Annotated in this window: 51 protein-coding genes and 3 pseudogenes; 28 read left to right on the forward strand and 26 right to left on the reverse strand. The window is 61.6% G+C overall.

Features of this window, described 5'->3' with window-relative positions:
* Positions 1-533: 533 nt before the first annotated feature.
* The 3 genes from CXZ05_RS20515 to CXZ05_RS20525 are packed head-to-tail and all read left to right on the forward strand — an operon-like array spanning position 534 to position 2,211.
* Complete coding sequence (locus CXZ05_RS20515) at positions 534-866, forward strand: hypothetical protein (protein ID WP_102974309.1); 333 nt, start codon at positions 534-536, stop codon at positions 864-866.
* Entirely contained in the window at positions 847-1,173 is a 327-nt protein-coding gene (locus tag CXZ05_RS23555; protein WP_102974310.1) for a hypothetical protein, read from the forward strand. Before CXZ05_RS20515 ends, CXZ05_RS23555 begins: the two co-directional genes overlap by 20 nt.
* 33 nt (positions 1,174-1,206) lie before the next feature.
* Positions 1,207-2,211, forward strand: a complete 1,005-nt coding sequence (locus tag CXZ05_RS20525; RefSeq protein ID WP_102974311.1) for an ATP-dependent DNA ligase — start codon at positions 1,207-1,209, stop codon at positions 2,209-2,211.
* 23 nt (positions 2,212-2,234) lie between these two features.
* Here CXZ05_RS20525 and CXZ05_RS20530 read toward each other — a convergent pair whose 3' ends face one another.
* The 6 genes from CXZ05_RS20530 to CXZ05_RS20560 form a co-directional block, all read right to left on the reverse strand.
* Positions 2,235-2,951 carry an SOS response-associated peptidase gene (locus CXZ05_RS20530; RefSeq protein ID WP_102974312.1) on the reverse strand — a complete coding sequence of 239 codons (717 nt, stop codon included), beginning with the start codon at positions 2,949-2,951 and terminating at the stop codon, positions 2,235-2,237.
* Between the two features lie 289 nt (positions 2,952-3,240).
* Positions 3,241-3,594, reverse strand: a complete 354-nt coding sequence (locus CXZ05_RS23780) for a hypothetical protein (protein WP_102974314.1) — start codon at positions 3,592-3,594, stop codon at positions 3,241-3,243.
* Positions 3,591-4,517 (reverse strand): ParA family protein, encoded by a 927-nt coding sequence (locus tag CXZ05_RS20545; RefSeq protein WP_102974315.1) that lies wholly within the window; start codon positions 4,515-4,517, stop codon positions 3,591-3,593. The genes CXZ05_RS23780 and CXZ05_RS20545 overlap by 4 nt, the downstream gene beginning before the upstream one ends.
* 159 nt (positions 4,518-4,676) lie before the next feature.
* The gene (locus tag CXZ05_RS20550; RefSeq protein ID WP_258006666.1) at positions 4,677-6,308 is read right to left on the reverse strand and encodes a hypothetical protein; all 1,632 of its coding nucleotides are present in this window, start codon (positions 6,306-6,308) and stop codon (positions 4,677-4,679) included.
* Between the two features lie 357 nt (positions 6,309-6,665).
* Entirely contained in the window at positions 6,666-6,893 is a 228-nt protein-coding gene (locus CXZ05_RS20555; RefSeq protein WP_102974317.1) for a hypothetical protein, read from the reverse strand.
* 86 nt (positions 6,894-6,979) lie between these two features.
* Positions 6,980-7,201: a hypothetical protein gene (locus CXZ05_RS20560; RefSeq protein WP_258006667.1), complete on the reverse strand. Its 222-nt coding sequence runs from the start codon at positions 7,199-7,201 to the stop codon at positions 6,980-6,982.
* A gap of 226 nt (positions 7,202-7,427) precedes the next feature.
* Here CXZ05_RS20560 and CXZ05_RS20565 point away from each other — a divergent pair, with 226 nt between their 5' ends.
* From CXZ05_RS20565 to CXZ05_RS20575, 3 genes are all read left to right on the forward strand, one after another.
* Positions 7,428-7,880: a hypothetical protein gene (locus CXZ05_RS20565; protein WP_102974319.1), complete on the forward strand. Its 453-nt coding sequence runs from the start codon at positions 7,428-7,430 to the stop codon at positions 7,878-7,880.
* Entirely contained in the window at positions 7,881-8,327 is a 447-nt protein-coding gene (locus CXZ05_RS20570) for a hypothetical protein (RefSeq protein WP_102974320.1), read from the forward strand.
* A gap of 105 nt (positions 8,328-8,432) precedes the next feature.
* Entirely contained in the window at positions 8,433-9,245 is an 813-nt protein-coding gene (locus tag CXZ05_RS20575; RefSeq protein WP_258006671.1) for a hypothetical protein, read from the forward strand.
* Here the strand turns inward: CXZ05_RS20575 and CXZ05_RS20580 are convergent.
* The gene (locus CXZ05_RS20580; protein ID WP_258006668.1) at positions 9,242-10,393 is read right to left on the reverse strand and encodes a S9 family peptidase; all 1,152 of its coding nucleotides are present in this window, start codon (positions 10,391-10,393) and stop codon (positions 9,242-9,244) included. The genes CXZ05_RS20575 and CXZ05_RS20580 overlap by 4 nt on opposite strands.
* A 160-nt stretch (positions 10,394-10,553) precedes the next feature.
* On the opposite strand from CXZ05_RS20580, the gene CXZ05_RS20585 reads away from it, so the two are divergent.
* The 11 genes from CXZ05_RS20585 (at position 10,554) to CXZ05_RS20635 (ending at position 21,913) form a co-directional block, all read left to right on the forward strand.
* On the forward strand, positions 10,554-11,633 hold the full coding sequence (locus CXZ05_RS20585) for a CHAP domain-containing protein (protein ID WP_102974322.1): 1,080 nt from the start codon (positions 10,554-10,556) through the stop codon (positions 11,631-11,633).
* A complete protein-coding gene (locus CXZ05_RS20590) occupies positions 11,630-12,142 on the forward strand; it encodes a hypothetical protein (RefSeq protein WP_102974323.1) in 513 nt (170 codons plus the stop codon). The genes CXZ05_RS20585 and CXZ05_RS20590 overlap by 4 nt, the downstream gene beginning before the upstream one ends.
* Positions 12,143-12,186: 44 nt before the next feature.
* The gene (locus CXZ05_RS20595) at positions 12,187-13,644 is read left to right on the forward strand and encodes a chromosome partitioning protein ParA (RefSeq protein WP_102974324.1); all 1,458 of its coding nucleotides are present in this window, start codon (positions 12,187-12,189) and stop codon (positions 13,642-13,644) included.
* 39 nt (positions 13,645-13,683) lie between these two features.
* Entirely contained in the window at positions 13,684-14,283 is a 600-nt protein-coding gene (locus CXZ05_RS20600; RefSeq protein WP_102974325.1) for a DUF6668 family protein, read from the forward strand.
* Positions 14,284-14,294: 11 nt separating this feature from the next.
* A complete protein-coding gene (locus CXZ05_RS20605; protein ID WP_102974326.1) occupies positions 14,295-14,564 on the forward strand; it encodes a hypothetical protein in 270 nt (89 codons plus the stop codon).
* A gap of 27 nt (positions 14,565-14,591) precedes the next feature.
* The gene (locus CXZ05_RS20610; protein WP_102974327.1) at positions 14,592-15,338 is read left to right on the forward strand and encodes a hypothetical protein; all 747 of its coding nucleotides are present in this window, start codon (positions 14,592-14,594) and stop codon (positions 15,336-15,338) included.
* Positions 15,339-15,561: 223 nt separating this feature from the next.
* Complete coding sequence (locus CXZ05_RS20615; RefSeq protein WP_258006669.1) at positions 15,562-16,602, forward strand: hypothetical protein; 1,041 nt, start codon at positions 15,562-15,564, stop codon at positions 16,600-16,602.
* Positions 16,589-18,097: an SCO6880 family protein gene (locus CXZ05_RS20620; protein ID WP_102974328.1), complete on the forward strand. Its 1,509-nt coding sequence runs from the start codon at positions 16,589-16,591 to the stop codon at positions 18,095-18,097. Before CXZ05_RS20615 ends, CXZ05_RS20620 begins: the two co-directional genes overlap by 14 nt.
* A complete protein-coding gene (locus CXZ05_RS20625; RefSeq protein WP_258006670.1) occupies positions 18,097-19,692 on the forward strand; it encodes a helicase HerA domain-containing protein in 1,596 nt (531 codons plus the stop codon). The genes CXZ05_RS20620 and CXZ05_RS20625 overlap by 1 nt, the downstream gene beginning before the upstream one ends.
* Positions 19,689-21,458, forward strand: coding sequence for a type IV secretory system conjugative DNA transfer family protein (locus CXZ05_RS20630; RefSeq protein ID WP_102974330.1), 1,770 nt, complete (start codon positions 19,689-19,691; stop codon positions 21,456-21,458). The genes CXZ05_RS20625 and CXZ05_RS20630 overlap by 4 nt, the downstream gene beginning before the upstream one ends.
* Before the next feature lie 11 nt (positions 21,459-21,469).
* On the forward strand, positions 21,470-21,913 hold the full coding sequence (locus CXZ05_RS20635) for a DUF4913 domain-containing protein (RefSeq protein WP_102974331.1): 444 nt from the start codon (positions 21,470-21,472) through the stop codon (positions 21,911-21,913).
* Positions 21,914-22,320: 407 nt separating this feature from the next.
* On the opposite strand, the gene CXZ05_RS20640 is transcribed toward CXZ05_RS20635, so the two are convergent.
* The 4 genes from CXZ05_RS20640 to mobC all read right to left on the reverse strand — a co-directional run bounded on the left by CXZ05_RS20640 (position 22,321) and on the right by mobC (position 26,391).
* The gene (locus CXZ05_RS20640) at positions 22,321-22,851 is read right to left on the reverse strand and encodes a hypothetical protein (RefSeq protein ID WP_146033128.1); all 531 of its coding nucleotides are present in this window, start codon (positions 22,849-22,851) and stop codon (positions 22,321-22,323) included.
* Positions 22,852-23,090: 239 nt separating this feature from the next.
* On the reverse strand, positions 23,091-24,323 hold the full coding sequence (locus tag CXZ05_RS20645) for a hypothetical protein (protein WP_102974333.1): 1,233 nt from the start codon (positions 24,321-24,323) through the stop codon (positions 23,091-23,093).
* Between the two features lie 30 nt (positions 24,324-24,353).
* Positions 24,354-25,994 (reverse strand): relaxase/mobilization nuclease domain-containing protein, encoded by a 1,641-nt coding sequence (locus tag CXZ05_RS20650; protein WP_102974334.1) that lies wholly within the window; start codon positions 25,992-25,994, stop codon positions 24,354-24,356.
* A gap of 4 nt (positions 25,995-25,998) precedes the next feature.
* On the reverse strand, positions 25,999-26,391 hold the full coding sequence (gene mobC, locus CXZ05_RS20655; protein ID WP_180987479.1) for a plasmid mobilization relaxosome protein MobC: 393 nt from the start codon (positions 26,389-26,391) through the stop codon (positions 25,999-26,001).
* Positions 26,392-26,615: 224 nt separating this feature from the next.
* Between mobC and CXZ05_RS20660 the strand changes: the two genes are divergently transcribed.
* The 3 genes from CXZ05_RS20660 (at position 26,616) to CXZ05_RS20675 (ending at position 29,163) form a co-directional block, all read left to right on the forward strand.
* A complete protein-coding gene (locus CXZ05_RS20660; RefSeq protein WP_102974336.1) occupies positions 26,616-26,954 on the forward strand; it encodes a hypothetical protein in 339 nt (112 codons plus the stop codon).
* A gap of 976 nt (positions 26,955-27,930) precedes the next feature.
* Positions 27,931-28,707, forward strand: coding sequence for a hypothetical protein (locus tag CXZ05_RS20670; protein ID WP_146033129.1), 777 nt, complete (start codon positions 27,931-27,933; stop codon positions 28,705-28,707).
* 252 nt (positions 28,708-28,959) lie between these two features.
* On the forward strand, positions 28,960-29,163 hold the full coding sequence (locus CXZ05_RS20675) for a hypothetical protein (RefSeq protein ID WP_146033130.1): 204 nt from the start codon (positions 28,960-28,962) through the stop codon (positions 29,161-29,163).
* A gap of 39 nt (positions 29,164-29,202) precedes the next feature.
* On the opposite strand, the pseudogene CXZ05_RS20680 reads toward CXZ05_RS20675, so the two are convergent.
* A pseudogene (locus CXZ05_RS20680) lies at positions 29,203-29,407 on the reverse strand (cold-shock protein).
* Between the two features lie 328 nt (positions 29,408-29,735).
* On the opposite strand from CXZ05_RS20680, the gene CXZ05_RS20685 reads away from it, so the two are divergent.
* Positions 29,736-30,011, forward strand: a complete 276-nt coding sequence (locus CXZ05_RS20685) for a hypothetical protein (RefSeq protein WP_102974339.1) — start codon at positions 29,736-29,738, stop codon at positions 30,009-30,011.
* Between the two features lie 409 nt (positions 30,012-30,420).
* On the opposite strand, the gene CXZ05_RS20690 is transcribed toward CXZ05_RS20685, so the two are convergent.
* The 10 genes from CXZ05_RS20690 to CXZ05_RS20735 all read right to left on the reverse strand — a co-directional run bounded on the left by CXZ05_RS20690 (position 30,421) and on the right by CXZ05_RS20735 (position 39,446).
* Positions 30,421-30,630, reverse strand: a complete 210-nt coding sequence (locus CXZ05_RS20690) for a helix-turn-helix domain-containing protein (protein WP_258006672.1) — start codon at positions 30,628-30,630, stop codon at positions 30,421-30,423.
* 8 nt (positions 30,631-30,638) lie between these two features.
* Positions 30,639-30,902, reverse strand: a complete 264-nt coding sequence (locus tag CXZ05_RS20695) for a hypothetical protein (RefSeq protein ID WP_102974340.1) — start codon at positions 30,900-30,902, stop codon at positions 30,639-30,641.
* A gap of 14 nt (positions 30,903-30,916) precedes the next feature.
* Positions 30,917-31,366, reverse strand: coding sequence for an ABC transporter ATP-binding protein (locus CXZ05_RS20700; protein WP_102974341.1), 450 nt, complete (start codon positions 31,364-31,366; stop codon positions 30,917-30,919).
* A gap of 86 nt (positions 31,367-31,452) precedes the next feature.
* Positions 31,453-31,977, reverse strand: a complete 525-nt coding sequence (locus CXZ05_RS20705) for a single-stranded DNA-binding protein (protein WP_102974342.1) — start codon at positions 31,975-31,977, stop codon at positions 31,453-31,455.
* 36 nt (positions 31,978-32,013) lie between these two features.
* Positions 32,014-32,295, reverse strand: coding sequence for a glutaredoxin family protein (locus CXZ05_RS20710; RefSeq protein WP_102974361.1), 282 nt, complete (start codon positions 32,293-32,295; stop codon positions 32,014-32,016).
* A 398-nt stretch (positions 32,296-32,693) separates the two neighbouring features.
* Positions 32,694-36,785 carry a DEAD/DEAH box helicase family protein gene (locus CXZ05_RS20715; protein ID WP_102974343.1) on the reverse strand — a complete coding sequence of 1,364 codons (4,092 nt, stop codon included), beginning with the start codon at positions 36,783-36,785 and terminating at the stop codon, positions 32,694-32,696.
* The gene (locus CXZ05_RS20720) at positions 36,772-37,428 is read right to left on the reverse strand and encodes a hypothetical protein (protein WP_146033131.1); all 657 of its coding nucleotides are present in this window, start codon (positions 37,426-37,428) and stop codon (positions 36,772-36,774) included. Before CXZ05_RS20720 ends, CXZ05_RS20715 begins: the two co-directional genes overlap by 14 nt.
* 359 nt (positions 37,429-37,787) lie before the next feature.
* A complete protein-coding gene (locus CXZ05_RS20725; RefSeq protein ID WP_102974345.1) occupies positions 37,788-38,096 on the reverse strand; it encodes a hypothetical protein in 309 nt (102 codons plus the stop codon).
* A gap of 148 nt (positions 38,097-38,244) precedes the next feature.
* Positions 38,245-38,829 (reverse strand): recombinase family protein, encoded by a 585-nt coding sequence (locus CXZ05_RS20730; RefSeq protein ID WP_102974346.1) that lies wholly within the window; start codon positions 38,827-38,829, stop codon positions 38,245-38,247.
* The gene (locus tag CXZ05_RS20735) at positions 38,826-39,446 is read right to left on the reverse strand and encodes a hypothetical protein (protein WP_102974347.1); all 621 of its coding nucleotides are present in this window, start codon (positions 39,444-39,446) and stop codon (positions 38,826-38,828) included. The genes CXZ05_RS20730 and CXZ05_RS20735 overlap by 4 nt, the downstream gene beginning before the upstream one ends.
* 490 nt (positions 39,447-39,936) lie before the next feature.
* On the opposite strand from CXZ05_RS20735, the gene CXZ05_RS20740 reads away from it, so the two are divergent.
* The 7 genes from CXZ05_RS20740 to CXZ05_RS20770 all read left to right on the forward strand — a co-directional run bounded on the left by CXZ05_RS20740 (position 39,937) and on the right by CXZ05_RS20770 (position 51,508).
* Positions 39,937-40,401: an NYN domain-containing protein gene (locus CXZ05_RS20740; protein WP_102974348.1), complete on the forward strand. Its 465-nt coding sequence runs from the start codon at positions 39,937-39,939 to the stop codon at positions 40,399-40,401.
* A complete protein-coding gene (locus CXZ05_RS20745) occupies positions 40,401-42,497 on the forward strand; it encodes an N-6 DNA methylase (protein WP_102974349.1) in 2,097 nt (698 codons plus the stop codon). Before CXZ05_RS20740 ends, CXZ05_RS20745 begins: the two co-directional genes overlap by 1 nt.
* 77 nt (positions 42,498-42,574) lie before the next feature.
* Positions 42,575-44,539, forward strand: coding sequence for a class I SAM-dependent DNA methyltransferase (locus tag CXZ05_RS20750; RefSeq protein ID WP_102974350.1), 1,965 nt, complete (start codon positions 42,575-42,577; stop codon positions 44,537-44,539).
* A complete protein-coding gene (locus tag CXZ05_RS20755; RefSeq protein ID WP_102974351.1) occupies positions 44,536-45,780 on the forward strand; it encodes a hypothetical protein in 1,245 nt (414 codons plus the stop codon). The genes CXZ05_RS20750 and CXZ05_RS20755 overlap by 4 nt, the downstream gene beginning before the upstream one ends.
* Positions 45,777-48,887: a type I restriction endonuclease subunit R gene (locus CXZ05_RS20760; RefSeq protein ID WP_102974352.1), complete on the forward strand. Its 3,111-nt coding sequence runs from the start codon at positions 45,777-45,779 to the stop codon at positions 48,885-48,887. Before CXZ05_RS20755 ends, CXZ05_RS20760 begins: the two co-directional genes overlap by 4 nt.
* 158 nt (positions 48,888-49,045) lie before the next feature.
* Positions 49,046-50,245, forward strand: a complete 1,200-nt coding sequence (locus CXZ05_RS20765; RefSeq protein ID WP_102974353.1) for a restriction endonuclease — start codon at positions 49,046-49,048, stop codon at positions 50,243-50,245.
* A gap of 102 nt (positions 50,246-50,347) precedes the next feature.
* Entirely contained in the window at positions 50,348-51,508 is a 1,161-nt protein-coding gene (locus CXZ05_RS20770) for a hypothetical protein (RefSeq protein WP_102974354.1), read from the forward strand.
* A gap of 802 nt (positions 51,509-52,310) precedes the next feature.
* On the opposite strand, the pseudogene CXZ05_RS20780 reads toward CXZ05_RS20770, so the two are convergent.
* From CXZ05_RS20780 to CXZ05_RS20795, 4 genes and pseudogenes are all read right to left on the reverse strand, one after another.
* A pseudogene (locus tag CXZ05_RS20780) lies at positions 52,311-53,105 on the reverse strand (chromosome partitioning protein ParB); the annotation flags it as partial.
* Positions 53,106-53,218: 113 nt separating this feature from the next.
* The gene (locus CXZ05_RS20785) at positions 53,219-53,965 is read right to left on the reverse strand and encodes an ATP-binding protein (RefSeq protein WP_102974356.1); all 747 of its coding nucleotides are present in this window, start codon (positions 53,963-53,965) and stop codon (positions 53,219-53,221) included.
* Positions 53,962-55,524, reverse strand: coding sequence for an IS21 family transposase (istA, locus tag CXZ05_RS20790; RefSeq protein WP_102974357.1), 1,563 nt, complete (start codon positions 55,522-55,524; stop codon positions 53,962-53,964). Before istA ends, CXZ05_RS20785 begins: the two co-directional genes overlap by 4 nt.
* A 156-nt stretch (positions 55,525-55,680) precedes the next feature.
* Positions 55,681-56,247 (reverse strand): annotated as a pseudogene (locus CXZ05_RS20795) (ParB/RepB/Spo0J family partition protein); the annotation flags it as partial.
* Positions 56,248-56,292 lie beyond the last annotated feature (45 nt).

A 56,292-nucleotide genomic window follows, 5' to 3' on the forward strand; every position in this document is an offset into this window, starting at 1 on the left:
GGTGACCGGCCAGCTTCCCCTCTCCCCCGTTGTTTTTTTGGCTGCTGGCGGAGCTTTGCGGAGCTGTGCCCGACGGAGGCCCGTCTACCCGAAGGGCAAAGGGCGGGAAATTCCTGGAGGAAATAAGCGACACAGGAGCGCCGGAAGGAAATTCCCGGCCTGCAGGCCCCGACGAAGGAGGGGCTAGACGGGGCGGAGCGGGCACGTACGATCCGAAGGACAGCAGCCAAAAAACGTCGTAGACACACCAGGGCCAGGGACGGCGGAGCCCTGCGGAGCCGGCACTGGACCCAACAGCCGGCCGCGCCAGCGGACGCCCACCAGGGCGAAGCGCAGCGAAACCCCTGGTCTTCGGGTCCGGGTTATGCCCACTGGCGGGCAGGTGGAGTCCTCCGCACAGCTCAAGGCTGTCCCCATTGGGTATAACCCGGGGCCGTTTGTCGTACCCCTACAGGAAGATGTGCAATGGCGGCCAAGCCCTTGGCTGCTTTCTTTTGGCGCGTCTATTCGAATATGTGTTCTAAGGTTGTGGTATGTCCTCCGAGAGTTTTGCGGCCGCGCTGCAGGCGCAGTACGCACGGCGGGCCGGCCCGATCGGGTTGACCGTGGAAGAGCTTGATTTCGAGCACTTTCCAGTCAAGAACGGGTATCCGGGGATCCCGGTGAAGGCGTGGATCCGGTTCCCGAACTGCGCTGAGCTGGTGGACGGAGAGGTCTTCGCCTGGACAGCGAAGGCAGCTGAGGTCACGTGGAAGGACGGGCCGGTGACGTACCGGACTTGGGTGTGGAGTTCGGCGGTTACCCGTCGGGAGGAAATGATGAACAGGAATTTGGGAGAGCGGACCCGTGGCAAGAAGAGCAAGTGACGAGCCCTTGAATGTGCCGGTACAGGTCCGGTTCACGGCCAAGGGTATTCCCCTGGCCGTCAGGTATGACGGCCGGATTTGGGCTGTGGCCGCGGAGCCGGTGCGGTGGTTTACGCGCGCCGATTGGTGGAACACTGCCACGCGGGCGCCGGTCGGGTGCGGTGACCTAATCAGTGTGGAGCATTGGCAGGTTCAAGTGCGCCTGACCTCGACCTCTGCGCTGCGCACGTTCGAGCTGCGCCGGGAGCCGCTGTCTGAGCAATGGCTGTTGGCCGGCATTACGGACGCGGGGGCGGCCGCCGCCTGAGCCGGTCAGGGCTGGCGGCTGTAGCGTGGCGCTATGACAGAGGATGTGCCCCCGGCCCTGCATCCGCCCGTGGCGCTGGCCTTAGCGAAGGCCGTTGATTCGGTCCCGGCTGAAGCCGCACTCCCTGGCGGCAGCCGGTATGAACCAAAGTGGGACGGCTACAGGGCATGTGCCCTGGTAGGCGCCGGCGGTGTGTCCTTGTACTCACGGCAAGGCAAAGAGTTATCGAGGTACTTCCCCGATCTCCTAAAGGCCTTGGCAGGCCAAGTTCCGCCCGGGTGCGTGCTGGACGGCGAGGCCGTCGTTTGGGCCGGTGACAGGCTCGATTTTGACGCCCTCCAGCGACGCCTGGTGGCTTCAAAGGCCAGCCTGCCGACCCTTGTCCGAGAACAGCCGGCATCCTTCGTTGCCTTCGATCTGCTGGCCGTTGCCGGGCACGACATCAGGGACAGACCGCTGGAGCAGCGCCGGGAACTGCTGGAACAACTGGCGGCTGACTGGATGCCGCCGCTGAACCTCTCCCCCATCACCGAGGACCGCGCCCAGGCGCTCAGATGGTTCGAGGAACTGCATCAGGCGGGCTTGGAAGGGGTCATGGTCAAAGGTGCGGGCCAAAGCTACCAAGGAGGCATTCGGCAATGGATTAAGGTGAAGCGCCGTGAATCCCTTGATGTGGTGTGCGCTGCCGTTATCGGCGCCATGGACCGGCCCCAGCATGTCGTGGTCGGCTTGCCCGTGGAAGGCGGGCTAAGGATTGTTGGACGCTCCACGGCGTTGGCGGCCAAGGCGGCCCTGGAACTTTCGGCATACCTGCGTCCGCCGCAACGCCCGCACCCTTGGCCGGAAGTAATCACAGAAACCACGCTCAACAGATTCAGTAAGGATAAAGGCCCCGTGTCGCTGACATTAGTTGAGCCCCTCGTGGTGGAAATATCCGCTGATGTCGCTTGGACGGGCAACGCCTTCCGGCACTCAGTCAGATACCAACGGCCACGGCCAGAACTGGTGCCCGACGAGGTGCAGCTGCCGGACCGGTAGCGCGGCAGCTGTCGCCTATCCTGTCAAGGCTGGTACGTAGTGTCCGGCTCGATTAGTTCGGGCCCGTTGTTGCGCACACTGTTGACCCTGGTGCTGACTACGCGCGGTACCAGGGTCGGCTCCGGCAGCGAATCCAGCAGGTGTTGGATGTCAGCCTTGTCGGTGAGGTCCGGGTCCAGCCATTCGGCGAAGCGGTTCCTCGGGATGATGACCGGGCTGCGGTCGTGCACGTGTCCCAACGCATCCTGCGTGGTTGTGGTGAGCACTGTGCAGCTGAGCAGCCAGCGGCCGGGGTCATCCTCAGGCAGGGACGGGTCCGCCCACCATTCGTACAGGCCGGCAAAGGCCAGCAGCGGCTCCTTCTCGGAGTACAGGTAGTTGGGGATCTTCTTGCCGTCCTCGGTCTTCTGCCACTCGTAATAGCCCTCGGCGGGGACGATGGCTCTGCGCTTGACGGCGGCTTTTCGGAACGAGGGCTTCTCCAGGATCGATTCGCTGCGCGCGTTAATCATCTTGGAGCCGATCTTGATGTCCTTTGCCCAGGACGGGACCAGGCCCCAGTGCGCGACCAGCAGGTGCCGCTCGATGCTGCCCTCATCCAGACGCTCGGCCACGATGGGCACCGCCTGGGTGGGCGCCACGTTCCAGCTGGGTGGGGGCGGAGTACCCTCCACCTCCTTGGCGTCAAAGTGGCTCAGAAGATCCCCGGTCGCTTTAGACATCACATATCTGCCGCACATGGGGCCATTTTGCCCGATTGTGAGGGCTCAGTAATTGTCGGTGCGGATGACGAGGAGTTTCTGGTCTTCTGCGACGAGCGCTTTCAGTTTGGTCCGCGCGTCCTCGTAGTCGACCCCTTCAACGCTCACGCGGTCGTGGGTGCCGTCCGAATAACCAAGAGTGGCCGTGATTATCACTTGCTGATCTATTTCGTCGCATGCAGAGCACCCCATCATGCTGGCAGACTGAACCATTTACTGCCATTACTGTCATTGAAAGCAATGACAGCAATGGCAGTAAAAACATCTATCAAGTCAGCTTCCGCCCAGGAGCGAGGTTCCTTGTACCGCCTGGGAAGGGCTCGCCGGCGTTGTACAGGCGTTCTCGACGGAGGACTTCGCCCATGACCGCCCGGGTGATGAACTCGGACCAAGAGGCATCCATTTCCTGACTGCTCGTCGCTTGGTAGGCAGCTTTGGCGCGTTGGCGGTCCACGGTCCTCATGTAGAACGTGATTTGTTTTGTCTGGTTGGTTGCGGCTGGCGCCGCTTTATCCGCCGGAGTCTCAGCGGCTGGTTCTCGGTTGGCCCTGAGCAGATTCTGGACACCCGACGAGGGTCGGCGTGCCGGAGGGCCGCTGATTGGTTCACGGTTCTGGCTCATGAGGCGTTCCTTTGTTCGGCAGCTTCGAGGCGGACAACGAGTTCTTGGGCAACTCGGTGAAGGTCTTCTGCGACGTTGCCGGCCGACCTTGGCTGGCTCGGGCCGGCTTTCGCGGTTCCGCGCAGGACTTCGAACCATCTCGGTCCAGAGTTCACCTGCTCTTCCAGTTCGTGAACCAGGAGTCCGCGTTCGCGCACTGCCTGGGCGGGTGACTCGGCGTGACGGACCATGTTGCTGAAAAGCACTTCGTCCGTGCCGAAAGCGTCAACGATGGCTTGCCTGACGATTCGCTGGACGGACTTGGCGGACGACGACGTGGCAGCGATGATGACACCCAGCAAATCAATGCCAGGGTTAACGTCGATAACGGAGTCCAAGCGTTTGGCAACCCCCAGGAGACCCTCTCGACCTCCGGCGTCAGTCTTGGTGGGGACAATGATCCTTGAGGCGGCGCCCAACGCGGCCAGCTGTAATGGTTCGTTGCCAGGGGGGCAGTCAATGAAAATGATGTCGTATTCATCTGCAATAGGAGACAGGGCGGCAGCTAGGGCCAGCTTTGCCTTGCGCGCATCCTTGCCGGCAAGGGAGACAAGTCCAGCCGCAGCTTGATCCAAATGCGCTCCCCCGGGGATCACGTCGAGGTTTTTCCTGACGTCCTTAAGAGGTTTTAGCGGGGCGCCAAACATGAGGCTCTGTGCCATGCCCATACCCTCGTCATCACGTCCTTCGACGTGACGATAGCCAAGGTCGAGGCCCAGGTTGCCTTGGGGGTCGAAGTCGACGAGCAGCACCCGCCATCCCGAGACGGCAAGGAGCCCGCCTAGATTCGCAGTCAGCGTAGTCTTCAGGACCCCGCCCTTGCCGTTCACGAAAGCGCAGACCCTGTCCAGGCCAACTCGCTCAATCGTCTGATTTTTCGCCATAGTCCAACCCTACTGTCTTTACTGTCATTACTGTTTTTACGGGGAACCGTGTCTTTACAGTCATTACTGTTTTTACTGTCGTTACTTGCTTTGAGTGCTTTACTGTTTTTGACAGTAAAGCAGGTATTGAGGGTATTACTGTCAATGACGTAAAGACGTCTAGGCAGCGCTCCAAATGGCGTCGTCACCAGGTGGTAGCCAGTACTCGTCGCGTTCCTGGTCGTATATTGAACCTTCGTCAAGCGCAGTAGTCAGGAACCGGTCGAGGTACGCGTGCCAGCGGGCGCGTTCAAACCGGTTTCGGCTAATGTGGCTCTGGTAGTCCTCCAGGACGCCCAACCGTGCGGCCAAATTGGTGAGGTTGACTGCCACAGTCTTCCACTGGCCACGAGCACGGCGAATCATGCCGAGGGCTTCCATATCAGCCAACGCCGTTGCTACGGCGTTGCGGCTGATGCTCGTGGCCCGGACAATCTCCGCCGTGGTGGGGGAGTACCGGTCCCGTTCAATAGCCTCGTATACAAGAGCTGCAACATCCCCAAGGTGACGAAAGACGGGTCGCACAGCATGAATGCGACCTTTCCGCCACGTCAGCTCCCTCGCCAGTTGTTGATAGTGCTGGGGCAACTGGATGAGGTAGACGTCCGCCGTCCTGTGACGAGCATCTGCGACCTTAGTGAGGATCCCGTCTGAGGCTTGGGCCAGCACGGGCAGCAGCCGGGCAATAGTGACATGGTGTTTTCCCAGGGCAACGGCAAGCGTACGGCAGCCAACATCCAGGAAATCCGTTTCTTTCGCTCGCATATAACCCAGCAGACCGCGGATCAGCAGTCGGAGGCCGAGGCCCTCGCGGCCTCTGGCAGCGAGGCGGTGGTCCAGTACGGAGTACAGAACGTTTTCCAAGTCGTTCACGAGTTGGTGGATTGAAGCAGAACTGCGGCTGTGTGCCCCCCCTGTGGGTTCAGTGAGGCTTGTGTTGTTAATAAGGGCATAGTTTTTCCCGGATTGACGGTGGCTACGTTTTTCCGTAGTGCCGGCGTTCGTGAAGGCTTGGGCTTTAGCCCATTCGCGGGGGAGGAGTCGCGACTGTTTGGCCTGCGTGCCATAGAGCGCAACCAAGCCGGGGAACTGGCCCGTGAGTTCGTTTTGTACGTCTTCCAGCGACCAGCCGCAGGCAACGAAGTGGTTCAGTACGCCCATGCGCGCTTCTGATGGACTGGCGTACTTGGCCGTGTCGTAGAGGCCGGTGCGCGCAATCCGGCGCAGTGGGCTTTCACTGCACCCGTTGATTGGCAGTTGCGTGACACTAATCCGGGCTGTTGTTGCTGCCTTGGCCTGGCGTTCCTGAATGGCCTTGTTGCGGGCCAACTCAGGGGCCAGCGCTGCTCGCAGTGCTGCTATAGCGCTTGGGGAGTTGCGGATGCGGAGTGAGGCGTAGGCCTGTGCCAGGGGAGTGACGAGGGTCTGGTAGCCACCGGTCTTGTGCCGGGAACCGGGGACTCGGATGCAGCCGTCGGTGATGTTCTGGTGAGGGCTGGGGTCCAGGCTTGCGGCAAGAAGACCGAGGGCTTCGATGAGCTCGCGGGCTTTGGCGGCTGTGAGTCGTTCCTGCAGTGGAATGTAAAGGTGCCTGCCACCGCTCGGGGAGAAGTCCTCCACGAAGCCGACGTTGGCTTCGTTCAGAAGCTTCCTAAGTCGTGCGGCATCTGAATCCACAACACTCTTCAGCGCCTTGGAGGTATCCAGGTCGATGCAGAGCGTGGCTACGGAGCCCTCCGCGCCATGGATCATGACTGCTGCAGGGCGCTCAGGCAGCGCCCTCGTAATCGCATGCGGGGTTGCTGGCCGGGGATACTGGAACCTGGTCCCGATCCACCGACCTACACGGTACGAGTTCTCGCCGGCAATCAGGGGAGCCAGGACCCAGGCATCCTGCGGTGTGACTTGACGTGCAGCGGCGACACTCTCAAGGGCATGCGTTGACGCGGAATTGACTTCCGGTACCATAGACAGCAGTTCCCCCTTTCGGGAATGACAAGATCCACCCACTGGGTGGGTGTTGGATAAAAGTTCAGATCGACATCCCGCCAAGAACGAGATCTGAACTAAATACTTAACGAAGGCCCGCCACGTGCGGGCCTTCGCTTATTAACTGGCCTTCGGTATAGGCAAAGTCTCCTGATTGCGCAGTTCTTCAAGGTCGATGGAATCTATGTGGGCGGCAACCAGCGGAGTCAGGTAATCGACGGCATTCGTGCCGAGAATTTCCATGATTGCCCTCAGCTTTTCTGCCCGTGCAAGATCGGGCTTCACCACGAACGTGTGCCGGGGTCCCTTGGAAGGGCGGCCCCCCTGGGCGAGCTTCTGAATTGCCATAGTGCTATCTAAGCGGTTTTGATAAACGAAACCCGGCACGCAGCGGCGGCGTGTCGCTCTTTTTGGCGGTTGTGGCATCTGGCGTCCTAACGCTCCTCGATAGGGAATGCCTTTTGCTGCATCCCATCAAGCTTGTTGGGCCGGCCTTCCGCGCGGTCTATCAAAGCACCTACATACTCGCCGAAGGACATGTTGTACCGCTGCGTCGCCTTCCATGCGGCCTGGTGCTGATCTGGGAGCACAAGGCAGTTCAGCGGCGCCTTCTTACCGAGCAGCTTGGGTGGACGGTATTCCTCCAAGTCACTCACCCTCACTTCGGTTCCAGAGAACCTGTAGACCTATAGGTTCTGCCGCGATGGCGCTTGGTACTCCTTTGAAAGAGGCCAAGCAATCGCCAGACTACATACATGCTTCGCACATGCACAACTCACTGCCTGCACCCTTCGGTAGCCATCCGGTAACATTCTTGTCAGCTGCCCGCCTGCTTTGTGTGGCGGTACACGCAAGAGGCTGAGCTGCTAAGGAGCTACATAGATGGCAAATGGGGGCCGCAGCGTGTTTCTCACGCAGCAACAGAAGAAAGAGCGGCTGGCAGACCGCATGGGGATCCTGGTGGATATCTGGGAGTCCGATCACAACACTGCGCTCACGTACCCTCATGTGGAAGAAGCACTTTCAGCGCACGGAATCCACCTATCGCGGACGCGGTGGTCCTACTTGATCAACGGCACCGGCAGCCTGGTGACCGATCAGGAACTGCTAAAGGGCATAGCAGAGTACGTTTTTGCCGTACCCGCCAGTTACCTCTGTGATCTCAACAGTGAGACTCCCCCTGAGGTGGAAGCGCGCATGGAGTTCCTTGTGCAGATGCGCAAGCTCAAGGTGAAGAACTTTGCGGCGAGAAACCTTGGGGCCACCTCGCCCGAAATGCTACGGACGATTACCCGGATCATCGATGCGTCGATGAACGGCGAAGAGGAAGACTGAATGGGCCTCCCGCCGGTCGCAGAAAAGGTCCGGGAGTTATGCGGAGACGGCACGACGTCAATGGCGGAAGTCCTCGAACGTCTGGCCGTCATCTGCGAAAAGCCGATCAAGCTGATCGAGCAGGAGGGGTCTTGGGGAACTCTGACAGCCTTCAAATTGGACTTTGAAGATCACTTCAAGATCTATGTCCCGCCGCAAAACTCCACGCAGTACAAGCTTCACTGCATCTATCACGAGCTCGGACACATATATCTGGAGAGCTTCCAAGGCCACCTGGTTCTGCCCGATTTCTCTGAAGAGATGCTGAAGGAGGCTGCCCGCGCGAAAAGCATGAGCTGCTGTTCTGTTCCGAATCATCCCGTAGAACGTTGGGTGGAGGATTTTGCATTCGAGATGTCAAAGAAGACCCGCGCGCGCAGCTCCTCCGAGACTGATCCCTTCCTCTGATAGACCATGAAACAGTTACTCTTTGCGCTGCTGAGTGCCCTATGCCTCCTTCGGATCCCCTCAGTAGTCAAGGTGGCGGAAGCCCGAGCATCGTGGGTGGCATCGATGTTCGGCCTGGCGGCGCTTTATGTCCTGGGAACGGTTACGCCGCTGGCGTCCATCGACAGCTACCTCGGTGGCGTCAACGTGACGAATCTTCTTCAAGCCATCTTCGCGCTGTTGGCGATCTTCTTCTTCAACGACAGTGTTCGGCGGTTAGCAAACGTACCAGTCAAGTGGACTTACTATGCTCCGTTGCTGAGCATTCCCATCATGATTGTCAGCTTTGCCCTCATTGAGAACAAAGGTCCAACCTCTGCGGACTTCATTGATTACCGCATGGACCAACTCGCAACTGCCACGTACAGCGGCACGTACATGTTCGCGTTACTCTTCACCGTGCTTAGGATCATCTACATGCTTCGGCACAAGGCCAGAGGCCTGTACGCAACATTCTCAGCGGGCTTGGTCGTGGTTGCGGCGGCCGTCTCGTGCCACATTGCATATGTGCTGCTATTCCACTTCACGCCCTGGGATGCCTTTGCAGAGGCGATCGGAGCCTGGTTTGACCGTCTTTTCTATGCCGGCCTCTCGGTGACGGCTGCCGGGTGGCTGATTCTTTTCCTGTCCAAGCAGCTGCCGAGGTTGCGGCTCTGGATGATCGATGCGCTTTGGCTTATTGCGCTGAGGATCCGGGTAAATGCAGATCAGTCCCGGTTTAGTCCGGCCTGGGACCTGTTCAATGAAACGCTGGAAAATGGGGTCTACAAAAGCCTCATTGTTCTGCACAACTACCAGCGGGGGAACATGTGCCCTTTCCCGGAGTCTGTTCAGGGCAGGATCAGCCAGATCGAGGCCAAGCTGGACGCGCGGGTCTAGCCTTCGGTCAGGATCGTTTTGTTGATCCAACTCGTGAGTTCGTTGGTGAAGGTGTGAGGCGACACATTCCACTCCTGGGTGTGGTGCGCCTCAGGTAAGGAAATCAGGGTGACGGTGTCGGGGTTCGCGCATTGGAACGCCGCCGAGATTTCCCAGGGAACCTCCTGATCCGCGCTCGAGTGCAGGACCAGGGTTGGGATTGACACCCGGTTAGGTATGTCGACCCATTCAAGGGCATCGAAGTTGATCGGTTCGTCCAGCCCGAGCATCTTCGCGAATGGGGGAGCCTGCAGCAAGGACATAACAAGGCAGGCACCTAGCGCAGGCACGCCGGCGGCCTCCGCTCCTGCCGTGATGGTTTTACGCCAGCTCGTGACCGGTCCTACCAGAACGATCCCGGCGATCCGGTCACGGTAGGCGCTGCGCTCCGCTGTGAGCAGGGCAATGGTCCCACCCATTGACCAGCCCGAGAGGATGATTCGCCGTGCGCCCTGAGCCACGGCGTAGGCCACAGCGCTTTCCACGTCACGCCATTCGGTTTGACCAAGGTGGCTCGATTCGGCCTGTGGTGGGCTGACCTCCAGGTCGCTGCGGAATGAGGGCACCAAGGACGTGAATCCCAAGGGGCTGAAGGCGTGGACGTCACGGAACATGATCGAGCGGTCGGTCCAGCTGCCATGGATATGGATCACCCATGTATCTGCGTTCTTACCTTCAAATAGCCATCCCGGCGCCGCACCGTAAGCGGTAGGGATGAGCACTTCTTCAAACCGTTCGGCCACCGCGGAGGGTTCGAAGAACACGTCGGGGGTCCAGTCGACCACGGGTCCTAAAGTCCCTGGCCCGGAACCAGGGGGATGAATTAGCCGTTCCACGAACTTTTGATCCTCGTCGATCAGCGTGACCTCGCCGACTCTGGTGTAGCGCTCTGCCACCGGATCGAACACGGCGAAGTCGCCGTGGGCTTTGGTGTAGTCATCCAAGTCGATGCGGACTCTGCTGCCATCATCTGTCAGCTCGGCGCGACGGTAGTCCTTTGGACTACGTTTAACGATCTTGCGGGCCATGATGACCGCGAATCCAAATAGCGAGCCCGCGGGTACGAGAAACGCCAGGCAGGCGAGGCCACGCCGTGTCGTCAGCATCATGTCCCACCTTCCAGCGGCCGATTCGATCGAAGCCCACTCATCGTAGACGTTCCTTTAGCTCTGGATACGTATGAAGCATGCCCACTACATGCATTGCACATGTCCACTACAGGCCTGTATCCTTGGTGTGGGCCAGTTGGGGGCCCAAAGGGGGATTTGCATGCAGCGGAAGTCACTTGGTCTCGTGGCGCTGATCGCGGTCCCCGCCATCTTGATGGGACTGGTCCTTTCCATCCTCTTACTCTTTGCGCCGGCAAAGCCCGCGGCTGCCGACTGCGGCCCGACCGTCTCAGTGACAATCGCCGGCGACACGAAGGTCGATGGCTATTCCCAGGAGCAGTTGAAGAACGCAGCGTCGATCCTGGGCGCAGGCAAGGCGCTGAACCTACCTTTGAAGGGCCAGATGATTAGCGTCATGGTCGCCCTGGGCGAATCGGGGCTGCGTGTTCTGGACCGCGGCGACGGCGCCGGGCCGGACTCCCGGGGGTTGTTCCAACAGCGTGACAACGGCGCGTGGGGCTCCTACACGGACCGCATGGACCCGACCATTAGCGCCACGAACTTCATCAAGGCCCTCCAGAAGGTGGATGGGTGGGAGCTGCTGGAGCCGACCCTCGCCGGCAATAAAGTCCAGCGCAACGCCGACCCGTATCACTATCAGAAGTACTGGCCCGAGGCCGTCGAACTCGTGCAAGCACTCTCGGACGGCAAGTTCTCGCTGGAAGGCAGCGACTGCGCCATCCCGGGGAAGTCCGATGCCGGGGACGACTACCCGTGGAAAAACTCTCCGACCTGGATGCAGGTAGATGCCGGAGCGGCTGCCGCTTCACCGCTGGGCATGTTCTATCGCGAATGCGTGGATTTTGCCCTGTGGCGGGTGAACCAGCAGATGGGGTCCACCGGGGAGCCGTTCAAATTCCTCAACAGCAACTTCCGTCCTGATGGCCAGCGCCTTGGTTCGGCCCTGACGTGGAAGGCCGGGTGGGACGCCAAGGGCTGGCCAACCGGTTCCGTCCCTCGTGTCGGGGCCGTCGTCTGGTACGCGCCCGGTGCCGGGGGAGCGGACCCGACCTATGGACACGTCGCCGTGGTCAAGGAGGTCAAGGACAACGGGACCTACGTCGAAGAGGGCTACAACGGCAACCCGCCGCCGGATGACCACAACTACTACACCCGCACGGTCAGCAACACGGTCCCGTCCGCATTCCTGTACCTGCCCACCCAAGAGGAGAAGAAGTGAAAAAGTCACTGCCACTGACCGCGGTGGTCCTGCTGTGCGCGGCCTGCGCACCGGCCGCGAACACAGCACCGGCCCCGGCGACCAGCATGGCCGCCACGGCTTCTGCGCCGGTCTCGCTGAGCGCCGACAGCGGCCCGCAAGCTCCCGGCGGCACCGTGCCGGCCACCCTCGGGATCACCTGGGACCAGGCCAGCAAGGACGCCGCCGTAGACACCGCGCAGAAGGCCATGACGGACTTCGCCCGCCCGGGCGTGGAGGAAAAGCAGTGGGCCAATGACCTTGCCCGCTGGCTCACGCCACAGGCCACCGCCGACTACTCCGCTGTAGACCCCGCCAACGTCCCCGCCACCCGGGTCACCGGCCCCGCGACGCTGACGGTTGATGAAGCCAACGGATACGGCGTTATGGCTGCGGTGCCGACCGATGCCGGGACGTACACCCTGCAGCTGCTCCGCACCGGCCCAGAAGCCCCCTGGAAGGTCAACCGGCTCACACCGCCAACGTCCTGAAAGCCCGCACCTCACCCACTCATCAACGTAAGGAATCAGGTTTCATGAGCACCACACCAACCGAGGTCCTGGCCTTCCCGAACATCAAGGCCATCATCAGCGACAACGGGACCGCCGAGGTCACCGTGGCCGGCAACTCCCGCGTCGTCCCTGCAGGGGAGACGCTGCAGGATCTGCGCGACAACGCCCTGGCCCTTGTCGTGGCCGAAGCCAAGACGCTGCAGCGCCCCGTCCGGGTCCGCATCGAGGATCCCGAAGGCCACGGCGAACTGATCGTCCACCCGGACGGCAAAGTCGAATCCGTCTCCTACGAGCCCCGGTCCACCCGCCGCCGCACTGCCGCTCCCGCCAGTGCGCCCGCTGCGGCCGCCGCCGAAGTCACCGACACCACTCCCGAGCCAACGCCGGTCGCGAAGCCTGAACCTGCCCAGCCGACGGTGGAACGCCAGTCTTGGCCGCCCATTGCCGCGGAGACGGCCTTGGTCGAAGACTTTGCTCCGGCTGCCGGGGCACCGGAGCAGCCTGTTGAAGCCGAAGCACCCGTGACCCGACGCAGTTTGAAGGAGACCTCCTTCCTGGTCAGCGCCCCTGTGCTGGAGCCAGCCACCCAGGGCTGGCGCGGGACCCTGACCCGCTTGGGCTTCCGGATGGATCCGTCAGCGGAGGAGCTGTCCGAGCGCGAAGACATCCGCACCGTAAGCCAGCACTGGCCCGGTCCGCGGACCATCGCCGTCGTCAACCGCAAGGGCGGGGCGAACAAGACGCCCACGGTTGTGATGCTCTCGGCGATCCTTGCCCGCTACAGTGGCGCGGCAACAGTGGCATGGGACAACAACGAATCCCAGGGCACCCTGGGATGGCGGACCGAGAAAGGCGCCCACGACCGCAGCGTCCTGGACCTGATCGATTCCTCCACGGAGCTGCTGTCCCCGTCCACGAACGCGGCCGAAATCGCCAAATTCGTCCACCACCAGACCGCCGACAAGTTCGACGTTTTGCGCTCAGACGAAAACGAAGAAGGCGACCACGAAGTCACTGCCGAGGAAGTGGACATCGCCCACCAGGTCCTCACCCGGTACTACCGACTGGTCATCATGGACTCCGGCAACACCGCCCGCGCGGCCAACTGGCGTCGGATGATCGACCACACCAACCAGCTCGTCGTCCCGGTCACCGCCATCGAGGACCGTGCAGAAGCAGCCCGGCTGACACTGCAGACCCTCGAATCCCGTGGTGGCCACGACGCCGAGCTGGCACGCAACGCCGTCGTGATCGTCTCCGAGTCAACCGACGCCAAGCGCAGCATGGGCGGGGACGCCCTCAAGCGCGCCAAAGCCGAGGCTCAGCGGATCGCTGACGGCTTCGAGCCGTTCGTGCGCACCGTCGTCCGCATCCCGTACGACCCCGCTCTGGTGAACGGACCTATCCGCTACGAGGCGCTCCAGCCTGCGACCCAGCGGGCCTGGCTCGCGGCGGCGGCCGCCGTGGCCAAAGGCTTCTAGAACGATCCCCACGGAACTTGAGAGTTGAGAGGAGGAATCATGCAGCAGACCCTGAACCCCTGGGTGACCCGCCCCACGGCCGATGAACCGGCAGAGGAAACACTGGACGCGGCTGTTCCGCCCGCGGCGGTCATCAGCGCCCCGCTGCGGGGCATGATCGAGCCAGACGCGGCAGACCGGCTGGCGTCCCGCAACATGGCCGGCACAGCAAGGCTCTGGGTTGTTGGTACCCATGGGGGAGCGGGTGAAAGCCGGATCGCTGACCTTATCGAGTCTGCCCGTTCGACGGATCATTGCTGGCCTGTTCTTACCAGCGGCGGCAAGCCGCGGGTGCTGCTGGTCTGCCGGGCAGACATGCGCGGCCTGACAACTGCTAGGAACGCGCTCACCCAGTGGGCGTCAGGCGCAGCCCCCCAGATCAACCTCCTCGGCCTCGCCGTCCTGGCAGACGCCCCAGGAAAGACACCCAAAGCACTCCGGGACTTCGCCGCCCTCGTAGGCGGCGGGGCACCGAGGCTCTGGACCTTGCCCTGGGTGGACGCCTGGCGGCACACCGACACCACAGCGCTGCCAGCCATCCGCGAATACCAGCGCTTCATTACCGACGTGGCCGCCCTAGCCACGGCAACCAACCACTGAAAGGTCTCACCATGAACACGTTCACCGCGCTCTCCACCAGCGTCATTCCCAACCCCACCCCCGTCGTCCCCGAGCAGGCCGGCGGCCTGCTGACCATCCTGAACTGGGCCTCCGGCATCGGCCTGGTCCTCGGCGTCCTGGGCGTCATCATCGTCGGCATCGGCATGGTCATCCAGCTCCAGCGCGGTGAAGGCGCACAGGCCATCGGCAAGCTCGGCTGGGTCCTCATGGGCTGCATCATCATCACCGGCGCCGCAGGCATCGTCCGCGCCTTCGTCTAAGCCACCACCATCTACGGGAGGTTCCGTATGAGCCAGTCAACAGAGAGCACCACCGAAAGCAATCCGTTCACCAGACCCGGCTTCATCATCGCGGCCGCGCTGGTGGTCGCACTGGTTGCGGCAGGGATCGTCATCTTCCTGCTCCCCAAAGGACAGAGCAACGCGGAGCCCGCACCGGCTACAAGCAGCACAGCCACCGCCAGACCCAGCGCTTCGAGCGACGGAGGAAAGAGCATTTGCGGGCTGCCGTCTTCCTCAGAGACCTCACTGGGTACAGCGCCCACCTCACAATGGGAGTTGGTGGGCAAAATGGCGACCCCCACAGATCCTGAAGTTGGTCCCGGCAAAACCGATACGAACGGCTTCCGCTCATGCTTCGCACATTCACCCACCGGGTCCCTCTACGCGGCTATGAACGTCGCTGCCCTTGGATCCTCGGGGAATCCCGACATTCTCAAGCAGGTAGCGGACAAGCTTCTCGTCCCGGGAGCCGGTAGAGACGCCGCGTTGAAGGAGACGGCCAGCGGCACCTCATCCAGTGGCAGCAGCACAACGATTCAGGTGAAGGGCTTCCTGCTCAAGTCCTACACACCGTCGGAAGCCTCCGTCGACCTCGCCTTCGCCACGGAAACGGGAGCCTTGGGCCGCACAACCTTCTCCATGCGCTGGATGGACGGAGATTGGAAGGTCAAACCCGCAGACGATGGAGCCACCTTCGGCCATATCTCCCAGCTCAGGGACCTGAGCGGCTTCATCCTCTGGTCGGGAATCTGACATGGCTGAATGCAGTTGGGGAGACCTGGGTTGTGGCTTCGGCAACGCACTCGAAGACATAGCCAACGATGCAATCGGGAACTTAGCGAAGTCCATCATGGAGGGAATGAGCCAGATGGTGACGACTCTGTCTACCTTCTGGGTGTCCATGCCGACTGTGAATCTCACCAGCGAGGATGGGGCAACGGCCAGTCCGGTCGTATCCGCTGTAAACAGCGAGTTAATGCCTTGGACGCTGGCCCTGGCAGTCCTCGCCGTGATCATCGGAGGCATTCGAATGATCTGGGAGCAGCGCGGGGCGCCCCTGAAAGATCTGCTTCGTTCGCTGCTCACCCTTACTTTGGTATCGGCCATAGGCCTTGGCACCATCTCGATTCTGGTCATTGCCGCCGATGCCTTCGCCAGCGCCATTATCGAACGATCCACGGACGGCAAAGGGTTCGCCGACGCATTCCAGAAAATCGCGGCTATTCACACAAGCGATGCGGTCTTCATCCTCATCATCCTTGGCTTGATCGGATTGATTGCATCCCTGGTCCAGATCGTTCTTATGGTCGTCCGCAGCGGCATGCTGGTGATCCTGGCCGGCATCCTGCCCACGACCGCCGCATTCACGAATACGGAGATGGGCAGGCAGTGGTTCCAGAAGGCAGTTGGCTGGACCATCGCCTTCATCCTCTACAAGCCGGCTGCCGCCATCGTGTATTCGGTCGCATTCCTGTTGATGAGCAAGACCAGCGGGAAGGATGCCCTGATCGGCTCCATCACGGGGTTCACGTTGATGATCGTCGCCCTGTTCGCCCTTCCAGCCCTGATGCGGTTCGTCACGCCAATGGTGGGAGCCGTTGCCGCTGGCAGTGGGGCAGCAGCAGGAGCAGCCGTAGGTGCCCTTGCCACCGGGGCTGTGTCCATGGGCCGAGTTGGCAGTGGACGGGGCAATGCCTCACCCACCCCAGCAAGCAGCAGCACAACCAGCACGAACGCAGGGAACTCTCCCAAGGGCAGTTCCGGATCTTCAGGCCCCCGCGGCGGGGGAGGGCAGCCAACGCCTGGCTCTTCGGGCCCGGGCGGCGCCGCTGGCACCACAGGCAAAGCGGGAGCGGCAGCACCGGCCGGGGGTGCTGGGGCCGCGACCGGAGCGGCAGCTACGGGCCCGGCTGGCATGGCCGTAGCCACAGGCATACAGGTGGCATCCAGGACATCAGAGGCAATCAAGACGACCGCGCAGGATTCAACCGGGGAGGGCCCCAGTGGCAGCAATTAACACCGAATACAAGGAACCGTCCTACGGCAACTGGCGCGTTCCGCGCTCAGCCGGACTGGGCAATCTCGGTGCTATCGGCACCGGCATCGTCATGGTCGGCCTGCTCCTGGGCATTGTCAGCTTCGCGATTTGGGGCCTGTTCGTCGGCCTGGGGGTCCTTGCCCTAGCTGGCGCTTGCGCTCTGCTGTTGACAGTCAAGGACAAACACGGCCAGTCCGCCGTGGACCGTATGGGTATTCGCGTAGCGTTCAAGGTCTCGAAGTCGTCTGGGACCAATCTGTACCGATCGGGGCCGCTGGGCGTGACCGAATGGGGCATGTACCAGCTCCCCGGGCTGGCAGCGAAGTCCACCCTGTATGAGTTCACCGACTCCTACAAGCGCCCTTTCGCCATGCTGCACGTACCGGCCACCAGCCACTTCACCGTGATCTTCTCCACCGAACCGGACGGGGCCTCCCTCGTGGACCCGGAGCAGGTTGATGCTTGGGTGGCGAACTGGGGCGGCTGGCTCGCCGGTCTGGCCGACGAGGCCGGCCTGGACGCCGCTGCCGTTACCGTCGAGACCGCTCCGGACTCGGGGTACCGGCTGCGGAACGAAGTCATGATGAACATCGACCCGAACGCCCCGCAGTTCGCCAGGGACATGCTCCACGAGGTCGTCGAGACCTACCCGGAAGGATCGGCCACGGTCCGCGCCTGGGTATCCCTGACCTTCAACGCATCGCTGCGTGCAGGGTCGAAAAAGCGCACCCCTGAAGACGTCGCCCGTGACCTGGCCTCCCGGATCCCCGGCCTGTCGGCCCGGCTCCAGTCCACCGGTGCCGGGATCGCCCGTCCCATGTCGGCGCAGGAACTCTGCGAGGTCGTCCGCATTGCCTACGACCCGCCTGCCGCGCTGATCATTGACGAGGCCCACGCCGCCGGCACCCCGGTATCGCTGACCTGGGACGAGGTCGGCCCCACCGCGACGCAGGCCAGCTGGGACGACTACCGCCACGACTCCGCGTTCTCGGCCTCCTGGACCATGTCCGGCGCCCCGCGCGGGTCGGTGAACTCCTCCGTCCTGTCCCGGCTGCTGGCACCGCACGGGGACATCGACCGCAAACGCGTCTCCCTGCTCTACCGCCCAATGGATTCCGCCCGCGCCGCAGCGGTAGTCGAGCGGGACCAGAACAACGCCAACGTCCGCATCACCTCCGGTACCCGCCCTTCCGCCCGTGCCCTGGTCGATGCCCGCTCCGCCGTGCAAACCGCGCAGGAAGAAGCCCAGGGCGCCGGACTGGTGAACTTCGGCATGGTCGTCACTGCCACCGTCACGGACAAGGAACGCCTGCCCGACGCCGTAGCAGCCATTGAACAAACCTCGGGCACCGCCCGGGTCCTGCTGCGCCGCGCTTACGGCTCCCAGGACACTGCCTTCGCCGCCTCCTTGCCCCTGGGGCTGGTCCTGCCCAAGCACAGCATGGTGCCCTCCGAGATTAAGGACGCGCTGTAATGGCACCCACGAGGCTTTTGACAGCAAAGAAGTCAAAGACAGTAAAGACAGCAAAAGCAACGGACGACACCCCGAAGCGTCCCGCACGGGAAGCCGGTCCGGGATCAAGGGGTTGGACCGGGCGGGGCGGCGGTATGGCCCAACTCCTGCCCTCCGTGCGGGAGTACCGGGGAACAACCGTTCAGGTCTGCGGTCTGTGGCCGTTCTCGTCCGGCGCATCGTCTCCCATGATTGGGGTGCCGCTGGGCCGCCACGAGGAAACCCAAGCCACCGTCTGCTGCGACCCGATCAGCTGGTTCCAGCGCGCACGACTGCTTTCCAACCCCTCGGCGTTCATCCTCGGCAAGCCTGGCCTCGGGAAATCCACGGTAGTGCGGCGGATGTTCATCGGCCTCTCCGCTCAAGGCGTGCACCCCCTGATCCTGGGCGACCTCAAAGGCGAACACGTCAAAGCCGTGAAAGCCCTGGGCGGCCAGGTCATCAAGCTCGGCCGCGGCGTCGGCTATATGAACATCCTCGACCCCGGCCAGGCCGTGGAAGCGGCCCAGCTGCTCGAAGACAGCGGCCACCACGAGGACGCTGCCCGGGTCCGCGCCGACGCTCACGGCCGGCGCCTGACCATGGTCGTATCCCTCATCACCATCAGCCGGAACAACCCGCCCACGGACCAGGAACAAACGATCCTGGACCGGGCGCTGCGCGTCCTCGATGAACGCTTTGACGGCGTCCCGGTTCTGAAGGACCTGCTCGACGTGATCGTCTCCGCGCCGGACGAGCTGCGCCAGGTCGCACTGGACCGCGGCGACATGAACGTCTACCTGCAGGAGACCCGGGCGCTGGAAGCAACCCTGCTCGGTCTGACCGGCGGCGGGAAGCTCGGCGAAATCTTCTCCCGGCAAACCACAAACCCGATGAAGCGTGACCGGGCCGTGGTCTTCGATGTCTCCAGCATCGATGAGACCGAAACCGATCTGCAGGCCGCCGTGCTGCTGGCTTGCTGGTCCTACGGCTTCGGCACCGTGAATGTCGCCAACGCCCTCGCCGACGCGGGGCTGGAGCCGCGCAGGAACTACTTCGTGGTTCTGGATGAGCTGTGGCGGGCCCTGCGTGCCGGCAAGGGCATGGTTGACCGGGTGGATGCCCTGACCCGACTCAACCGCTCCGTCGGCGTCGGGCAGATCATGATCTCCCACACCATGTCCGACCTGCTGGCACTGCCGGCCGAGGAGGACCGGATGAAAGCCCGGGGCTTCGTCGAACGCTCCGGCATGGTCATCTGCGGCGGGCTGCCCGCTTCCGAGATGCCGCTGCTGACCTCCGCGATACCGCTGTCCCGGCAGGAACAGCAAAAGCTCATCTCCTGGCAGGACCCGCCAGCGTGGGACTCCCGTGGTGTAGACGTCGAGCCGCCAGGGCGTGGGAAGTTCCTTATCAAGGTCGGCGGGCGCCCCGGAATCCCGGTGCAGGTCAGCCTGACCTCCGTGGAGCATGGCCCTGACGGGGTCAACGACACCGACGGGAAATGGCACGCATCCCCGGAACCGATCATGGATCCAGCCGCACCCATCGTGCCAACTGAAGGAGGCTCATTGTGAGCGCACCGAACCGCAAAGGCATGGGCCTCGGTGATGCCATCCTCGTGTGGCTGGCCATTGGCTTTATCGTCGTCTTCGGCGGCGGCACGTATGCGGCCGCACACATTGGCTCGTGGATGGCCGGCATCGACGCACCGCCCGCCCATCCCGTTGACCTGATCGCCGGACTTATCAAGGGCAAGGTGCCGTGGCCGGCCCAGGCCACCATCGTTGTCTGCGTCATGGCCGGACTGGTCCTAGCCCTGGCCGTCGTCGTACTGGTCGCCTGGCGGCAGGGTGCGTCCAAGCGTGCCCGGGTGGACAAGGCCGCCCGTTACCTCGGCCGCGGAAAATCGTTGGCTGCGTTCTCCGAGAAGGGAGCGCAGGCCAAGGCAGAACGGCTGGGAATCAAGGACAACCCCGGGATCGTGGTCGGCAAGGTCGTCTCCACCGGCCAGAAATTCATCCAGTCCTGGGAAGACCTCAGCCTCGACATCTGGGGGCCCCGGACCGGTAAGTCGACCTCCCGGGTGATGCCTGCGATCCTAGACGCTCCCGGCGCTGTCGTCTCAACCTCCAACAAGCGCGACGTCGTGGACGGGACCCGTGGCGTCCGCGAGGCCACGGCCCCTGTGTGGGTGTTCGATCCGCAGAAGATCGCCCAGGAGGAACCGGACTGGTGGTGGAACCCCCTGTCCTACGTCACCGACGAAGAGAAGGCGTATAAGCTCACCCAGCACTTCGCCGTCGGTTCCCGGGTTCCTGGGTCAAAGCCGGATGCCTACTTCGACCCCAAAGCCGAAGACATCCTTTCCTCCTACTTCCTCGCTGCAGCACTGGGCGATCTGCCGATCACGCAGGTGTACCTGTGGGTGACCGAGCAGGTCAGCCAGGAACCCATCGAAATCCTCCGGGAGCATGACTACGAGCTGCAGTACAAGGGCCTGGAGTCCACGCTGAAGCTGGCAGACAAGCAACGCGACGGTATCTTCGGCACCGCCGAGAAGATGATCCAGTGCCTCAAGAGCCGCAACACCCTTCGCTGGGTCGCCCCAAGCGGTGGCGCGGGCGTGAGAGGAGATGCCCGTCGCCAATTCGATCCGCACGCGTTCGCCGCATCCCAGGAGACGATCTACATCCTCTCCAAGGAAGGAGCAGGCTCAGCCGCCCCACTGACCACGGCGCTGACCGTGGCCATTGCTGAGGCGATGGAGGAACGGGCCGAGCGCAGTGGGGGGCGCCTTCCCAAGCCGGCCCTGTTCGCCCTTGACGAGCTGGCGAACGTAGTTCGCTGGGCCGGCCTTCCCGATCAGTTCAGCCACTACGGCTCCAAGGGCCTGATCGTCATGGGCATCCTGCAGTCCTGGTCCCAGGGCGTCGAACTCTGGGGCGAAGCGAACATGCGGAAGATTTGGTCCGCCGCGAACGTCAAGGTCTACGGCGGTGGCGTCGCCGAAGAAGGCTTCCTCCGCGCACTTTCTGACCTGATCGGCGACTACAGCTACATCAACGTCTCCGTCTCATCAGGGAAAACCGGATCCAGCCGCTCCCGGCAGGAAAGCAAGGAACGAATCTTCGACGTCTCCAACCTTGCCGAGCTGGACCGCGGCCGCGCCGTCGTCCTCGCCTCCGGCGCCCCAGCCACGCTGGTCCGCACCATGCCCTGGTACACCGGCTCCCACAAGGACGCCGTGGAAGCGTCTATTAAGAAGTACAGCCCGCAGCCGGAGGACGAACCGGTACCGGTGGCAGCGGCACCGGTAACCAATCCATGGGTGACGGGGTAGGGGAGTAGGGCATGACTATCGAGATTGGCCGCTTCGGTGAAGCTCCCAGCTCAGACGTAGAGGACACCGGCGCTGACGGCGGCGAGCAGCAGAAGCCCCCGCAGCTGGTCTACGGCTCGGCCGAGGAATTCCTGCACGAGCAGCTGCTGCCCACGTACGTCCGTGACGTGGACGGTCGGGCAGCGAAGTGGTGCATTGAATGGTACTTCCACCCGGAGGCCGTGTCCCGTGTAGAGGCGCTATGGCGGGCCTGGGAACACCTCAGGCTCGACGGAGCCACCGGCATCAGCGTCTGGTTCAAAGACCACGCCGACCACCACATGAGCGTCCTTCTGGATCCCCGAGGGCCGTTCTACAAATGCGATATGCAAAAGCACCGCGACCCCGAACACCTTGAACCCAAGAAGGCACCGCTCGGATGGTTCCCCGATGTGCGGGCTCAGCAACCCAAGTAAGAATGCCCACGAGAACGTAAAGGGCGGAGACGGCCACCGGGCTGCCTCCGCCCTAATGCATCCATACGGGCAGCACTCAGCTTTTTTCCGGCGGGTCGAAGGTAAGGAATCCATCCGGCGGCTGGATCCCGCTGAAGTAGGCCATATTTTCTATGGTGTTCAGCGTGAAAAGCTCTGTGTACCTCATCCTGTCCACAAGAGATGTCTGCCGTCCATCCAACTTGAAGCCAGCCCACAGTGGACCCACTCGAAGACGATCTCCATCACGTCGGGTTCGGTTTTCAACGGCCCGCTGCGGAACGGTGAATCCTTTGCCACGGCCTCGTTCTTGAAGAGTGCGGCATCAAACCCGGGACGGTTCACCGAATAACCTTTACGTGCGGAGGCGGTCGGCAACAGACGCGGACCTACACATCTCTCGGGAAAAGCCAGCCCGTGAACGGGCCATCGAACATGGCTAGGCCGACTTCTGCGGCCGTCATGACCATGTCACAGAAATCCGTCTCAGCGACCCGGGTTCCTCCAACGCGCGTCGACATCCAAACCTGCTTGGAGTCTCCCGCACGAACGAAGCCCGGGAAATCCTTCTCGATCCTGCTGACTTGCCGATCTTCGGGCCTGATCTTAATGTGCATCGGACGCGGTTGTTCGAGGGGTGCAATCGCCGCATGGATCTGAACACCTACGCCGCCAGGCCTAGGCATCAGGTAAATGGTGACGACCTTCTGCGCCACTGCTGTGGGCGTGTGGCCAGACTCTAGTGGTACCTCCCACCGCGTCATACCGTTCGCCTGTGGAACGGCACGACCGTTGAGGAATTGACCGCGCATGGAGAAGTCTTGCGCATCGAACCTATAAAAGACGACATCGATCCAAGGCTGCTGCCCCGATCGGAATCGAATCCGGACGTCACCATCGTCGTCATAGCTCCAGGTCATGCCAGCATGGTCGAGCGCTGGGCCGATCTCGAGTAGGGATGTTGCGCGAGTCAGATCCATGCCTTGTCTCTCTCCAATGCCGAAATAGGGTGTGGGGCGTCCAATATGCCGTACCGGCACAGGGGCTCTTGAAAAAAGATATCGGAGCACTGAATCGTCCCGGGTTTGATGCTCTAGGTCGCGTACGGGAGAGGGCACCCAGAGATTCTGGGTGCCCTCTCGTCGTCCGGTCCTATCGTTTAGCGGGAGAGGCCGCCCTTGCCTCGTTCAGCGCCCACTGCTGCCCCTGTGCGGGACTTTCTGGCCTTTGCTGCTGCCTTGCCCTTGGTGACGGCTGTGCTGGGGTGTGTACCCTCGCTGCGGGCCGCGGTGAGTCGGCCGCGGATCTGTGCTTCGTTGGCGCCGGTAGCCTCCAGGGACTCCGCGAATTTTGCATGGTGTTCGGCTGACCCGTAGCTGCCAGCTGATGCGGTTTCTGCTTTGAGTGCCTGGTCTTTCAGTTGGCTGCTGTCGTTGCCTGTGACGCGGTTTTCGATTTCGCGGCCGACGCCTTCGAGTCGGGCGAACAGTTCCTTTTCGGCTCGTTCATACCGTTGCTCCAATGACGTAACTTGCGAGCCGGTGAAGCCGCCCTCAGCCAGGAGCTTGGCTTCGTGCAACTCCTTGGCTGCTTTCACGAACTGAGGATCGTTGAAGTGGGATTCGCCGGCACCGTTGATGTTCGCGGTGGTTTCTTTGCGCAGCTGCTCGATGTCGGGGCCGTTGATGCCGTCCTTGCCGATGAGGAACAGTCGCTCCTTGATGTCGGCGTCTGCAGCCTCAGCCGCCTTGGGCGTTTTCGCGTTGTGGGCACGTTGCAGGGCGTGGGCCAGTTCGGGGTTTGCCAGGTACTCCACGGGAACCTGGTGGCGCTCCATTTCAGGTGCCAGCTTCGTCGCTTGGGCGCGAAGTTCCTCTGCCTGTGCAGCTGCGATCAGCTGCATGGCTTTCTCGTGTTCGGCGGCGGCTTTCCGTGCTTCTTCTTGGCTGCGTGCCAGATCGTCCCGACGGGCGTTTTCGGTCGCGATGGTCGCGATTCCTGATTCAAGGTAAGCGGTGTCCGTGCCGACGTCATGTGTGTCGATGCCGTACCGGGCAAGCACTTCTTCACGGATTTTTGTAGAGGCTTCAAGGGCGGTGGGATCGTGGTCTTTCCAGCCTTCAGCGACGCCGTGTGCCGTCGCGATGTCGGCCGGCTGTGCTTTGTCCCACCACTCGTCTTTCTGGACAGCTGTGAGGACGGCACGGGCTGAGCTGCGTTCAGCCACAAGGCGCGCCTGGGCTTCCCGTGCAGCCTGGGTGTCCAGGTGTTCCTGCTGCCGCTGAGCTTCCTGCCGGCGTCGTACCAGCGTCTCGGCGATGCGCGAGGCGACCATCAGAGATTGCCGCATTCCGTTGTCGAGAAAGTCGTCGATGCCGTCTGATTCACTCATGGTGTTCCCCTTGCACTAGTGGTGTGATTCTTATCGGTCGAGTCCAGGCCCGGTGCCCCGGTTGGGCTGATAGGTCTTGGCTGGTGTCGCCGGTGTGGGTGTCGTGGGGACCACCGAACCGGGACGAATTGGAGCCATGCCGCGGCGTGCAATATCAACTGCACGAGGCGGCACCGCAGCCGCTTCTGCAGACTGCCGTTCTGCTCCTACGGGAGCAGCAGCCTTGGGCATCGTGGCAGTGAACGGGGCAAGCTGGTTCCCGACTACTGCCCGGATGCGCTGGGCTTCTCGGGCACGGCCGGACTGGGCATGCATCTCGTACAGGGCGAACGCGGTGTTGATGAGCTGAACCATGAGCGCCGTTTGCGCTGCCGTCTTGTTCTTGCTGGACGCTGCCATGAACAACATGGCGGTACCGGCAATGGACGGAAGTGCGACCGGCTTGCTGTACTGCCGGGGGTTGCGCAGCTGCGCCGTCCGGGACAGCTCCGCTGCTGTTGCGGCCAGTGGACCGGGGGTAGGTTCGAGCCGATAGGACCATGCGGCGAATGCGCCGGAAACTTCCCTGGCTGCCTTGGCCCAGGTGGCGTGGTCGTCCCGCGGGATGTTGCGAAGCTGGTCGGCCAGTGCGGTCGCGTTCCGTGTGTATTCCACCCATGCCTGGGCCGGCGGTGTGGCGTTCTCCGGTCCTGTCCTTGAAACGGTTCGCTTGTTACGGGCCGCTGCATTCCACTCGGCAGCGGCTTCAGTAGCGAGCTGGGGTGAGTCCATCCATTCCTGCCGAAGGGCACCCAGTCTCAGGTCCGTGGCCAGGGTGCCGCCGCCGAACCAGATGGGCCGTTCCCCTTGCTTGGGACGTTCGGCAACGGAGTATCCGACGATAACGTCGGTGGTGTTCTTGGCGTAGCGGGGGCGCACCAGCATTCCGGTCTGACGGGCCCGCCGGACGAACTCTCCTTCGGTGGCAGAGGATGTGGCGCAGGCCCTGACTTTTCGCGCCAGGGAGACGCGGTGCATCTCGCGCTCGTCACGGACGGCTGTGGCCTTCTCACCTCGGTCGTAACCTCGGGTGGCGTGCACCGTGGAGAGCTGTTCCAGCCCGTACTTAACCTCCAGCTCACGGCAGGTCTGTTGGGCCCTTTTGTAGTCGCCGTGGGTGGATGCTTTAGTGCCGTCTTCGCGGACCAGGGACACGGCGATGTGGATGTGGTGGTTCCCGTTCTCCGAGGTTCCGTGGTTGATCGCGGCCCAGCGGCAGCGGGCCTTTCCGCTGGTCTCGGTGAACCCCATGGAATCCACGAAGTCGTTGGCGATATCACCCCACTGCTGGTCCGTCAGCGCGCCTTCCTCAGCGCGCAGGCTCAGCGAGCAGTGCCACACGCTCGCGTCCTTGTAACCGACGTGAACGCGTTCCTTCTTGGCCGCATCCCATTGCATGTCCTTGATCTGCACCGAGACACCGAAGACCTTGCGTGGGCGGTCAAGGTGCTTGGCAATGGCAATGGCATCATCCTTGTCCAGGACTCCATCGTCGTACCACGCCATGATCGCCGCGTCGCCAGCCACCAGGTGCGGCTCGGAGTGCGCGTTCTTCGTCTTATCGGAGTCTGTGGACGCCAGGTAGACCATAAGGCCGGCCATGCGCGAACCGCGGGTGATGTTCGGAATCATCGGCCTACATCAGCCCGTCAATGGCGTCGTCAATCCGCATGGCAACTTTGCGGATGTGCTTGAGTGCTTCCCGCGCCTCCAGCGGGAACTCGCTGGTTGCATTGGCCTGCCGTGCGAGCTGGTTGATGTTGTTCGACGACCGGGCCAACAGGTTGTGCAAGGCCATCAGTTCCGCCGCGATGGCACGGCGCTCCGTAGGAGAATCAGAATGCTCCGACAGTGCCGCCGAAACCAGCAGGTTCGGCACCGTGACCTTTTCGCGCTCGGCCCTGGCAACGAGGGCAGCTTCCTCCTCGACCGTGACCCACACGTCACGGCGCTTCTTACTGCCGGCGGGAGTGTTCTCACGGCGACGGCGGGAGAGCTTTGGACGGCGAGTGCTCTCCTCCTCCGACATGCCAACTCCCCCCCTTCCAAAGGCCCAGCGCAGCGACCCCGAACGGGGACCCACAAGCCAGTGTGCCAAACGTCGACGCAGGAGCCGTGCAGGACACGCCCATTTACACCCGTGTAAATGTATAGCTTGCTCCGCGAAGCCGGTCGTGTTGGTTTTCTCACCGCGTGCGCGGCACGCCGAAAAACCTCCGGCCCTAAGGGCGGGCCGATCGATAGAGTCGGGGCATGGACATCAACGACATCGCCACTAAAGCGGCCGCCAAAATCGACGCTGCCCGAGACGCCAAGGTAAACGCCGTGAAGAACGCCGCAGCAAGCGGCGTCGAACTCCAGGAAGCAGCCCAGCTGCTCGCAGCAGCCGAGCAAAAGTACGCCAAGGACTACCAAGCCGCCCTACGCGCCGACTGGACCGAATCCGACCTGCGTGGCTTCGGGCTGGATGCTCCGAACAAGAAGGCCGGCGGGCGTCCCCGCGGCACCAAGGCGGCGCGCCAGGGAAAAGCCGCTGACGAGACTCCCCGTGAGAACGAACTGGTTGACGCCACCGCCTCCACCAACATGTAGCCCCTCGTCCACATGGGCACGGCAAAAGCTAAATCCTCCGGGCTTTTCCCGCACCCATGTGGACGACTGGACCCACCCGACCGGTTGCACACAAACGCCAGGTCACCAGAGCCGGGCCGTCGCCGCCGGGACCGGCGAATGTGCACAACCTCGACCACGCTCGGTCACCAAACGGATAAGTCCCCCATGGTCCAAGACGTACGCTGCCGGCCCACCCCAGCCCCCGGCTGGTTTTCCTTCAGCAGGGACGACACACACCGTCCTGGCGGGGCAACGTTTGGCAGCGAAAGAACCGCGATCAGTGAGGCGCTTCTAAGACGCTCGGGGGGCTTCCAGCCCGGTTACGGGCGGTGACAACCACAAGCTGCAGGGCGGCGCTCATCACCACCAAGTACCGCAGGCCCGCGTGATCCAAGCAATGGAACCTGGCGCAGGTTAAGACCCACACGAAGAATGGCCGGCACCCCGTCTTTGGGTGCCGGCCATTCTTCGTTTCGAGCTTTGATCCTTAGTCCTCCGTCGCATCATCATCGAGCTCGCCGGCTGCGATGCGTTCGGCGGTGCGCCGGTAGGCCTCGGCGATGTAATCCTCGACGTCCTGCCGCCCAACCCTCCACAGGCCCCTTTTATCTTGCCTCGATTGCGTTGAAAGACATGTTGGTTTAATCCTCGGTCTTCTTCGTTGCTAACGCTTTTTCCCTCAACTGTGAGGCTGGCGGCTGCCGGCTCACTGAGCAGCCTCTCGAGACGCGCCAGCCGGGTGGGGACCTGGCTGCGGGGTGGGCGGTATCCGGACTGCAAGGGTCCCCGGGCTTTCCCTAAGCATTGCCTGTCACAGTCGGGTTATCAGGTTCTGCCGCTGGGGCTGAACCGCCGTTACCCTGCCACCGTGGCCGGTCGTCGCTGACCTCCGACGCCGGCCACGGTTCCGGGCCCGGTGGGGGCGTGATGCCGCTTTAGGAAGCAGGTGATCAGGATGAATCGATTGGCCACCACGGGCAACATCACTTGGGATGGGCGCCTGGAGGACTTCAAGGGCAGCGACACCACCCAATACGTCAGGACGGCGGTTGACCTCGCCAGGACCTGCGGGGCGTGCCCGAGTGAACTGACGCCCGGCGGCCCGGTGTCGTTGGTCGTGGAAATTATGCAGAGCACCGCACCTGACGGCTCGGAATTCCTAACCTTCACGGATTTCGTCTGCCACCGATGGTGCAGTGATCCGGCAGTGGTGGTGCGGCAGACGCCGTGGGAGCCGCACGAGATGTCACCCATTGCGGTCCGGGCGGTATTTACACAGAAGTCTTCTGCCGGCCGCACCAGGGCGGTCCCGGTCCTGGCCTACACCCTGGACCAGGTCCTGAGCTTCCGGGAAAACGGCAGTGAAATGATCTCCGCCCTGGTCTCCCTCCTGCTTTCGCGCGGATTCCAGTTGGCCATGAGCGCTGACTACTCGGCCATTCTGCAGCAGGCACAACCAACGGCGACCAACTGCACGTGCACCCTGACGCCGGCGGGTCTGCTCCGCTTCTCGAGCGCCGGCGAAGTCCTCTACCGCGAACAGCTCAACCCCCAGGACGCAGATGACGCTGAATGGATCACGGCAGCAACAGCCGCCGGGAGGATCCTTATCATCAGTGGAGACTACCTAAACATCACGGATACAAGTCTCGACCTCCGAACGGCCGCCCGGCGGGGGACGCTGGTAATCGGCACAGTCCCTTTCAACGACAGCGCCCAGAAGTCCGCCTGAGAGGCCGATTCCCCAAGGCACCCGGTCCGGGAGGACTGCACCTTGCCGGGCGCCCCTGCCGGCCTCCAGCTTGCAGGCCCGTTTGGTATAGGAACCACTGTTCAGCAAGACAGGTCAGGATTCTGCGCCCGGTATGGCGCTGCTCTCCCCGCCATATGGTTCTCGATCAGCCTTTTGCATCGATCGCGGCCTTGAAAGGCTCCACCCCGTAAGTGCCTCCCGTCAGGACAGATACTGGGCAGTAAGCTGACCATGGAAGCCGAAGGGGGAACATTGAAGCTCACCGTGCACATTGTGCAGGCCATCGATGGCCGGTTCGACCTGCGGGTCTTCGAACTGCCAGAGCTTGCAGCTCAGGCCCGAGGGGTCGACGAAATCCCAGATGCCGTCAAGGACGCTGCAGCAAGATTGACCGGCCGCCCCAAACACGACTTCGACATCGAAGTCAGGTACTGACGGTCCCAGACCAAGGAACGAGTGCCCCTGGCGGCGCAATTACAGTGGGCGGATATTTTCGGCTTGCGGGCCCTTGGGGCCGTGGGCCACTTCGAACTCAACTTTTTGGCTGTCTTCCAGCGACCGGTAGCCTCTGCCGACAAATGCGGAGTAGTGCGCGAAGATCTCTCCGGATCCATCGTCCGGGGCGATAAAGCCAAAGCCTTTTTCGGCGTTAAAACCATTTCACGGTGCCTGTTGCCATCTGATCCCCCAAGGAACTTCTACGTCTCACCGCAGCACTGCAGTGCCAGCGCGCGGAGATCTTCCTCCGCTGGTCTCCAAAGATAGGGCCAGCTTTCCGTCGGGCACAAGGGACCCAATGGCGGGAGCGGGACCGACGACGGAGCTGGGGGCCGCTGGCATGGGGGACACCAGTCGGCTGTCCGCCGCCGGCCAGTTTAAACTTTACGCCGGTGCAGGGTGAGCAGTGGCCCTTACCGCCATGCCCGCCTTGCCGGTGACCGGCTCTGAGGAAGGCCTGGGGGAACCTTCGGAGGTTATGGTTCGGCTGGCGGCATCGCAGGTTTCGAGTGGGATTTGTAGGGTGGCAGGTCGGCCGCGTCCTGGACATCGCGGAGGTGTGCGAGCAGAGCCTGTTCGGGATGTCCGGGGTTTTCCGCCAGGTGCTCGAGCAAGGAGAAGTAGATGCCCGGATCGAGGTCCGGGTCAGCGAGCATTTCGTTGATCAGTTGCCTGAGCTGAAACCGCTGAAGTCCGTCCTGGGCGGGCTGGACCGGCCGAGCTGGATGCGCCCCGCCCGGCATTGCGCGGGGCGGGACGGGCCACTGCCGGCGGTCGCCCAATGAGGGGAACTCGAGAATCGTCATCAGTCCTGCCCCTTTCGTCTTGCGTTACTGCCAGTCTGCCGCGGCGTCGTGGTGCTTTCCCGGCAAACCTTGGACGTTGCGGGGGGTTCGTCCTTCCGCCCCCGGCCGCTGTGGCGCACCCGCCATGTTTGATCCGCCATTCCTGGAAGAGCGGTATCGGTTTCTAGGGTTCATCGGGGTTTCCGCAAGGTTCGGGTGACACGATCCATGCATCTGGCCGTTGAAGCGCTCTCCGGGCCAGTCCGCCGGGCCGGCGAATGCTCCCCCCGCTATGGCCGGCCCGGCGGGATTTACGCGCAGTCGGTACCGGACAGCCGCCGGAAGTCATCTGGCACCCGCCCCCAACGAACCTTACGAACCTCACAGAAAACAGTCGCTGCCACCAGAGCTAAACCGCCGCAACGGCGGGCAGGATCCACGCGTATCCAGAAAATGGAGCAAGATAACCGCGGCCCCCGAGCTGGAGTGCGCGAAGCTCCCCGGCCTTGATGAGGCCGCGTATGAGGCTGGCCTTCACGTTGAGCTCTTCGGCAGCTTGCTCGATCGTCAGGAAGCGGGGCTTGTTGCCCTGGGTCTGGTTCATTTCATCGGGGGACATCTCCACGGCTATTTATCCTCGCTTCGGTGCATTTCATCCATCGTTCTCTGCCCTCGACGCAGCTCGCCTGCCCCCACCGGAGGCCAGGCCTTGCCGGCGTTGTACTTGCGCTGCAGGCGCTTCACCTCGCGCATCGTCGCCCGGACAATAAAGTCCGAAACGCTTGCGTCGCCTTCCTGCAAACCTGCCGCCTTGAACGCTGCCCGGACCTGCCCGGCCTGGTCCTCGGTGTAGTACGGCGTGAAGGCAGGAAACCGCTTCGGTTTCGCCATCAACAAGCTCCTGATTAGAGGGTTCGCAACGCGCTGGGCCACGGGTGCAGACTGTCCAGGTAGCCCTTCCCTCGGGACATGGAACCATCTGGGCTAAAGCGGATGTCTGAGTGCTGGTGGCTGCCGCCGGCATGCGCGATAGCAGCCAGGACCAAGTCCAGATTCTCCCGATCCAAACCCGACACGACGTCGCCCAAGGCGACGGGAACATCTTCAGCCAGGGACGCGGCCAACATCAGGAAACGCCGCTCGCCACCGGAGAACACGCCTGCCTCTTCCGGGATGCCCGCGAAGTCGATCCATGCATTTACCTGGCTAGGTCCTTGCGGCTCGGCGCTCGTGTGCACCCAAGGGTTACCGGGGGCAGCAAACTTCCCACCAAAGCCCCGGATCAGCAGCTCAGTAGCCGCCTCGATGGTGTACATGCCTCTAGCCCAGGCGCGGAGGTCATCTGCATGCGTCATTGGTACGTCCTTGCTCGTGTTTTGAAGGTGAAGTGGCGAACCTGTCGGGGTCAGCGTATCGGCTGACCCCGACAGGAGCAGTGCGTTTAGAAAGGAGGTTCGGAGTCAGGCCCGTTGCCCCAGCCACCTGCCGTGGCGTTGGCGGTCGGCAGGCCCCACGGGTCGTCCTGCGGCTGGGACGAACCGCCCTGGTTGCCGCCACCCTGGCCGCCGAAGCCGCCGCCAGCCTGCCCGCCCTGGTTGCCGCGCTGGGTGCGGTTGACCTTGGCGTTCGCGTACCGCAGCGAGGGGCCGATCTCGTCGACTTCGAGCTCGATCACGGTGCGCTTCTCGCCCTCCTTGGTTTCGTAGGAACGGGACTTCAGCCGGCCGGTGACGATGACGCGCATGCCCTTGGTCAAGGACTCCGCTACGTTCTCTGCCGCCTCCCGCCAGACACTGGCGCGGAGGAAAAGCGTCTCGCCGTCCTTCCACTCGTTGGACTGCCGGTCGAAGGTCCTGGGCGTTGAAGCGACGGTGAAGTTCGCGACCGCAGATCCGCTCGGGGTGAACCGGAGTTCGGGGTCGTTGGTGAGGTTGCCGATAACTGTGATGGTCGTTTCGCCTGACATGGTTTCGTCCTTTTCTCTTAGTTTCGTTCTGGCGGATTAGTTACTGCGGGTAAGACAGTTGCGGTGGTTCATGGCGGCTGTGACGAGTTTGTCGCGGCGTAGACCGGACCAGTGGTCCTGGTCGTCGGTGTTGTTCACGACGACGGGCGCCTGGGAGTAGCCGAGTTCGGCGGTGACGTACTCCAGTGCTGCCGGCACTTGGGTGATGTCCACGGTCGTGTAGGTGATGCCCTTGGAGTCGAAGTAGTCCTTCGTCTTCTCGCAGTTGGCGCAGTCGGGCTTGGTGTAGACCGTGTAAGCGGTAGGTGAAGCAGTCATTTTCAGCACCTGGTTTCGTATCAAATGAGTTTCGTTCGTCTGGGTGACTTGCTACCTCAATTCTAGCAATCATTCAACTGAATGAATAGGGGTTTTGCCGCGGATTGTAGGGCTTTTTTCTAGCACTTTTTTGTCGAACAGATCGCTTCCTGCCTTTTGGACCACGGCTACGGACGGTGAGCTCCGCCGCCGGCTACTGTGGTCATCCCCGCAGGTTCGCCGCGACCGCAGCCCCCCTGTGCCTGAAAAGCCCCCCGGGCCCGCGGGGTGATGGTGGCACCTGGCGGGAATAGCAGCGCTGAATGGGTGGCGTCCCTGCTGAGGGAAGATTCACCACGGCGGGACGGTTCGCCGGCAGCGCAGGGTGTGGACCATGGGGAACGTGACCGCGTGCTCTGTCACCGCTCCCAGCCCGGGCTCCTGTCGCGAAGCGGCTGAGTGGTTCGGGTGTGCCCAGGGCCGCCGGCGGAAGGACCTTTGGTGCCGGGCCGGGAGGGGAAGCTGGCGGCAAGTAGACGCCTATGCTTCTCCACCGTTGGGTCCATTTCGCTGGTGTTTGGCGCTTCTTGCGGTTGGGCTGGTTCGATGGAGGCTTTGAGTCGTTCGTCCAGCTCTGCGCATTTCGCCCGCGCCTGGGTGAGTTTGTCTTCGTATTTGAATGGCTTCCCGGCCTGTTTTTCCACGTCGGCGAGGACGGCCTTTTTCTCTTGAATCGTTTGGCGGAGCTGCGCTTCATAGTCGGGCAGCGCGGCCACTTTGTTTTCGAGCTTGGTGATGATTCCGCTGCTTCCTTCCAGCAGTTCCGTCCGGGTCAGGACCAGTGGAGGGGCAGGCACATCTTTAATGGTGATTGCCAGGTCCTGATAGGAGCCGAGCCGGGAGTGCTCCCCTGCGTTGCGGACCTGCAGCTGGTGCCCGCCGAGGTTGGCCAGCGTTCCGTAGTCCCGTTCCTGCCGGTAGTAATTGCCGTAGTCCGGGGTATGGGTTCGGACCCACTCGGAGATGGCGGCGACCGCTTCTGTGCGTTTGGTGTAGGTTCGCCCGTCGATTGATGAGGTGAAGTTCTCTCCGGCGGTGGAGGTGATTCGGGGCAGTGCCGCCTGTACCGCGGGCAGGGCCGTTTCTGCCCTGGTGATGGCGGCCTCAGCTGAGGATCTGGTCCAACCAAGGGTGCTGTGGCCCTTTTCGTGGGCACGCTTGAGGCGTTCGAGTTTGGTCCGCTCAGCGTCAGCTTCGATCTTCTCCACGACGAGCGGGTTGCCGCTGGTTGCTGCCTTGATTTGGGCAGCGTTCAGCGCCAGGTCCCCAACGTCCTCGATTTCACGGATGTCCAGGCGGCCGCGGAGGACCTGTTGGATCATGGTGGCTTTGCGCTGGATTCCGTCCCAGGCCGCGCTGTCGTAGCTTCCGACGGTGGCGTACTGGAAGTTGTGGACCTCGGCGTTGGCGTTGCCTTGGCGGATGATGCGCCCGTCGCGCTGGGTCAGGTCTGCCGGCCGCCAGGGGCAGGTGACGTGATGGATGGCTTTGGCGCGCAGCTGCACGTTGGTGCCGGTGCCCATCATCGCGGTGGAGCCGATGAGGACGGCGACTTCTCCGCTGCGGCACTGGGCGAAGAGCTGTGCCTTCTGGTCCGGTTTGGGCGCTTCCTGGATGAAGCGGATCTGTTCGGGCTGGATCCCGCCGGCGACCAGCTGGTCTTTGATCTGCTGGTAGGCGGTCCAGACGGGTTTGCCGTCCGGGCCGGTGTCTTTGGAGGGGGTGCCGAGGTCGCAGAAGATGATCTGCAGCGCACCTTTGGTGGTTGATGGGGTGCCGGACTCGAAGCTGGTCTCGTACTCGTTGTCCCGGTTTTCTGCCCAGACTTTCAGGGTCTTGGCGACGACCTGGTCGATCTTGGTTCCGGATTCGGGTTCGATACCGACCATCCGCAGGTCTAGGGCGGCCTTGCGCCCGTCGTTGTAGACGTTCAGGGCGTTGTCCGCGCCCTTTTCGGCCCAGCCGGAGAGGGAGTCCAGCCGGTCCGCGAGGCCTTTCATGTAGTCGGCCAGTTCGGGCGGCTGCGGGATGAGCACCAGTTCGGGCTGGCGTTCGCCGTCGCCGGGGCGGCGGGCCAGGTCGGGGGTTTTCAGGTTCAGGTCTTCGGAGAGCTTCACGTCGGCGAAGACGTGGAAGCTGCGCAGCATCTCGGGGACGTTCTTGAACTTCGCGAAGCGCGGCTTGTTCTTCAGGCGTCCGCCGGCGTCCATCTCGATCGCAGTGACGGTTTCACCGAAGGTCGCACCCCACACATCGAAGTTCTCCACTCCGGCGGCCTGGAGAAGGTCCGGACGGAGGTAGCGCTGCATGACGTGGGCTTCAGTGATGGAGTTGGCGATGGGGGTTCCAGTGGCCATGGTGACGACCCGCTCACCGTGGACACGGCGCAGGTACTCCAGCTTCAGATGCATGTCCGTGGCCCGCATGGAACCGGCGATTTCGGCGCCCTTGATGTTCGTGACGGTTCGAAGGTTTTTGTAGTCGTGCGCCTCGTCGACAAAGAGGTAGTCGACGCCGGTGTCTTCAAATGTCAGGCCCGGATCGGGGGCGGTGTCCATGAGCCGTTTCATGCGTTCTTCTTCGGCCTGAAGTTTGGTTTCCAGCTTCTTGATGGTCGTGCGGTCCTCACCCTCCGCTTGGGCGTTGACGATGGTCTGTCGGACGTCGGCGATGATCGATTCCTGGTAGGCCTCGATGGTTTCCGCTTTGACGCCGATGCTCTTGAAGGCCTGCTGGGTCATGATGATGCCGTCCCAGTCGTTGGCCGCTGCCCGGGCGACGAACTGGCGGCGGGCAGTGAGGTCACCGCTCTTGGTCTTAATGTCATCCGAGCCTGCCGAGAGCAGCCTCGCCTGCGGGTACAGTTCCAGCCATTCGCGGGTGAATTGCTCCAGCATGTGGTTTGGTACGACGATCATCGGTTTGTTCGCCATGCCCAGGCGTTTCAGTTCCATGGCCCCCATGACCATCTCCGCCGTCTTGCCGGCACCGACTTCATGGAAGAGGCCAACGGCCGGTTCTGAGATGATCCGGGCGACGGCGGTGCGCTGGTGAGGGTGTGGTGTGAAGGTTTTTGCCAGCCCGGGCAGGGTGAGCCGGCCGCCTTCTTTGGTGTAGTCGCGCAGCGCGATGGAGTTGAAACGGCGGTTGTACTCCTCGATGAGGCGGCTGGCGCGCTCCGGGTCTTCCCAGACCCACTCGGCGAAGCGTTCCTGCAGGGCTTCGGCCTTCTCCTGCGCGGCTTCGGTTTCTTCGAGGTTGGCAATCATTTTGCCGTCCTCGTTTTTGTCCTCGACCTGGATGCTCTTTTGTTCCAGGATGCTTTGAAGCAGGTCGGGGGCGGGCCTCCGGCCTGTCCCCCATTCATTGGTGGAGCGGACGGTTCCGCGGTTGGCTTTCACGCGCCAGATGCCGCCGCCGACGCTGGTGACGGTGGCGTTGGGGTCGGCGAGGATGTCCTGGACGAAGCGCTGGTGTTCCTCGGGCGAGATCCAGACGGCTCCCAGCCGGGCCTCGACGTCTTCCATGCCGACCTTTGGCGGCTGGACTTCTTCCAGGGCCTGGACGTTGACGTTCCAGCGTTCGTCCTCGGCCGCGGCCGCCCGCGCGGCGTCGAGCTTGGTTCGGACGTTCCCGGACAGGTACTCCGGGGCCGTGACCAGCTTGCCGGTCTCGGGGTCATCGAAGACAAGCGTTCCGAGCTGGTCCCGGGCTTCCTCTTCGGTCACACCCAGCAGGTCTGCGATCTGCTCCAGCTCGGGAGAGCCGTAGGTGTCCAAGGTGATGGCGAGGGCTTCGTCGACGTTCTCCGCACCCATGATCGGTTTGCGGGCCACGACCTGGCGGTGCTGCAGCAGGGCGGCCGGGGTTGCGGTCTGTGTTTCGTCGTTGAAGTTCTCCAGCGCGCCGGGCAGGGAGCCGAAGGGATCCTTAGCGCTCAGGAGCCGGAACGCCGGAGATAGCCGGCGGATGACGATGTCCTCGCCGGTCTCCTTGTCCGTGCGTACGGATTCGGTGTAGCGGTTTACGGGCCCGTGCCTTTGGACGAACGCGGCGTAGCGCGTGGCCAGTTCTGAGCGCAGGGAATCCAGTTCGGGGGTGTCCTCGCTGTCGGAGGCTTCCATCTCCAGCAGGGACCGCGCGCCGTCACGCAGGCCCAGCAGGTCCCGCAGCTCTGCTGCGTGTGCCTTGGGAACCGCCAGTTCTTCTGCCTCTCCGGCACGGACGATGGTAAAGGTCCCATCGGGCAGGGCGTTGATGGTGCCGTCCCACTCCGGGCCGGCGGCTGGCAGCAGCGCGGCTGCGGTTCTCCCTGGTGTGCGTTCTGCAGGGGTATGGCCCAGGTCGCGCTCCAGGGCGTCAGTGACGATGACGTTGAGCCGGTCGGCCAGCAGCTGCGGTACGGCGGAAAGGTCATCGGCTTTGACACTGATGGTTTCATCGCCGTACATGCCATTGCCGACGGTGATCGTGCCCAGGACGTTCTGGGGGGTTCATGTCGAAGTAGGCGTTAATCTTGATGTTGCGGTCCCCGATGATCGCGGGAGTGACCCGTTCCCATTCGGTGTTCATCGGTTCACGGCCGGGTTCGCGCTTGCGCAGCAGCAGCAGGTCGGTGAGGGCTTCTGTGCCGGCGGCGCGGCGGTGGGCGCCGGTGGGCAGCCGCACCGCCCCCACCAGGTCGGCCACCGCGCTCATCTCCCGCCTCGAGGTGGGGTTCGCCGCATCCATGGTGAAGCTCGACGTCAGGACGGCCACGTAGCCGCCCGGTTTCACCGCCGCGAGACTCTTGAGGATGAAGTGGTTGTGCATCGAGTGGCGGGAGTCAGGATTGTGCGTCTTGTCGTACAGCGCGTTCTTGCTGAACGGGACGTTCCCGATGGCGAGGTCAAAAGAATTGGACTTGATCGGGGTATCGGCGAACGACTCGCTGCGGATGGTCGCGTGCGGGTAGAGCCCGCGCGAAATTGACGCTGTCAGCGGGTCGAGCTCGACACCGGTCATACGGGCCGATTCGGGTGCGAAGCCGATAAAAGTGCCGGCCCCGGACCCGGGTTCCAGCACCTCTCCCCCGGTGAAACCCAGCCTGTCCACGGCTGACCAGATTTCCTTCACCAAGGCCGCGTCCGTGTAGTAGGCGTTGGTCGTGGTCCGGGAAGCAGCTGCATACTCCCGCTCGGTCAGGACCTCCCGGAGCTGGGCGCGTTCGGCAGCCCAGTCGTCCTTGTCGAACAGCTGGGGTACGGCTCCCCAGCTGGACCACTGCGCCAGGGCCCGCTGCTCGGTTTCAGTGGCAGGCCGCTGGTGTTCCTCCAGTTCCCGGACGATGCGGATTGCTTCGAGGTTCGCGGCGAAGCGTGCCTTCTGCCCGGACGGGGCGAGGTCTGTCTGGGATGCGGGGCGAAACCGGACAGCGGCCGCGGCCGCCGGCTCTTCCGGCTGCGGGGCAGGTTCTAGCTCTCCTCGTCCTGCTGACTGGAGACCGGTTCCATTTCCTCCGGTTCCTGCGGAAGTCCGTCGTAGATCATCTCCTGGTACACGATCTCCCGTGCCCGCAGCTTGGCCATGTTCACCAGCCCGACGTACTCCAGCGGCGTCTCCTGCCCGCGGGGCGGGATCAGGGCCTCGCTCAACGTCCAGATCCGGTCCTGGATTTCCCGGCCCAAAGTCGAAAAGTGTGTCTCGGGGTCCGCGATCTGCGCGAAGCTCTCCGGATCGTGATTCTTCATGGTTTCCATGGCGTGTCTGCCGTGCTCGTTCATTGGTTACCTCTTCCGGTTCGGCCCACAAGGACTCCAGGCTCAGCTGACCTTCAATGTGGTTTTTCGATTTCCTCGGTGCCATGTGCGCCGCTCCCCCTCCGTTTGCCTCCACGTTAACGAAGGCGTCGGAGGATTAACAGCCGCACCCTTACTCCTGCCGTGCCTGCTGGCCCTTCCTCTGTCGTGCAAGCTCGCGGACGACGGTAGCTTCACTGACATCGATGGTCTTCGCGATGTCGCGGATGGTCCGTTTTTCGCTTCGCATTCGATGGGCGGTGGCTGCTTTGTCGGGAGTCATCTTTGTAGGCCGGCCTCCCACCCGGCCGCGGGCCTTGGCCGCTACTAACCCGGCCATCGTTCGCTCGCGCAGCCGGTTCCGCTCGTACTCCGCGATAGCGGAGAAGAAGTGGAACATCAGCACGCCCTGGGATGTGGTCGTATCGAGCCAGGTCTCAGTCAACGACCGCAGCCCAACGTGGCGGTCTGCCAGGGTCTTCACGATACCGGCGAGGTCCGCCGTATTGCGGCCGAGCCGGGAAAGGTCATTGACCACAAGAATGTTGCCTGGCTGAAGGTGGTCCAGGCAGTCCTGCCACTGCGGCCGCTCCGCCGTCGCGCCCGAGGCAAAATCTGTCCAGATCCGGAAGCATCCTGCTCCGTTCAACGCATCGTGTTGCAGGTCCACGGACTGCTCAGTGGTGCTGACTCGGGCATATCCAAGCAAGGTGGTCATTTCGCACTCATCTCTGCATCTTCAGTTGCTGCTGACGTGGCCACGGCCGACCTGTCCTGCGCACCGGCCCGGAGGAAAAGCTCGTGGATCCTCCCGAGCCGGGTATCTTCCAGAGTCACGTCCTGCGGGTAGAACAGCCGCGCCGGTTCCCGAAGATTCTTGAGAACTGCCTTGTTGCGATTTACCCGGAAGGCCACCAAGTAGCCGGCGGCAAAGAACATTGCAGGCAGAGCGACCAGCGCACCTCGGGATAGCGCATCATCCATTGAGCCGGTGAGCGGTGTGATGACCTGGGAAATGAAGGTAGTGACACCGAGAATGAAAAAGACAGCTGTCTGCCAGTGGGTGCCAAGCACTGGTTCGGTGGTGCGAGAGTAAAGCTGACTGTAGAAGTAGGAGCGGTCCAGCAAGGTCTCCCGGAGAAACCTACGCTCTTCACTCCGTCGAAGGTCTTCGTCGGCGAGGGCGAGGTCATCCAGGGCCTTGATCAAGGCGAGAGAGTTGCTGGCCTGCTCGTAAGCAGCAGATTTTCTATTCAACGCCTTGTAGGCATTGACCACGAGAGCCAAGAGACCAACCACGGCACCGGACAGCTGGAACCACTGTGCAAGTTCCACGGACCCCCATTTCCGCGTCAAAAAGGGGGCACTGCCCCTTTTGACCTACTTTGTTTTCGCAGTCGAGTTATTAGTTTTCGCAGTCGAGTTATGAAAGATAGTAGCACCTGTGTTTGGGCAGGCATGCATAAAGGGTCGTATTTGACCATGCCCGCTGGCCAACCGATATGGACACGCGAGGCAACTCAATCGCGCAGCGCTACGGGCCAACCAACCCCTGGTGCGTACCACACCAGTTCGAGCAGTGCGTTGCCCGGGGGGTCGGGGTCCCGACCCCCCAAGGCGCCAGGTCGGACTTCTCAGAAACTGACGGACATCCGTCGGTAATCGAACCCCTGCCCCTCCAACGAAAACGCAATCTTCTGCTCGGTGGACTGTGAAGGCATGTTTCATGAAATTTCTCTGAAAATATAAACTCATGCTTGACAGATTTCGCGTCGGCCCCTAGTCTTGTGAAAACACAAACTCACAAGATTCCGGAGGAAACACAATGCTTGGATATGATCGATCGGTTCACCTGCTCGATATTGAGAATTTGCTCTCCGCTGGAGAGATCGAGGCGAATGCGATCAATGCCGTTTTTGCTGACTACAAGAAGCAGGTGACCGTGACGAAGGAGGATCTGGTGATCATCGGTGTCTCCAGCGTCGAAGGTCTGATGGCTGTGGCCATGTCTAATTTGCGGAACTGCCGGTTGCTTTACCGGCCGGGAAAGGACGGCGCTGATCTTGCACTGCAGGAAGTTCTGGACCACGAACAACTAGAGTCTCGGTTTGAGGTCGTTCACGTCGCAACGGGGGATGGTGGATTTTCAGCTTCTGTCGCCGCATTGGCGGGACGGGGCGCCTATGTGGTCGTCATCTCCTTGCCAGAGTCGCTTTCCATGCGGCTGCGCCTCGCAGCTCATCAGACAATTGAACTTCGCACCGAAGCTATCGAACGGGATGCTGCCTAATGACCACTGATGCTGCCCAGCAGCTCATCAACCCTTCCGGTATCGCTCGCCTCGCCGGCGTTGCGCCTTCGACTGTAAGTAACTGGAGGACTCGAGACGAAGGCTTTCCTCAGCCGGAAAACGACAACGCTGCCCGCCCCTTGTTTTCAGTAGAAAAGATCACAGCCTGGCTGAAGTCCAAGAACATCGAGATTGCACCACGCTCCCACGCCTACGTATTGGCTGACACAATCCGGGGCACGGTGGCTCCCGACAGGTTCCTAGACTTGGTTTTCCCATTATTGTGCGCTGAACACTGGGCCCGTGATTCAGGGGGAAGCCTCGCCGACGGAATGATCGATACCGAGGAAGTTCGCCAGTCCGGCGGGACTTATGACGCCTCCTTGGTGCTTGCCACTGCCGCCAAGGATTTGGCCAGCGACCATCCCCTCGTGGCCTCAGCGATTACCCGAGCGCGTCAAGAGCTTCACCTGGAGTGGAAGGGAACGCCGAAGCTAGAACAAGTCTGCATGATCATTTCCGAGATTAATGATCTTTCCCGCGTCGCTGAAGACCTTGTCGAGGCGACGGCCAGAAACGCCAAATCCCCGCTGAACGTGCACTCCGCTCCCCGCTCCTTTGCACGGTTCCTAAATGCACTCCTGCCCCCCGGTGGAGACGCTTTCGCCGACCTTGCCTGCGGGTTCGGACAAACCCTGATGGTCGCCGCCGAAGCTCGACCAGAGATAGGGCTCGTCGGCAACGACATCGATCAGGAAGCATTGGCAATCTCCGCTTGCCGACTTTTCCTGATAAGCCGGCCTGCCAGCCTTGGGCACTCCGACCTTTTGGAGTCCCAGCCCGGCCCGGGATACGACCGCGTTGTGCTGCACCCGCCGTTCGGACTTCGGATTTCGGACACTCAACTTGCCAGACCGTGGCCATTCGGGCTCCCACTGAAGGGACAGAGCGACCTGCTCTGGCCGCAGCTTGCGTACCAGGAACTAGGCAAGGATGGATACGCCTCGGTGGTCATTCCGACCGCGGCGCTCTCCCGGGGCGGTAAGGCCCGAGAGGTCTGGGCCCGAATGATTTCCCAAGGCGCGATCGAGGCTGTCATAAGCCTTCCCGGAAACACTCAGCTGAACACAGCGCTTCCCGTGTCGGTACTCGTCCTTCGCACGGATGCCTCATCTCGGGGAGTCCTCATGGTGCACTTGCCCGACAGCGATGCCTTCTCCAACAAACGCACAGCCGACGAAAGCCAGTGGGAGGCTTACGAATCCGTCGTACAGCTCCTGGCGGCTTGGCGCCAGGGAAAAAGCGGGGCCACTGGCATATCTGTCGAGGTACCGCGGGAGAAACTGCTCGCACCTGATGCTGTCCTAGCCCCGCAGTCATGGCTTGCCGCCTTAGCACCACTCTCCGAAGATCGTGTCGAAGAAGTTGCAGAAACGGTGAAGCAGGCCGCATCGGCGTGGGAACATGCAATCTTCGACTGGGAACTTCCCACCAATGCGCGCTGGCTCGAGCCGTATTCCGGAGATCCGGTTCCTTTGCGCCCGATATCGGAACTTGCGCAATGCATCCCGCACGGAACCTATTCGAAACCAAAAGAAGCTCCCGAGGACTCCATTCAGCCCGTCCGGGTGTTTACGCTACGTTCCCTTCGCACAGGGAAACCCGAAGTCCTGCCTGGGTACTCTGCACGAGGCGCCAGATCAGTTACCACTCAACCCGGAGATATCTTGGTCGCAACCGTTGGACGGACGATCATTACTCTCGTTTGCAGGGAAGAAGGTGCGGAAGTTGACCGCAACGTCGGGCTCGTTCGACCCGCAAAAAACGCCTGGGATGCCGACTTTCTGGCGCAACAGCTAATGGCCGACCACAACCAAGCAATGCTTTCCGGCGTCACAGTCCAACGTGTCGACGTCAGACGTCTGTTGGTTCCCACCCTTCCGTTCGCTGAACAAAAAGCCCTCGGCACCATCATCCGGCAATTCAGCTACTTCGCCGAACGGGCCAATGCAGCGGCCCAACAAGCCGAACAGTACATATCAGCTGTACGCAATGCAGTTGCTAGCGGCCGCTTCACGTTAGCCGAACGGCCCTAGCCAATCAGCCGTCTACCTAGAACCCAACGCATGATAGGTAATGAGAGCATTACCGCCAAACCCAGGAGAACACACGAATGACCAAGCCCGACGCCGCCTTTGTTTGGGGAATCGCTGACCTTCTCCGAGGCCCGTTCAAGCCAAACGAGTACGGAACTGTGATCCTGCCGTTCACAGTTCTTGCCAGACTGGACGCTGTCCTTGCGCCGACGAAGGACAAGGTGCTGGCGGCGCTGCCATCAACAGACGGCCAGCCGGATCTTCTCAAAAATCGGATTCTGACTAGGGCATCCGGTCAAAAGTTCTATAACACCTCCCAATACACCCTTACCGCCCTGGGGGACCCGAACAACCTGGCGGATAACCTCGAGAACTACATCGAAGGGTTTGATGAAGATACCAGGGAGATCTTCACGGACCTGGATATGTTCCGGTTCCAAGAGGTCATCGACAAGCTCGCAAAACACGAACTCCTCGGGCAGGTCGTGGACCGCTTCTCGCAGGTGGATGTGCACCCGGATACAGTGTCCAACTTTGAAATGGGCCAACTTTTCGAAGATTTGATTCGCCGGTTTATGGAGTCCTCCAAGGAAGAAGCCGGAGAGTTTTTCACACCGCGCGAAGTCATCCAACTGATGGTCAACTTGTTGCTGACGCCGGATTCAGAGGATCTATCTAACCCTCACAATCTGCGTCAAGTTTACGACCCGACGTGCGGCACCGGCGGCATGCTATCTGTTGCCGACGAATGGGTACACAAACACAACCCAGATGCCCGGCTGGTACTAGCCGGCCAAGAGATAAACGGTCGAACGTACGCCATCGCGAAGGCCGACATGCTCATTAAGGGCCAAGATGTTTCGAACATCAAACACGGCAACACGCTTACGAAGGACCTACTAGAAGGCCGCACATTCTCCTACGCACTGTCCAACCCACCGTTTGGCGTGGACTGGAAGCAGAACGAAGCCGCCGTAAAAGCGGAGAAGGAGCGCGACGGCGAAGATTCGCGATTTGCCGCTGGCCTACCGCCGGTCTCAGACGGGGCGTTGCTGTTCTTGCAGCACCTAGTTCACAAGCTCCGCCCCGCCCGAGAAGGCGGCGGCCGTGGAGCGATTGTACTCAACGGCTCCCCTCTGTTCACTGGAGGTGCAGGATCAGGGCCCTCCGAAATCCGCCGGTGGCTCATAGAGTCTGACATGGTTGAAGCCATCGTTGGCCTCCCCACCGATATGTTCTACAACACCGGCATTGCTACCTATATCTGGATCCTTACCACCAAGAAGGCTCCGGAACGCGCAGGACATATCCAACTTATTGACGCCACCGGGATGTGGGTCAAGATGCGCAAGAGCCTAGGCGCCAAGCGACGCATGTTGTCTGAGGAGAACATCAAGACCATCACGCGACTGATGGGTGACTATGAAGAGGCAGACCCATCGGTCTCAAAGATCATGGCCAATGAAGACTTGGGCTATCGCACCATTACTGTCGAACGCCCACTACGCCAAATCTTCCAGGTCACGCCGGAAAAGGCCGATGCTGCCTTGGCCTCAACGGCAATCGCCAAATTGCCCGATGACGAACAGGAAACGGTTCGCATTGTACTGAAGTGCCTGAACCCGGAAATGGTTCATCCCAACGAGAAAAGCTTTCGAGCAGCACTTCAGGCCGCCGAGAGAACCGTGGGAGCTACTATCACAACCGCCGTCCGCAACGCCCTAGTCAAGGCTGTTGCAGTACCTAGCCCTGACGGAGACGTCGTGACTGACAGCAGAGGCAACCCTGTACCCGATCCGAAGCTTCGCGACACTGAAACCATGTCTCTAAACGAAGACGTGGACTCGTACGTGGCCCGCGAGGTCCTGCCATGGGCGCCGGACGCTTGGGTTCCAAACCCAGAAGGCACCATCGGTTACGAGGCCCCCTTCACCCGACTGTTCTATACATACCAACAGCCCCGCCCGCTCGCGGAAATCGATGCGGACGTACAAGCCGCCATTCTTAAGGTCGAAGCGCTCTTTGCTGAGGTGAAGGCGTGAAACGGTTCGGGACACTTGTGGAACGAACGGACGTCAAGATTCCTGGACTGGACCTGCCTTTGATGTCTGTGTCGCAGACTCGTGGAGTAGTCAGAAGGTCGGAGATAACCGATGCTCCTCAGCGCGCAGAGACACTGGACCACTACAAGGTGTGTCGCACGGGAGACATTGTCTTCAACAAGATGAGTATTCGAGGCGGAGCGATGGGGCTTGCGAAGGAAGACGGGCTCATCACCTACCACTACGAGGTCATGCGGCCGCGCCCCGAAGCAGATCCTGATTACGTCGTATATCTCATGAAGTCCGACTATTTTATGCAACAAATGATTCTTCGGGAACGGGGTATTGGGGCTGGTGGAGCGGCCAGCGTCCGCACTACCGAGGTTCCCTTCAAGATTCTCCGTACAATCCCAGTCCATGCTCCTGAGCGGCACCAGCAGCAGGCCATTTCGAGTTTCCTTGACCGTGAAACCGAGCAGATGGATGCCATGATTGCGGCCCAAGAGGACTTGGTAGAGGGGCTCAAAAACCGACGATTTCAGGCAATTACCGAGGTGATCAATGAGGTTGCAGCGGGCCTAGGAGATTCACCCGCCTCACATACGCCGCTAAAACACGCCGGACGGCTACAGACGGGTCTCACACTGGGTAAGTCCTACCCACCAGATACTCCGTCTTACCCCTATATTCGTGTGGCAAACGTTCAGTTGGGGCGACTCAATCTCGACGAGGTCAAGGAAATCCAGGTTCCCGAGTCCGTCGCAGCGCAGGCCCGGCTTAATTATGGTGATGTCCTCATGACAGAAGGTGGAGATAGGGCTGCGCTTGGACGCGGCACCGTGTGGCGCGATGAGATCCCAGGAGCGCTTCACCAGAACCACATCTTTGCCTTCCGGCCATTCTCCCAACTGCGCCCAGAATATCTAGCCTTCGTCCTAGAATCGGCCCCGGCAAGGATCTATTTCGAGTCAACGCGCCGACAGACAACCAACCTCTCAGCCACGAGCAGCACTATTGCCCTAAATTTCAGATTTCCAATGCCGTCACTTGCCGTCCAGGACAGGGTCATTTCCAAGATTGAGGAAACGCTTGATCGAATGGACCGCATGATCGCCGCTGCTCAGGAGTCAGTTAATTTGATTCGTGAGCGTCGTACGGCCGTCATTACTGCCGCCGTTACGGGCCGGCTGGACCCGGCCACTGGCATCGAGCACGTAACTACCGCTTTGGAGAACGCATGAGATCTGCAGCTCACTTGGAGAAGTCGATGGAGGATGGGATCTTTGAATTTCTCTCCACCCGAGGATGGCTCCCCTCCCCAACGGATACCGGATTTGATGCGGAGCGCGCCCTGTTCCCAGAGGATCTGCTGGGATGGTTCGGCGACACCCAACCGGAGATGCTCGCAAGGGTCCTCGGCGACCCGCTATCTCCCGGTTACGCGGCAAGACTGGATACCCTGCTCGATGATGCCGTCAAGCGCCTATCAATGAGCGTGGAACAGGGTGGTGGCACTCTGAACTTTCTAAAGAACCCTTTTCGCCACGGCGCCGGGAAGTTCACGGTGTGCGTGGCAAAGCCAGCCGAGGACAAGAACCCTGATCTGGTCGCTAAGTACGCTGCCGTCCGGCTACGCATAATGCGCCAGGTTCATTACTCAACGTCGAGGCCGAACCGGTCGCTGGATCTAGTGTTGTTTTGCAACGGCCTCCCGGTGGCCACAATCGAACTGAAAACTGACTTCACGCAGTCGGTCCAACACGGCGAACTGCAGTACGCCCACTCACGCAAGCCAACAGACCCGGGCAGAGACAAAGTCGAGCCATTACTGACGTGGGGACGCGGCGCTTTGGTGCATTTCGTGGTGACAAATTCTGTGGTGTCGATGACGACGAAGTTGGCCGGCGAGAAAACTACCTTCCTGCCGTTCAATAAAGGTTTCCAAGAGGGCCCCGGGAACCCTCCCAGCGCCGACAACGACGCGACTGCCTATTTCTGGCAAGACATTCTTGAGCGGGACATGTTCATCAAGGTCCTGATGCGCTACATGCTGGTCGTTACCGAAGACAAGATCGACCCAGCGACCGCGAAAGTCAGCAAGTCAACCTCCATCAGATTCCCCCGCTTCCATCAGCTCGACGCCGTGGAAAAGATCATTGGCGACGTCAGTGCCAGCGGCCCTGGCGGCAAGTACCTTGTCGAACATTCGGCAGGCTCTGGCAAGACGTCGACCATCGTCTGGACCGCACAGCGGCTGGCAGCCCTACATGACGCCGCCGGCAAGAAGATGTTCTCCTCCGTCATCGTAGTCACTGACCGCAATGTCCTAGACGGCCAGATGACGCGCGCGCTGCGCCAGCTAGACATGATTTCATCGCAAATCGCTACAATCTCAGACGCTGACGGAGACTCAAAATCGGCAAAATTCGTTGCAGCGCTGAAAAAGAGGACGCCGATTATCGTCGTCACTATCCAGACCGCACCCTTCGCGCTAGGCCTGCTTCAGGACGAGGCGGCCAAGTTCGGAGGTAACTTTGCTGTTATCGCTGACGAGGCACATTCCTCGCAATCGGGAAACGCAGCAGCGAAGTTGCGGGAAGTCCTAACCCCGGAAGAGGCCGAAGATCTGGACGAGGGCCTTGAAATCGGCGCCGACGACATCCTTGCCGCAATCATGACGCAGCGTGCCGAAGCCTCAAACATCTCCTTCTTGGCTTTCACCGCCACGCCAAAGTCCAAGACCATAGAACTGTTCGGCCGCCGCCCGACCCCTGAAACGCCGCCAACACCATTCCACCGTTACTCAATGCGACAGGCTATCCAGGAGGGCTTCATCCTAGATGTCCTGCAAAACTACACCCCCTACGACGTGGCCGTACGGCTAATCAAGGATGGACGCGACTCTGGCGAAGTGGATGAAAAAACCGCCAAAAAGCAGGTCGGACGCTGGGTCACCTTGCACACGCACAACATCACCCAGAAAGTCGCCATCATTGTGGAACACTTCCGGAGCCACGTCGCGGGTCGGCTCGATGGCAACGCGAAGGCCATGGTCGTATGTTCCTCGCGCAAGGAGGCCGTCCGCTTCCACAAGCTCCTATCCCAGTACATTACCGATAACGGGTACGCCGATCTGGCAGCTCTAGTGGCCTTCTCCGGCTCTGTCGTGGACGAAGAGATCCTCGGTGACGACGTACCCGTAACGGAGTCCTCCATGAATCCGGGCACCCGCGGAAAAGCCTTGGATGCGGCCTTCAACGGGCCGGACTACCAAGTCATGATCGTGGCCAACAAGTACCAAGTCGGCTTCGACCAGCCCTTACTCTGTGCGATGTATGTCAACAAAAAGCTGGGAGGTGTCATGGCCGTGCAGACACTCTCGCGACTCAATCGGACATACCCAGGAAAGAGCGCGGAAGATATTTTCGTGCTGGACTTCGTCAATAATTCGGACCAAATTATCGAAGCCTTCGATCCGTACTACCGCGGGTCAACCCTCTCTGAGGAGACCGACCTCAACCAGGTGCATATGCTCGCCATGAAGCTGGACGCAGCTCACCTCTACGACCCTGGCGTCTTCGACCAGGTCGCCGAAGCTTCCCGCGCCAATTCCAATAGCAAGATGTTTGGTGTCATCAACCCGATCGCCCACGAGTGGCACACGCGCCATCATCATGCCCTCACCGACGGCGATGAGACAGGTCGGGAGGTTTTGGAAGCCTTCCGCACTGATCTTGGGAAGTACGTCCGAACCTACAGGTTCCTCTCGCAGATCGTCGATTACAAGGACCCAGAGTTGGAAAAGCGGGCGATTCTCTATGCCGCACTTGACCGGATCCTAGCCGCCCCACCGGCAGCCATCTCCGTGGATTTGTCCGGACTCAAGCTAACTCACTATCGAGTAAAAGATGAGGGAAGCCAAAAACTGGATCTGGAAGCCGGGCAAGCGACGCCACTGACACCACTCGTCGGTGCTGGTGCCTCCGGTCTCAGTGATCCAAAGTATTCCCTCTGGGATGACATTCTTAAGGCCATTAACGAGTTCTTCTCGGGGACAGACCTCACGGATGAGGACGCTATTCAGTATCTAGATGCCACCCTGCGCGCTGCTAAACGTGATAGCGAGCAGGTCGAGCTGGCGAAGGCCAACACCGATGCCGACTTCTACGGATCCACTGACGTCCAAGACAGCTTCCTCAATGCGGTCCTTGACACCGACTCACGGCATCAGCAGTTCTCCACGGCGCTGCTCTCCAACAGGGACCGCAATGCTCTCGCTCGATTGCTGGCTGGAATTAAGTACCGCGCCTACCTGGCCGACGAATCCGATGAGGGCTCGGCGACATAGTCGAAGATTAGCCGTCCTTTAGTCGCCGGCCGCCGGGCATCTTGTCCCCACCCACCGCGCCCAAAAACCGCGTCAGAAACGGTCGTTTCTGCACGATCCGACTACGGCTCGAAGGGGTTATGCGCGGCGAGCACTCGGGCTCATGAAAAGCTCAAGTCATGGAACTCGATAGCCTTCTGACCACGTTCGACAAGGTGGCGGTTAACTTGGAGAAGCTCGAGCGTGTGTGGGAGCGAGCAAAACCGTTCGTACCGGAGGGTCCCCAGTTTGCGTCCCCACCTGAGTACCAAACGCTCTCGCGCTCTTGGGATGACCTGCTTCCGGGGTTGCCGCCAATCGACGGCTGGCGAATTATTGAAGGCCTGCCCGAAGTCGACAGTCTCGGGCAGATGTTCCTGGACTACCAAGAAGCGGGTCTATTCCCCAAAGGAGCGTTGGCCATCGCTCGTCAGCCGGAGGAGGATCTGTCTAGATACCGCCATTTACTGGATCGCGCTCGTCGCCGTGCCATCGCTTCGCGCCTCACCGTACTGACTGAGCGCATCAACGAACTCATAAGTGAAGTGTTGTCAGGCCTTCCAACACGAGAAGCATGGTTGGCCGACACGTTAAGCAAGCGAGTGCGAATTGAGACACCTGCAACCAGCGAAATCAGTGAAGCGTTGGAAGAAATTGAGCGGCTACTCGGCCAGACCGTTGAACGTCGGGGAAATTGGGGAATGTTGCGCCGTCATCTACGCTTCGGTGAAGCGGGTGATTGGTTGGACATTTCTGAGTCCGACTGGCCCTCCGTGCAATGGGACATTGAGGCTGCGAAAGTAGGCGACTCGGATCCAATCCCAGTTCCCGACATTGACCTCGGCGTCGCTGGTGCCGCGGATCTTACGGGCGAGGCAACGATATCTCTAAACTGGTCTGCCTTAAAACCCGAAGACTTTGAGCGACTTCTATTCGACCTTCTCCGAGACCTGGACGGTTATCAGAACGTTGATTGGTTGATGAAGACAAACGCCCCGGACCGCGGCCGGGACATTTCATTGCAAAGAGTAGTTCCCGATTCCGCCGGCACCATCCGGACTGATCGCGTCATTGTCCAAGCCAAGCACTACACATCAAAGTCAGTAGGACCGTCAGATATTCAGGGAGCGCTTGCCAGCTTGCCTCTCTGGGAACCTCCGGTAATTCGGTCTCTCATTATCGCCACCAGCAGCCGCTTTAGCAGCGACGCAGTTAGTCTCGCTGAGAAGCACAACGACTTAGGCGGCCGGCCTTACATTGAACTCTGGCCAGACAGCCGCTTGGAGACTTTGCTAGCTCAGCGGCCAAAACTCGCCATAACCTATGGCCTACGGACATAATGACCGCCAAACTAAGTAGCTGACAGCTGACGAGCGGCCGCGTTCTGGATGTTCCCTGCGGCGCAATCCTGAAACATAAACAACTTCAGTTAGGCTCTGTCCATGCACAATGACCACTTCGACGGCGGTAGCGACGACGCCACCGATAGCGCCGAAGCTGCCTCTACACCTTCCGAGAGCTTTGTGGATCTCCGGCTGACAGGTGGCCGATTCGAAAAATCGGGTTTCCCCGTAAACGGCCTGGTGGAGCTCGAACGCTTAGAAGAGCTCATTGAAACCGTGGCGAAGGCCTTGTGGAAGCGGGATAACCCTGGCAGGTCCCGTGCGCCCAAGAATTTTACTTCCTCTTTTGATCTGAGACTTACTCGCGTTGATCCCGGAAGCGTGATCCCTGTCCTTGAGCGATCCGATACAGATCAGGGACTTTTTAACGCGGCCTTCACGGATTACTTCGATGCGAGCATGGAAGTAATCGAAGATGCATTCGCCAGCATCGTCGATAACTTGAGCCTTCCAGACGACTTCCCCGAAGAGGCCGAGGCTGTGATGGCCCGATTCGGTTCGTCGTTTCATGAAGACGAACGAGCTATTTTTCGAAGCGCCACTGCCGATCCGATTTCCTACTCATCGTCGGTTCGGAAGGAGTTCTTTGGAGGCGTCCGGAACACTCTTCTTGTACAGGACGGTTCTCATGTGGGCCGCATCAGTGCTCTTGACGTAGATGAGCAAACTTTCACATTCGCACCCGTTAACTCCTCTAAAGTTCCCGGGGTATACCAGGACCCTCAGCGCTGGGCTGACCTTCACGAGGTGCTGAAGCAAGAGTCTGACAACTACTGGGTACGGCTCCAAGGAACCTTTAGATTCCGTCCCGATTCCTCAATTCATTCCGTGGCAGACGTTGCTTCCGTCGAAGTCTTCGATGTTCCCGATAGTGATTGGGGACGGCGTCTTCTAGAACTGGCTGATCTTCAAGACGGATGGATCGAAGAAGGCGAGGCAGTAGCCACACCGAGCCTTGAATGCGCGCGGGAAGTCCTGACGCATCTGGCCTCAAAGGAACTTCGCCCTGGCATATTTCCTACTCCAGCCGGAGGGATCCAGCTGGAGTGGAGTGCTGAAGACGAAAGATTCGTTGTGGCGATCAGTTCAGACGTTGAGCTGGAAACTCGACGCTCAAATCGGAAGACGCGGTCGCGAACCGCAAAGCATCCTGAAGATGTAGACGCCTTGATCCAAATAATTGAGGAGTGGGTAGCTTGACCGCCGTCCCAACACCAAAGACACCCCCCTGGCCCACGCTTGGCCCCGGCGAGCAACAGCTGCCGCCGCAACCGGAAGAGCTATTGCTGCGGCAGGTTCATCCCAGTTATTTCGACGGCAACGAGATAACTGAGATGGCGTTCTATCCCGGGTCATCGAGTCGGCAGTGCTCCTGCAGTCGCAGTACACTCCAGACTGCCCAGGGCGCATACGACCATCACACCGGGAAGCTGGAGCTAAAGTCCGTCGGCACGTGTGCCGTTTCCGTTCAAGAAGTGGTGGACGCTGGCAGTCGGGCCGTTGATGACTCGGCCGTCCAAACCCATGTCCCGCCCACCCCCGGTCACACCTACATCGACTTTCGAACTCTCGGCAAAGACGAACGTAGTTTCATTCGGGACGACTTGGCTGCCGCTGCGACCGCCAGGGGCTTCCTCTATACACCCTGAAACCCGGGCGAGCCCCTTACCATTTCGAGGCTGCGCCGATGGTTAACCGGGCGAGGGCCGGCACAAAACGTGCCGGCCCTCGCCTGGTTTTCCCTCTGCAAAGGAAATCTGTGCTTCAGCGTAGCTGAATTGTTGGTGGTGCTGCCACGGGGCTGGGGACTTCGATGTTCCTGGTCCCGCGGGTGGATGGTTTTTGGGGTTGTGTCGCGTTGAGCGGCGGTCCGCCGCTGGTGAGTGGCGGTTGTGGTGTGTCCTGGGCGGCGGACCGCCCACTTTTGGGAGGTTCCGGGCCCTGCTTGTGGTGGTTGGTGCCTTGCCGGGCGGTTTCTGCGGCCGCCCGGCAAGGGTCTGTTTTAGGCGTCTTCGGTGGTTTCCTTGCCGCTGTCGATAATGATTCGCTCGGTCTCTGATGCGGTGTAGCCCCATGACACCAGCTGGTTGAGGTAGTCCCGGTGGCTCTGGTGCGGTGAGCGCCAAGAGTCCTTGGCGATGGTCTTTTCGTACCCGGCACAGATCAGGGCGATCAGGGAGAACTCGGGCCGGGCGGTGGTGTTGGCGACGTGGTCGCGGAGGGGGTTCCAGCCCCAGCGTCCGTTTTTGTCTTCGGTTTTGGCTCCGATCATGTCTGCGGCGACTTCGCCTTGGTAGCCGCTGGCGGTTTCGGGGTGGTGGGTGATGGCGTGCACGGTGAAGTACTGCCAGCCTTTCGGTGCCTGCTTGCGGGCCAGCAGGTTCTTCACGAACTCGCGGCGGACGATACCAGCGGATTCCATGGCCTTGTTGTTGGCGATCAGGGTCTTCCGTTCGGCTTTCTGTTCCTCGGTCATTGGGCCGGGCTGTGCCTGGCGGCCGCCGTCGTAGCGTTCGTGGCGCGGGGTGAAGCCGAGTTCCTTCCACCCGTTGATGACGGGTTTGGCGGAGTGGTTGCCTTGCCAGTCGCGCTGGATGACGTAGGCGTTGGCGTCGTCCTCGGTGGCAGGTACGCCATCGGCGCGGTTCGCGGCCGAGACGTACAGGGCGTCTTCGTCGGCGTAGTGGCCCGCGTCCTCCACGATGACCTTTCCCTGGCCTTCGAGTTCCGCGATCAGTGCGGCGCGGGCGGCGGCGATGTCCCGCTTGTCCCGCAGGCGCTGGGTGACGTGCAGGAGTGAGTATTTGAAGGTTTGAAAGCCACCCGATCTTGCCTTTCGGGGCCAGCGATATTGCCGGTGGGGGCCAGCGGCCGGGGGTATGGGGGCCACCGACTCCCACCGGCGCTTTCTCATTGAGTCATAGTGGCGTGTTCACGCATGTTGTGGTTGCCGGTATCGACCCAGATGGTGTTGTGCACGATGCGGTCCATGATCGCATCGGCGTGGACCCCAGAGCCGAGCCGCTGGTGCCAGTCTTTCTTGGCGTACTGCGTGCAGAACACCGTCGATGCGGTGTCGTACCGGCGCTCGAGCAGCTCCAGCAGCATGCTGCGCATGCCCTCGTCGGGGTGGTCGAGAAGCCATTCGTCGATCACCAGCAGGGTGAAGGCCGCGTACTTCTTCAGGAACTTCGTTGCCCCCAGAGGCTTGTCCTTCGCCAGCGCCCAGGCCTCTTCCAGGTCGGGCATGCGGACATAGTGGGCCCGGATGCGGTGCTGGCAGGCCTGCTTGGCCAGAGCGCACCCGAGGTAGGACTTCCCGGATCCGGTGAACCCCTGAAAGACGACGTTTTGCTGCCGTTCGATGAACGAGCAGGTGCCGAGCTGGGCGATCAGGTTCCGGTCCAGGCCTCGTTCGTCCATGAGGTCGAGCCGGCGCAGGTCCGCGCCCGGGTAGCGTAGCCCGGCCCGCCGGATCAGGCCCTCGACCTTGGCGTGGTTGAACCCGGAGTGGGCCTCGTCGACGATCAGCCGGAGCCGCTCTTCGAAGGCCATGCCGAGCACGAGCGTCTCGTCCTGGGCCTCGAGCGCTTCCAGCATCGGGGCGGCGCCCATCTCACGGAGCTTGCGTTTGGTTTCGGTATCGATCCGGCTCATTTGACGCCGCCTGCGTAGTATTCGGCGCCGCGCACGTAGCCGCCGTGTTCGACTGGTTCATCCCTTGGTGGCCTGAGCCCGGCGGCTTTGTCCTGCTCTGTGGCAAGGATCGGCTGCAGGTGCGCATACCGCGGGGACCGCACGCGGCCTGCCAACGCGAGCCGGCAGGCCGCCTCGACCCGGTCGGCCGAGTAGCGTCGGGAGAGGCGCAGCACGGCCAGCGCTGCGTCCAGGCCCTGCTCGTCGACCGGGACGGACTCGAAGATCCGGTTGACCACGGTCACCGCTGCCGGGCCGACCCGTCCGGCCCATTCCCGAACGCGGGGCGGGTCCCATTGCCGGTATTTCTCGCCGGCGGGCAGGTCGGCGTCGTTGGTGCGGTACTCGTTGGCCGCGCCCTCGGGCAGCAGCAGGTGGCTGGTGAGCCGTTCGGTGCCCCGGTAGGCCTGGATTACCCGGTCGGTGATCCGCAGGTCCACCGTGGTGCCGATATTGGCAAAGGGCACCGAGTAGTAGTTCCTTTCCCAGACCACGTGCCCGTTCCGGCCCACCCGGCGTCCGTAGACCCACCGGCTGATCTCGTAGGCCGCCGCCGGCAACCCCGTCAGCAGGGGCTGCTCCTCGGCTGCGAACACGCTGGCCCTGGACCCTGGCCGCTTCTGGAACGGCTCCGCGTTATACGCAGCTACCCGGTCGATGATGGCGGCCCTGAGCTCCGGCAACGAGGTGAATTGCTGCTGGCGCAGCCCGGCGATGATCCAGGTAGCCACGTGGGCGACCGTGTTTTCCACGCTCGCCTTATCCTTCGGCGCCCTGACACGGCCGGGCAGCACCGCCGCCGAATAATGCGCCGCCATCTCCCGGTAAGCGTCATTGAGCACGACCTCGCCCTCGCGGGGATGCTTGATGACACCGGTCTTCAGATTGTCCGGCACGATCCGCGGCACCGAACCGGTGAAGGCCTCGAACATCGCCACGTGGGCGCGCAACCAGGTGTCCTGCTTCATGTCCAGGGCGGGTTCGACGAACGCGTACCGGCTGAAAGGCAGGCAACCCACAAACAAGTAAACGGTCCTGGGCTTGCCCGTGACCGGATCGGCCAACTGCATCGTCGGCCCCGACCAGTCGACCTCCACCGTCTGCGCCGCCTTATGCCCGACCCGGGACGCCACACCCGTTACCAACACATGCCGCTGGTAGGTCCGGCAGAACCGGTCATAACCCATCACCGGCTCACCCGCAGAGGCGCATAAATCGGCGTACTCACCATGCAGCAGCTTCAGCGTGACCCCGACCCGGGCCATCTCCCGGTGCACCTGGTCCCAGTCCGGCTGCGCGAACACGCTTTGATGCTCACCACGCCCGGGAAACAACCGGGCATACACCTCACCCTCTGAGCTGTCGGCGATACCGTCCCACACCACACCAGCCGCGTCGGCAGCCTCCAGCACCGCCGTGATGCTCTTCCGGGACATGCCCTGCGATGCCGCGATCGCCCGGCCTGACAGGCCCTCGGCGCGCAACTGCAACACGAGCTTCGCTCTGATCTTCCGTACCATTGATGATTACTCCTTCCGCCGTGCGCCCTATACACACGACGGAAGGAGCCTAAATCGGGATGGCCCCCAAGCACGCCACTACCGGCACCCAAGAACGCTACTGCGCACTCTGTCCGCTGGCCCCCAAACACACGACGGATGGACCCCAAAAGCGCGAATATTCAGGAGCATGTCGGGTTCGTCGGCGAGGACTGATTCAAGTTCCTCGGTCGCGTCGGGGTCGTCTTCAAATTCAGCCAGAATCAGGGCTTCTTCGATTGTGCATCCCCGGCCCAGGGCGGCGTCCCCGGCGGTGGTCGACTTGGCTTTCAGCGCGTCCTCGACGGTGATCTTGGTCCGCCCGGTTTTCTTGGCGATCTGTGCCGCTGAGACGCCGATCAGGGAGAGCTGGTGGTATGCCTCGGCCTCGTCTGCTTCGGTCAGCGCGGAGCGTTGGATGTTCTCGACCACCTGGGTGAGAATGCGTTCCGCTTCCTCGGGGCTTTCGGTGACCATGACCGGGATCTCGGGGCGTTCGGCTTCGACGGCGGCGCGGGTGCGGCGCTGTCCCATCAGGACGTGCACGGTGCCGTCGTCCTTGCGGTGTGCAATCACGGGCTCAAGGACGCCGTGTTCCTTGATGCTGGCCACGAAAGCCGGAGTGAGCGCGGCGTCCTTGCGTACGTTGATGTCGATGGTCAGGGTCTTGGGGTCGAGCATTTCCAGCGTTGGTGTGGTGTTCATGGTGTTGCTCCTTTTGCAGAGGATTTGGTGGGTGGGGCGACCAGT

The sequence above is a fragment of the Arthrobacter sp. AFG20 genome, from assembly GCF_002892795.1.
Taxonomy (GTDB): Bacteria; Actinomycetota; Actinomycetes; order Actinomycetales; family Micrococcaceae; genus Arthrobacter.

Coding starts and splice junctions, on each gene's coding strand:
- CXZ05_RS20575 (WP_258006671.1), top strand. CDS start 8,433: ATGTTCGGCCTGGCGGCGCTTTATGTCCTGGGAACGGTTACGCCGCTG.
- CXZ05_RS20715 (WP_102974343.1), bottom strand. CDS start 36,785: ATGTACGGCGATGAAACCATCAGTGTCAAAGCCGATGACCTTTCCGCC.
- CXZ05_RS20585 (WP_102974322.1), top strand. CDS start 10,554: ATGCAGCGGAAGTCACTTGGTCTCGTGGCGCTGATCGCGGTCCCCGCC.
- CXZ05_RS20570 (WP_102974320.1), top strand. CDS start 7,881: ATGGGCCTCCCGCCGGTCGCAGAAAAGGTCCGGGAGTTATGCGGAGAC.
- CXZ05_RS20690 (WP_258006672.1), bottom strand. CDS start 30,630: ATGTCCCCCGATGAAATGAACCAGACCCAGGGCAACAAGCCCCGCTTC.
- CXZ05_RS20770 (WP_102974354.1), top strand. CDS start 50,348: ATGCACAATGACCACTTCGACGGCGGTAGCGACGACGCCACCGATAGC.
- CXZ05_RS20745 (WP_102974349.1), top strand. CDS start 40,401: ATGACCACTGATGCTGCCCAGCAGCTCATCAACCCTTCCGGTATCGCT.
- CXZ05_RS20580 (WP_258006668.1), bottom strand. CDS start 10,393: ATGATGCTGACGACACGGCGTGGCCTCGCCTGCCTGGCGTTTCTCGTA.
- CXZ05_RS23780 (WP_102974314.1), bottom strand. CDS start 3,594: ATGAGCCAGAACCGTGAACCAATCAGCGGCCCTCCGGCACGCCGACCC.
- CXZ05_RS20615 (WP_258006669.1), top strand. CDS start 15,562: ATGCCTTGGACGCTGGCCCTGGCAGTCCTCGCCGTGATCATCGGAGGC.
- CXZ05_RS20635 (WP_102974331.1), top strand. CDS start 21,470: ATGACTATCGAGATTGGCCGCTTCGGTGAAGCTCCCAGCTCAGACGTA.
- CXZ05_RS20705 (WP_102974342.1), bottom strand. CDS start 31,977: ATGTCAGGCGAAACGACCATCACAGTTATCGGCAACCTCACCAACGAC.
- CXZ05_RS20670 (WP_146033129.1), top strand. CDS start 27,931: ATGAATCGATTGGCCACCACGGGCAACATCACTTGGGATGGGCGCCTG.
- CXZ05_RS20695 (WP_102974340.1), bottom strand. CDS start 30,902: ATGGCGAAACCGAAGCGGTTTCCTGCCTTCACGCCGTACTACACCGAG.
- CXZ05_RS20595 (WP_102974324.1), top strand. CDS start 12,187: ATGAGCACCACACCAACCGAGGTCCTGGCCTTCCCGAACATCAAGGCC.
- CXZ05_RS20605 (WP_102974326.1), top strand. CDS start 14,295: ATGAACACGTTCACCGCGCTCTCCACCAGCGTCATTCCCAACCCCACC.
- CXZ05_RS20545 (WP_102974315.1), bottom strand. CDS start 4,517: ATGGCGAAAAATCAGACGATTGAGCGAGTTGGCCTGGACAGGGTCTGC.
- CXZ05_RS20515 (WP_102974309.1), top strand. CDS start 534: ATGTCCTCCGAGAGTTTTGCGGCCGCGCTGCAGGCGCAGTACGCACGG.
- CXZ05_RS20550 (WP_258006666.1), bottom strand. CDS start 6,308: ATGATCCATGGCGCGGAGGGCTCCGTAGCCACGCTCTGCATCGACCTG.
- CXZ05_RS20750 (WP_102974350.1), top strand. CDS start 42,575: ATGACCAAGCCCGACGCCGCCTTTGTTTGGGGAATCGCTGACCTTCTC.
- CXZ05_RS20765 (WP_102974353.1), top strand. CDS start 49,046: ATGGAACTCGATAGCCTTCTGACCACGTTCGACAAGGTGGCGGTTAAC.
- CXZ05_RS20785 (WP_102974356.1), bottom strand. CDS start 53,965: ATGAGCCGGATCGATACCGAAACCAAACGCAAGCTCCGTGAGATGGGC.
- istA (WP_102974357.1), bottom strand. CDS start 55,524: ATGGTACGGAAGATCAGAGCGAAGCTCGTGTTGCAGTTGCGCGCCGAG.
- CXZ05_RS20700 (WP_102974341.1), bottom strand. CDS start 31,366: ATGACGCATGCAGATGACCTCCGCGCCTGGGCTAGAGGCATGTACACC.
- CXZ05_RS20725 (WP_102974345.1), bottom strand. CDS start 38,096: ATGAACGAGCACGGCAGACACGCCATGGAAACCATGAAGAATCACGAT.
- CXZ05_RS20760 (WP_102974352.1), top strand. CDS start 45,777: ATGAGATCTGCAGCTCACTTGGAGAAGTCGATGGAGGATGGGATCTTT.
- CXZ05_RS20660 (WP_102974336.1), top strand. CDS start 26,616: ATGGACATCAACGACATCGCCACTAAAGCGGCCGCCAAAATCGACGCT.
- CXZ05_RS20625 (WP_258006670.1), top strand. CDS start 18,097: ATGGCACCCACGAGGCTTTTGACAGCAAAGAAGTCAAAGACAGTAAAG.
- CXZ05_RS20640 (WP_146033128.1), bottom strand. CDS start 22,851: ATGACCTGGAGCTATGACGACGATGGTGACGTCCGGATTCGATTCCGA.
- CXZ05_RS20555 (WP_102974317.1), bottom strand. CDS start 6,893: ATGGCAATTCAGAAGCTCGCCCAGGGGGGCCGCCCTTCCAAGGGACCC.
- CXZ05_RS20600 (WP_102974325.1), top strand. CDS start 13,684: ATGCAGCAGACCCTGAACCCCTGGGTGACCCGCCCCACGGCCGATGAA.
- CXZ05_RS20675 (WP_146033130.1), top strand. CDS start 28,960: ATGGAAGCCGAAGGGGGAACATTGAAGCTCACCGTGCACATTGTGCAG.
- CXZ05_RS20610 (WP_102974327.1), top strand. CDS start 14,592: ATGAGCCAGTCAACAGAGAGCACCACCGAAAGCAATCCGTTCACCAGA.
- CXZ05_RS20565 (WP_102974319.1), top strand. CDS start 7,428: ATGGCAAATGGGGGCCGCAGCGTGTTTCTCACGCAGCAACAGAAGAAA.
- CXZ05_RS20740 (WP_102974348.1), top strand. CDS start 39,937: ATGCTTGGATATGATCGATCGGTTCACCTGCTCGATATTGAGAATTTG.
- mobC (WP_180987479.1), bottom strand. CDS start 26,391: ATGTCGGAGGAGGAGAGCACTCGCCGTCCAAAGCTCTCCCGCCGTCGC.
- CXZ05_RS20530 (WP_102974312.1), bottom strand. CDS start 2,951: ATGTGCGGCAGATATGTGATGTCTAAAGCGACCGGGGATCTTCTGAGC.
- CXZ05_RS20650 (WP_102974334.1), bottom strand. CDS start 25,994: ATGATTCCGAACATCACCCGCGGTTCGCGCATGGCCGGCCTTATGGTC.
- CXZ05_RS20525 (WP_102974311.1), top strand. CDS start 1,207: ATGACAGAGGATGTGCCCCCGGCCCTGCATCCGCCCGTGGCGCTGGCC.
- CXZ05_RS20730 (WP_102974346.1), bottom strand. CDS start 38,829: ATGACCACCTTGCTTGGATATGCCCGAGTCAGCACCACTGAGCAGTCC.
- CXZ05_RS20645 (WP_102974333.1), bottom strand. CDS start 24,323: ATGAGTGAATCAGACGGCATCGACGACTTTCTCGACAACGGAATGCGG.
- CXZ05_RS20710 (WP_102974361.1), bottom strand. CDS start 32,295: ATGACTGCTTCACCTACCGCTTACACGGTCTACACCAAGCCCGACTGC.